Origin of the sequence: Sphingobium sp. BHU LFT2, from assembly GCF_018604485.1 — a bacterium.
GTDB lineage: Bacteria > Pseudomonadota > Alphaproteobacteria > Sphingomonadales > Sphingomonadaceae > Sphingobium > Sphingobium yanoikuyae_A.
The window spans coordinates 672,374-727,156 of record NZ_JAFCGW010000001.1 but is presented as its reverse complement, the minus strand read 5'-3'; the positions used below and the strand labels follow the sequence as shown (position 1 = coordinate 727,156).

57 protein-coding genes (2 of these 57 only partly in view) are annotated in these 54,783 nt (G+C 65.6%); 27 read left to right on the top strand and 30 right to left on the bottom strand.

Going from position 1 to position 54,783, the window contains the following annotated elements; translation table 11 throughout:
• Both JQK15_RS03570 and JQK15_RS03565 read right to left on the bottom strand, forming a co-directional pair.
• Positions 1-94 carry the beginning of a hypothetical protein gene (locus JQK15_RS03570; RefSeq protein WP_214863455.1) on the bottom strand. It extends 617 nt beyond the left edge of the window, so 94 of the gene's 711 nt are visible here — the first part of the coding sequence; the start codon lies at positions 92-94; its stop codon lies off the left edge, out of view.
• Positions 95-134: 40 nt separating this feature from the next.
• Positions 135-1,346: a toxic anion resistance protein gene (locus JQK15_RS03565; protein WP_214863452.1), complete on the bottom strand. Its 1,212-nt coding sequence runs from the start codon at positions 1,344-1,346 to the stop codon at positions 135-137.
• 153 nt (positions 1,347-1,499) lie between these two features.
• Between JQK15_RS03565 and JQK15_RS03560 the strand changes: the two genes are divergently transcribed.
• Genes JQK15_RS03560 through JQK15_RS03550 form a run of 3 tightly spaced genes read left to right on the top strand, consistent with a single transcriptional unit; the run spans position 1,500 to position 4,287 of the window.
• Positions 1,500-1,841, top strand: a complete 342-nt coding sequence (locus JQK15_RS03560) for a DUF485 domain-containing protein (RefSeq protein WP_004210136.1) — start codon at positions 1,500-1,502, stop codon at positions 1,839-1,841.
• Positions 1,838-3,544 (top strand): cation acetate symporter, encoded by a 1,707-nt coding sequence (locus tag JQK15_RS03555; RefSeq protein WP_214863450.1) that lies wholly within the window; start codon positions 1,838-1,840, stop codon positions 3,542-3,544. Before JQK15_RS03560 ends, JQK15_RS03555 begins: the two co-directional genes overlap by 4 nt.
• Before the next feature lie 44 nt (positions 3,545-3,588).
• Positions 3,589-4,287, top strand: a complete 699-nt coding sequence (locus JQK15_RS03550) for a DUF899 family protein (protein WP_214863448.1) — start codon at positions 3,589-3,591, stop codon at positions 4,285-4,287.
• A 110-nt stretch (positions 4,288-4,397) separates the two neighbouring features.
• Here JQK15_RS03550 and JQK15_RS03545 read toward each other — a convergent pair whose 3' ends face one another.
• Complete coding sequence (locus JQK15_RS03545) at positions 4,398-5,957, bottom strand: S10 family peptidase (RefSeq protein ID WP_214863446.1); 1,560 nt, start codon at positions 5,955-5,957, stop codon at positions 4,398-4,400.
• Positions 5,958-6,178: 221 nt separating this feature from the next.
• Here JQK15_RS03545 and typA point away from each other — a divergent pair, with 221 nt between their 5' ends.
• The 3 genes from typA to JQK15_RS03530 all read left to right on the top strand — a co-directional run bounded on the left by typA (position 6,179) and on the right by JQK15_RS03530 (position 9,589).
• Entirely contained in the window at positions 6,179-7,996 is a 1,818-nt protein-coding gene (typA, locus tag JQK15_RS03540) for a translational GTPase TypA (protein ID WP_004210140.1), read from the top strand.
• Between the two features lie 139 nt (positions 7,997-8,135).
• Positions 8,136-8,306 carry a hypothetical protein gene (locus JQK15_RS03535; protein ID WP_004210141.1) on the top strand — a complete coding sequence of 57 codons (171 nt, stop codon included), beginning with the start codon at positions 8,136-8,138 and terminating at the stop codon, positions 8,304-8,306.
• 107 nt (positions 8,307-8,413) lie between these two features.
• Positions 8,414-9,589 (top strand): hypothetical protein, encoded by a 1,176-nt coding sequence (locus JQK15_RS03530; protein WP_353047177.1) that lies wholly within the window; start codon positions 8,414-8,416, stop codon positions 9,587-9,589.
• On the opposite strand, the gene JQK15_RS03525 is transcribed toward JQK15_RS03530, so the two are convergent.
• From JQK15_RS03525 to JQK15_RS03510, 4 genes are all read right to left on the bottom strand, one after another.
• The gene (locus tag JQK15_RS03525) at positions 9,586-10,950 is read right to left on the bottom strand and encodes a sensor histidine kinase (RefSeq protein WP_353047176.1); all 1,365 of its coding nucleotides are present in this window, start codon (positions 10,948-10,950) and stop codon (positions 9,586-9,588) included. The two genes, JQK15_RS03530 and JQK15_RS03525, sit on opposite strands and share 4 nt — an antisense overlap.
• Positions 10,947-11,708, bottom strand: coding sequence for a response regulator (locus tag JQK15_RS03520; RefSeq protein WP_247594401.1), 762 nt, complete (start codon positions 11,706-11,708; stop codon positions 10,947-10,949). Before JQK15_RS03520 ends, JQK15_RS03525 begins: the two co-directional genes overlap by 4 nt.
• Positions 11,709-11,722: 14 nt before the next feature.
• A complete protein-coding gene (locus JQK15_RS03515) occupies positions 11,723-12,625 on the bottom strand; it encodes a dioxygenase family protein (RefSeq protein WP_069336854.1) in 903 nt (300 codons plus the stop codon).
• Between the two features lie 115 nt (positions 12,626-12,740).
• Positions 12,741-14,021 carry an MFS transporter gene (locus tag JQK15_RS03510; RefSeq protein WP_251007529.1) on the bottom strand — a complete coding sequence of 427 codons (1,281 nt, stop codon included), beginning with the start codon at positions 14,019-14,021 and terminating at the stop codon, positions 12,741-12,743.
• A 128-nt stretch (positions 14,022-14,149) separates the two neighbouring features.
• Here JQK15_RS03510 and JQK15_RS03505 point away from each other — a divergent pair, with 128 nt between their 5' ends.
• The 3 genes from JQK15_RS03505 to JQK15_RS03495 all read left to right on the top strand — a co-directional run bounded on the left by JQK15_RS03505 (position 14,150) and on the right by JQK15_RS03495 (position 17,379).
• On the top strand, positions 14,150-15,463 hold the full coding sequence (locus JQK15_RS03505; protein WP_004210148.1) for a NupC/NupG family nucleoside CNT transporter: 1,314 nt from the start codon (positions 14,150-14,152) through the stop codon (positions 15,461-15,463).
• A gap of 66 nt (positions 15,464-15,529) precedes the next feature.
• Positions 15,530-16,585, top strand: a complete 1,056-nt coding sequence (locus JQK15_RS03500) for a DUF1176 domain-containing protein (protein WP_214863442.1) — start codon at positions 15,530-15,532, stop codon at positions 16,583-16,585.
• An 83-nt stretch (positions 16,586-16,668) separates the two neighbouring features.
• Positions 16,669-17,379: an HAD family hydrolase gene (locus JQK15_RS03495; protein ID WP_214863440.1), complete on the top strand. Its 711-nt coding sequence runs from the start codon at positions 16,669-16,671 to the stop codon at positions 17,377-17,379.
• 482 nt (positions 17,380-17,861) lie between these two features.
• On the opposite strand, the gene egtD is transcribed toward JQK15_RS03495, so the two are convergent.
• From egtD to gluQRS, 6 genes are all read right to left on the bottom strand, one after another.
• Positions 17,862-18,818, bottom strand: coding sequence for an L-histidine N(alpha)-methyltransferase (gene egtD / locus JQK15_RS03490; protein ID WP_214863438.1), 957 nt, complete (start codon positions 18,816-18,818; stop codon positions 17,862-17,864).
• A gap of 5 nt (positions 18,819-18,823) precedes the next feature.
• Positions 18,824-20,092: an ergothioneine biosynthesis protein EgtB gene (egtB, locus tag JQK15_RS03485; RefSeq protein WP_214863436.1), complete on the bottom strand. Its 1,269-nt coding sequence runs from the start codon at positions 20,090-20,092 to the stop codon at positions 18,824-18,826.
• Between the two features lie 93 nt (positions 20,093-20,185).
• The gene (locus tag JQK15_RS03480; RefSeq protein WP_214863434.1) at positions 20,186-21,040 is read right to left on the bottom strand and encodes a GGDEF domain-containing protein; all 855 of its coding nucleotides are present in this window, start codon (positions 21,038-21,040) and stop codon (positions 20,186-20,188) included.
• Between the two features lie 126 nt (positions 21,041-21,166).
• A complete protein-coding gene (locus tag JQK15_RS03475) occupies positions 21,167-21,742 on the bottom strand; it encodes a cob(I)yrinic acid a,c-diamide adenosyltransferase (protein ID WP_214863432.1) in 576 nt (191 codons plus the stop codon).
• A 6-nt stretch (positions 21,743-21,748) separates the two neighbouring features.
• Positions 21,749-21,982, bottom strand: a complete 234-nt coding sequence (locus tag JQK15_RS03470) for a twin transmembrane helix small protein (protein ID WP_004210155.1) — start codon at positions 21,980-21,982, stop codon at positions 21,749-21,751.
• A gap of 9 nt (positions 21,983-21,991) precedes the next feature.
• Positions 21,992-22,897 (bottom strand): tRNA glutamyl-Q(34) synthetase GluQRS, encoded by a 906-nt coding sequence (gluQRS, locus tag JQK15_RS03465; RefSeq protein WP_214863430.1) that lies wholly within the window; start codon positions 22,895-22,897, stop codon positions 21,992-21,994.
• 93 nt (positions 22,898-22,990) lie between these two features.
• On the opposite strand from gluQRS, the gene JQK15_RS03460 reads away from it, so the two are divergent.
• Entirely contained in the window at positions 22,991-23,557 is a 567-nt protein-coding gene (locus tag JQK15_RS03460) for an HNH endonuclease (RefSeq protein WP_004210158.1), read from the top strand.
• Positions 23,558-23,568: 11 nt separating this feature from the next.
• Here JQK15_RS03460 and JQK15_RS03455 read toward each other — a convergent pair whose 3' ends face one another.
• Positions 23,569-24,306: a Crp/Fnr family transcriptional regulator gene (locus JQK15_RS03455; RefSeq protein ID WP_214863428.1), complete on the bottom strand. Its 738-nt coding sequence runs from the start codon at positions 24,304-24,306 to the stop codon at positions 23,569-23,571.
• A gap of 208 nt (positions 24,307-24,514) precedes the next feature.
• Between JQK15_RS03455 and murA the strand changes: the two genes are divergently transcribed.
• Complete coding sequence (gene murA, locus JQK15_RS03450; protein ID WP_214863426.1) at positions 24,515-25,798, top strand: UDP-N-acetylglucosamine 1-carboxyvinyltransferase; 1,284 nt, start codon at positions 24,515-24,517, stop codon at positions 25,796-25,798.
• A complete protein-coding gene (locus tag JQK15_RS03445; RefSeq protein WP_214863424.1) occupies positions 25,791-27,308 on the top strand; it encodes a sensor histidine kinase in 1,518 nt (505 codons plus the stop codon). The genes murA and JQK15_RS03445 overlap by 8 nt, the downstream gene beginning before the upstream one ends.
• On the opposite strand, the gene JQK15_RS03440 is transcribed toward JQK15_RS03445, so the two are convergent.
• From JQK15_RS03440 to JQK15_RS03410, 7 genes are all read right to left on the bottom strand, one after another.
• Positions 27,253-27,690, bottom strand: coding sequence for a response regulator (locus tag JQK15_RS03440; RefSeq protein ID WP_037515798.1), 438 nt, complete (start codon positions 27,688-27,690; stop codon positions 27,253-27,255). The two genes, JQK15_RS03445 and JQK15_RS03440, sit on opposite strands and share 56 nt — an antisense overlap.
• Positions 27,691-27,759: 69 nt before the next feature.
• Entirely contained in the window at positions 27,760-27,990 is a 231-nt protein-coding gene (locus JQK15_RS03435; protein ID WP_004210167.1) for a DUF2188 domain-containing protein, read from the bottom strand.
• A 25-nt stretch (positions 27,991-28,015) separates the two neighbouring features.
• Positions 28,016-28,507 carry a crossover junction endodeoxyribonuclease RuvC gene (gene ruvC, locus JQK15_RS03430; protein WP_214863421.1) on the bottom strand — a complete coding sequence of 164 codons (492 nt, stop codon included), beginning with the start codon at positions 28,505-28,507 and terminating at the stop codon, positions 28,016-28,018.
• Between the two features lie 84 nt (positions 28,508-28,591).
• Positions 28,592-29,335, bottom strand: a complete 744-nt coding sequence (locus JQK15_RS03425; protein WP_004210169.1) for a YebC/PmpR family DNA-binding transcriptional regulator — start codon at positions 29,333-29,335, stop codon at positions 28,592-28,594.
• Positions 29,336-29,429: 94 nt separating this feature from the next.
• A complete protein-coding gene (locus tag JQK15_RS03420; RefSeq protein ID WP_214863419.1) occupies positions 29,430-29,756 on the bottom strand; it encodes a YbjQ family protein in 327 nt (108 codons plus the stop codon).
• Between the two features lie 123 nt (positions 29,757-29,879).
• Positions 29,880-30,122, bottom strand: a complete 243-nt coding sequence (locus tag JQK15_RS03415) for a DUF2312 domain-containing protein (protein WP_004210171.1) — start codon at positions 30,120-30,122, stop codon at positions 29,880-29,882.
• Positions 30,123-30,287: 165 nt separating this feature from the next.
• Positions 30,288-30,587 (bottom strand): DUF1244 domain-containing protein, encoded by a 300-nt coding sequence (locus tag JQK15_RS03410; protein WP_214863417.1) that lies wholly within the window; start codon positions 30,585-30,587, stop codon positions 30,288-30,290.
• Between the two features lie 104 nt (positions 30,588-30,691).
• On the opposite strand from JQK15_RS03410, the gene pyk reads away from it, so the two are divergent.
• Positions 30,692-32,164 (top strand): pyruvate kinase, encoded by a 1,473-nt coding sequence (gene pyk / locus JQK15_RS03405; RefSeq protein ID WP_214863415.1) that lies wholly within the window; start codon positions 30,692-30,694, stop codon positions 32,162-32,164.
• Positions 32,165-32,348: 184 nt separating this feature from the next.
• Here pyk and ykgO read toward each other — a convergent pair whose 3' ends face one another.
• The gene (ykgO, locus tag JQK15_RS03400) at positions 32,349-32,474 is read right to left on the bottom strand and encodes a type B 50S ribosomal protein L36 (protein ID WP_004210176.1); all 126 of its coding nucleotides are present in this window, start codon (positions 32,472-32,474) and stop codon (positions 32,349-32,351) included.
• 196 nt (positions 32,475-32,670) lie between these two features.
• Here ykgO and JQK15_RS03395 point away from each other — a divergent pair, with 196 nt between their 5' ends.
• Genes JQK15_RS03395 through JQK15_RS03385 form a run of 3 tightly spaced genes read left to right on the top strand, consistent with a single transcriptional unit; the run spans position 32,671 to position 35,790 of the window.
• Positions 32,671-33,261 (top strand): DUF4136 domain-containing protein, encoded by a 591-nt coding sequence (locus tag JQK15_RS03395; RefSeq protein ID WP_004210178.1) that lies wholly within the window; start codon positions 32,671-32,673, stop codon positions 33,259-33,261.
• Positions 33,258-34,388, top strand: coding sequence for a M14 family metallopeptidase (locus tag JQK15_RS03390; protein WP_048936362.1), 1,131 nt, complete (start codon positions 33,258-33,260; stop codon positions 34,386-34,388). The genes JQK15_RS03395 and JQK15_RS03390 overlap by 4 nt, the downstream gene beginning before the upstream one ends.
• Before the next feature lie 37 nt (positions 34,389-34,425).
• Positions 34,426-35,790 carry an amidase gene (locus tag JQK15_RS03385; RefSeq protein ID WP_353047175.1) on the top strand — a complete coding sequence of 455 codons (1,365 nt, stop codon included), beginning with the start codon at positions 34,426-34,428 and terminating at the stop codon, positions 35,788-35,790.
• On the opposite strand, the gene JQK15_RS03380 is transcribed toward JQK15_RS03385, so the two are convergent.
• Genes JQK15_RS03380 through JQK15_RS03370 form a run of 3 tightly spaced genes read right to left on the bottom strand, consistent with a single transcriptional unit; the run spans position 35,787 to position 38,867 of the window.
• Entirely contained in the window at positions 35,787-36,506 is a 720-nt protein-coding gene (locus tag JQK15_RS03380; RefSeq protein WP_214863411.1) for a dienelactone hydrolase family protein, read from the bottom strand. The genes JQK15_RS03385 and JQK15_RS03380 overlap by 4 nt on opposite strands.
• 30 nt (positions 36,507-36,536) lie before the next feature.
• Positions 36,537-37,535 carry a 50S ribosomal protein L11 methyltransferase gene (locus JQK15_RS03375; RefSeq protein ID WP_004210185.1) on the bottom strand — a complete coding sequence of 333 codons (999 nt, stop codon included), beginning with the start codon at positions 37,533-37,535 and terminating at the stop codon, positions 36,537-36,539.
• A 39-nt stretch (positions 37,536-37,574) separates the two neighbouring features.
• Positions 37,575-38,867, bottom strand: coding sequence for a methyl-accepting chemotaxis protein (locus JQK15_RS03370; protein WP_004210187.1), 1,293 nt, complete (start codon positions 38,865-38,867; stop codon positions 37,575-37,577).
• A 274-nt stretch (positions 38,868-39,141) separates the two neighbouring features.
• Between JQK15_RS03370 and sdhC the strand changes: the two genes are divergently transcribed.
• The 4 genes from sdhC to JQK15_RS03350 all read left to right on the top strand — a co-directional run bounded on the left by sdhC (position 39,142) and on the right by JQK15_RS03350 (position 42,428).
• Positions 39,142-39,474, top strand: a complete 333-nt coding sequence (gene sdhC, locus JQK15_RS03365; protein ID WP_004210189.1) for a succinate dehydrogenase, cytochrome b556 subunit — start codon at positions 39,142-39,144, stop codon at positions 39,472-39,474.
• Positions 39,474-39,863, top strand: a complete 390-nt coding sequence (gene sdhD, locus JQK15_RS03360) for a succinate dehydrogenase, hydrophobic membrane anchor protein (RefSeq protein WP_004210192.1) — start codon at positions 39,474-39,476, stop codon at positions 39,861-39,863. The genes sdhC and sdhD overlap by 1 nt, the downstream gene beginning before the upstream one ends.
• On the top strand, positions 39,863-41,677 hold the full coding sequence (gene sdhA, locus JQK15_RS03355; RefSeq protein WP_004210194.1) for a succinate dehydrogenase flavoprotein subunit: 1,815 nt from the start codon (positions 39,863-39,865) through the stop codon (positions 41,675-41,677). The genes sdhD and sdhA overlap by 1 nt, the downstream gene beginning before the upstream one ends.
• A 124-nt stretch (positions 41,678-41,801) precedes the next feature.
• Complete coding sequence (locus JQK15_RS03350; protein ID WP_214863410.1) at positions 41,802-42,428, top strand: hypothetical protein; 627 nt, start codon at positions 41,802-41,804, stop codon at positions 42,426-42,428.
• A gap of 9 nt (positions 42,429-42,437) precedes the next feature.
• Here the strand turns inward: JQK15_RS03350 and JQK15_RS03345 are convergent, their stop codons facing one another.
• Positions 42,438-42,902 carry a vgr related protein gene (locus JQK15_RS03345; RefSeq protein WP_214863409.1) on the bottom strand — a complete coding sequence of 155 codons (465 nt, stop codon included), beginning with the start codon at positions 42,900-42,902 and terminating at the stop codon, positions 42,438-42,440.
• A complete protein-coding gene (locus JQK15_RS03340) occupies positions 42,899-43,384 on the bottom strand; it encodes a copper chaperone PCu(A)C (protein ID WP_037506266.1) in 486 nt (161 codons plus the stop codon). Before JQK15_RS03340 ends, JQK15_RS03345 begins: the two co-directional genes overlap by 4 nt.
• 177 nt (positions 43,385-43,561) lie before the next feature.
• Here JQK15_RS03340 and dnaK point away from each other — a divergent pair, with 177 nt between their 5' ends.
• A complete protein-coding gene (gene dnaK / locus JQK15_RS03335; RefSeq protein WP_004210200.1) occupies positions 43,562-45,460 on the top strand; it encodes a molecular chaperone DnaK in 1,899 nt (632 codons plus the stop codon).
• Between the two features lie 103 nt (positions 45,461-45,563).
• Entirely contained in the window at positions 45,564-46,703 is a 1,140-nt protein-coding gene (gene dnaJ, locus JQK15_RS03330; RefSeq protein ID WP_069336877.1) for a molecular chaperone DnaJ, read from the top strand.
• Between the two features lie 18 nt (positions 46,704-46,721).
• Here the strand turns inward: dnaJ and JQK15_RS03325 are convergent, their stop codons facing one another.
• On the bottom strand, positions 46,722-48,020 hold the full coding sequence (locus JQK15_RS03325; protein ID WP_214863950.1) for an APC family permease: 1,299 nt from the start codon (positions 48,018-48,020) through the stop codon (positions 46,722-46,724).
• A 122-nt stretch (positions 48,021-48,142) separates the two neighbouring features.
• Here JQK15_RS03325 and JQK15_RS03320 point away from each other — a divergent pair, with 122 nt between their 5' ends.
• Positions 48,143-49,027: a DUF3617 domain-containing protein gene (locus tag JQK15_RS03320; protein ID WP_214863408.1), complete on the top strand. Its 885-nt coding sequence runs from the start codon at positions 48,143-48,145 to the stop codon at positions 49,025-49,027.
• A gap of 6 nt (positions 49,028-49,033) precedes the next feature.
• Here the strand turns inward: JQK15_RS03320 and JQK15_RS03315 are convergent, their stop codons facing one another.
• Together JQK15_RS03315 and JQK15_RS03310 are read right to left on the bottom strand one after the other, a co-directional pair.
• Entirely contained in the window at positions 49,034-50,836 is a 1,803-nt protein-coding gene (locus tag JQK15_RS03315) for an acyl-CoA dehydrogenase C-terminal domain-containing protein (protein WP_048936367.1), read from the bottom strand.
• Between the two features lie 57 nt (positions 50,837-50,893).
• Positions 50,894-51,301 (bottom strand): MerR family transcriptional regulator, encoded by a 408-nt coding sequence (locus JQK15_RS03310; protein WP_125997270.1) that lies wholly within the window; start codon positions 51,299-51,301, stop codon positions 50,894-50,896.
• 118 nt (positions 51,302-51,419) lie between these two features.
• Between JQK15_RS03310 and JQK15_RS03305 the strand changes: the two genes are divergently transcribed.
• The 4 genes from JQK15_RS03305 to JQK15_RS03290 all read left to right on the top strand — a co-directional run.
• Positions 51,420-53,042: an NAD(P)/FAD-dependent oxidoreductase gene (locus JQK15_RS03305; protein WP_214863407.1), complete on the top strand. Its 1,623-nt coding sequence runs from the start codon at positions 51,420-51,422 to the stop codon at positions 53,040-53,042.
• Positions 53,039-53,611, top strand: coding sequence for an NUDIX domain-containing protein (locus JQK15_RS03300; RefSeq protein ID WP_214863406.1), 573 nt, complete (start codon positions 53,039-53,041; stop codon positions 53,609-53,611). The genes JQK15_RS03305 and JQK15_RS03300 overlap by 4 nt, the downstream gene beginning before the upstream one ends.
• A gap of 91 nt (positions 53,612-53,702) precedes the next feature.
• On the top strand, positions 53,703-54,734 hold the full coding sequence (locus tag JQK15_RS03295; protein WP_214863405.1) for a D-alanine--D-alanine ligase family protein: 1,032 nt from the start codon (positions 53,703-53,705) through the stop codon (positions 54,732-54,734).
• Positions 54,734-54,783, top strand: partial view of an NTP transferase domain-containing protein gene (locus tag JQK15_RS03290; RefSeq protein ID WP_097385419.1) — the beginning only. 757 nt of this gene lie beyond the right edge of the window; the window shows 50 of its 807 coding nt (coding positions 1-50); its start codon is at positions 54,734-54,736; the stop codon falls past the right edge of the window. The genes JQK15_RS03295 and JQK15_RS03290 overlap by 1 nt, the downstream gene beginning before the upstream one ends.

Genomic DNA, 54,783 nt, shown 5'->3' with positions numbered 1-54,783 from the left:
GTTCGCGCGCACGGCTGGTCAGGCTCTTGCCGCGCTCGCTATGGCGGCGCAGCACGGCTTCGGCATCGGCCAGCACGCGGTCGGACCGGCTCATGCCATCATCTCCACGAAAAGGGGCAGGGCGGGGCGCATTCTTATCCCTCGATCGCGCTCAGTAGCGGATTGTCGGTCCGCGCTTCCTTGGCGGCCTGGGCCTGACCCTCGGCGCGGGCGATATAGCCCTTGGACTTTTCCACCTCGCTCGACAGCACGGTGACCGTCGTCTTCATGTTTTCGAGCGCCTTGAGCTTGAACGTGTCGATATTGTCCATCGTGTCGTAGATATTCTGGAAGGCGCGCTGCAGCGTCTCGATCGGGATGGTGCTGCTGGCGGCCTGCTCGTGGATCTGCGCGGTCTGGTTCTTGAGCAGTTCGCCGGTCGAATCGATGATATTGGCGGTCGTGGTGTTGAGCGCGGTGATCTGTTCGAGCACCAGCCGCTGGCCGACCAGCGCCTGCGCCACGGTCACGGCGGTGCGCAGCGCGGCGACGGTGGTGGTGCTGGCGCGGTCCACGCCCTTCACCAGCTCGACATTATTCTTCTTCACCAGGTCCAGCGCCAGATAGCCCTGCACCGTGACCGCCATCTGGGTCAGCAGGTCCTGGGTGCGCTGGCGGATGTAGAAGAGTGCGCTCTCGCGGATCGCCTTGGCCTTGGTCGGATCGGTCGAATCCAGCTCCAGCGCTTTGGACTCGAGGCGCGCGTCCATGGTCTTGCTGATGTGGATCATCTGCTCCAGCTTGCCCATGGTGGCCCACATATTCTGGCGTTCCACGTCAATCGCGGCATTATCCTTGATCAGCACGTCCTTGCCGCTGGCAAGGCTGCCCAGGATCGAGTTGATATGCGTCTGGCTCGACTTGTAGCTGTCGAAATAGTCGCGCATCTTGTTGCCGAAAGGGATGATGCCGAACAGCTTCTTGGGCGCGGTCAGGCTGCCACGCTTGCCGGGGTCCAGATCCTCGACCGTGCGGCGCAGTTCGGCCAGATCGGCCCCGACCTTGTTGTCGCTGTCCATCGCGCGCACCGGGCGGTCGAGGAAGCGGTTGCTGTGCCCGGCGGCCTCGGCAATTTCCTTGCGGCCCATATTGGTCAACTGGTCGACGCGCTGGCCGAAGGCAGGCGAATTGGCGTCCTGAGCGACCAGATCGTCGATGAAGGCATCGACCTTCTCGTCCAGCTTGGATCGCTTTTCCTCGTCGATCGGCACCAGTCCTGCCGCCTTTTCGGGGGCGACCACCGGCACCGGATCGGGCGGCGTGAGGTTCAGCGTATCAGCGGTCGCGGTCGGCGCGGTCGAAGCCATGTCATCTCCCAGGGGCCAGATCGGCCTTGCTGTCATATGTGCATAAGACAGTAAGGCCGCAAGTCTCTCTCCGTGCAGATATAGGCGCTCGGGCCATGCCATTGCAATCGGGGGACGTCTGGTTAGCATGGCGCAAAGACCAGAGGAGAGTGAATGACGCAGCAGGAAGGGCATGCCCCGGCCGATCCACAGGCCGCGATGATCGCGGCGGTGGCGGCCGATCCCCGTTATGGTGAACTGGTGGCGCGGCGGGCGCGGCTGGGCTGGTGGCTGTCGGCGATCATCTTCATCGCCTTCGTTGGCTATCTCGCGCTCATCGCCTTCGACAAGGCGCTGCTGGGCATGCCGATCGGCGATGGCGTCACCTCGATCGGCATTCCGATCGGCCTGGGCCTCATCCTGCTCGCGATCGCGCTGACCGGCCTCTATGTCGCCTATGCCAACCGCCATCATGACGCGCAGATGGCCGCGATCCTCAAGGATCATGGCGCATGAGGGCGCGGCTTGTCGGCGCGCTCGCCCCCGTTCTTGCCCTGGTGCCCACTCCCGCCTTCGCCGCCGCGTTGGAGGGGGAGGCGCAGCGTCAGCCGATCAACTGGGTGGCGATCGCGATGTTCGTCGCCTTTGTCGGCCTGACCCTGTGGATAACCAAGGCGGCGGCCGCGCGCACCCGCACCGCATCGGACTTCTACACCGCCGGAGGCGGTATCAGCGGTTTCCAGAACGGCCTCGCCATGGCGGGCGATTATATGTCCGCCGCCTCCTTCCTCGGCATATCGGCGCAGATCTTCACCGACGGCTATGACGGCCTCATCTATTCCACCGGCTTCCTCGTCGGCTGGCCGATCCTGCTGTTCCTGATGGCGGAGCGGCTGCGCAACCTTGGCCGCTTCACCTTTGCCGATGTCGCATCCTATCGGTTCGCCCAGCCGCCGGTGCGCAGCTTCGCGGCGGTCTCCACGCTCCTGGTCGTCAGCTTCTACCTGATCGCCCAGATGGTCGGGGCGGGGCAGCTCATCAAATTGCTGTTCGGCCTGCCCTATGCGGTGGCGGTGGTGATCGTCGGCGCACTGATGATGCTCTATGTGCTGTTCGGGGGCATGCGCGCGACCACCTGGGTCCAGATCATCAAGGCGGTGCTGCTGCTCGGCGGCGCGAGCTTCATGGCGCTGATGGTGCTGGCCCAGTTCGGCTTCTCGCTCGAAGCCCTGTTCGCCCGCGCGGTCGAGGTAAAGAGCGCCGCGGCACAGGCCGCCGGCGCGACCCCGGCCGAAGCCGCGGCGAAGGGCCGGGCGATCATGGCGCCGGGCGGCTTCATCAAGGATCCGGTCTCGGCCATCTCCTTCGGCCTCGCGCTGATGCTCGGCACGGCCGGCCTGCCGCACATATTGATGCGCTTCTTCACGGTCCCCGATGCCAAGGAAGCGCGCAAGTCGGTGCTGTGGGCCACCGGCTGGATCGGCTATTTCTATATCCTTACCTTCATCATCGGCTTCGGCGCGATCATCCTGGTCGGCACCGATGCCGGCTACAAGATGGCCGACGGCACGCTGCGCGGCGGCGGCAATATGGCGGCGATCCATCTCGCTCATGCGGTCGGCGGCAATGCCTTCCTGGGCTTCATCTCGGCCGTGGCCTTCGCGACCATCCTGGCAGTGGTTGCAGGGCTTACTTTGTCGGCCGCCTCGGCGGTCAGCCATGACCTCTATGCCACGGTGCTGAAACAAGGACGGGCTAACTCCGCCGACGAACTGCGCGTCTCGCGGATCACCACGCTGGCGCTCGGCGCGCTGGCGGTGCTGCTGGGGCTGGTGTTCGAAAAGCAGAATGTCGCCTTCATGGTCAGCCTCGCCTTCGCGCTCGCCGCGTCGGGCAATTTCCCGGTGCTGATCCTGTCGCTGCTGTGGAGCGGCTGCACCACGCGCGGCGCGGCCTGGGGCGGCACGATCGGGCTGCTGACGGCCTTCGTCCTGACGCTGCTGTCGCCGGCGGTGTGGACCACCACCTTCGGCCTTGGCCTGGCGCCTTTCCCCTATAGCTCGGCGGCGATCTTCTCGGTCCCGGCCGGCTTCATCGCCATCTGGCTGATCTCCCGGCTCGATCGCTCGCCCCGCGCGGCGGTGGACAAGGCCGGCTATCCGGCCCAGCGGGTGCGGGCGGAAACCGGCATCGGTGCCTTCGCTGCCAGCGACCATTGAACCTTCTCCTCCCGCGCCGCGTTCGGCGCGGGAGGAGAGAGGCCATGGACCAACAACTGACACCGGCCGCCGACATGGCGGCGCATCGCCAACCGGCATTTCCGGGCGAAAGCGCGGACTATGCCAAGGCGCGGCAGGATCTGCTGGCGGCGGAGATCGAATTTCGCCGCCACATGACCCGCCTGACCGCCCAGCGCCAGGCGCTGCCGCCCGGCCCGCTGATCACGAAGGATTATCGCTTCAAGGACGAACAGGGCTTCGAGGTCGGCCTGATCGACCTGTTCGGCGACAAGGATGTGCTGGTCAGTTACTATTGGATGTATGGGCCGGAACGTGAACGGCCCTGCCCGATGTGTACCAACTGGATCGGCGCGGTCGATGGCAATGCCGCCGACATCAAGCAGCGCGTCGCCTACAAGATATTGTCGCGCAGCCCGGTCGAACGGCAATTCGCCTTCGCGCAGGAGCGGGGCTGGCGCAACACCGACTTCATCCAGACGATCGGCGACGATTATGCGCGGGATCTCGACCTGCTCCAGCCGGACGGCGAATATCCTGCGCTGATCGTCTATCGCCGCGACGGCGATCAGGTGCGGCTCTTCTGGATGAGCGAGATGGGTCGGGAGATGGCCGATCCGGGCCAGGATCCCCGCGACGCGCCCGACATCGCCGCGCTCTGGTCGATCCTCGACCTGACGCCGCAGGGCCGGCCGGCCGACTGGTATCCGAAGCTGCGCTATTGACCCTCGCCGTCATCCCCGCGGAAGCGGGGATCCATCTCCCGACGATGCAACTATGCGCCAAGTCAGGAGATGGGTTCCCGCTTCCGCGGGAATGACGACGGGAAATCAGATCAGCGCGCGCCCTCGGCGTAGTAGCGCTCCATGTCGAGGCGCATCTGGTGCAGCGCTTCCGGGTTCAGATAGACCATGTGGCCTGCCGGATAATATTTGAACTGCAAATTCGGCCGCAGCGCTGGCTCCAGCATCATGTGCTTCAAGTCCCGCTCGGTCGAGAAGAAGGGTGTCGCCATGTCATAATAGCCGTTCAAGGACAGCACGCGCAGATGCGGATTGATGCGCATCGCGGTGCTGAGGTCGGCGGTGACGTCGGCGACATTCTGCTTGCGGCCCGACGGCGGCTCATGGCTCCAGTCCCAGTTGAAGGCGCCGCCTTCGCGTGCGCTCAGCCGATAGCTCAACTCGGTCTGATAGCCGAGCTTGTTGGTCAGCTGATCCAGGAAGCTGCCGACATAAAGGCCGCTGATCGCGGTATCGGACGGATCATATTCGGGATCCTCGCCCGCCGCATCCTCGTCGATCCCCTTGTAGCGGCTGTCGAACCGGCCCAGCGTCTCGCGCCCGTCGCGCAGCAATTCCTTGCGGAAGCGGCTGAGGCTGACGCGCAGATTGGCGCGCTTCAGATAATCGACCGACAGGCCGGTGAAGCGGCTCATCTGCTGGGCGACGGCGTCCTCTTCCTGGGCGCTGATGTCCTGGCCCTTCAGCAGCGCGGCGGCATAGGGGCCGTTGGCGAACTGGCGGGCTTCCTCGACAAAGGCTTCCAGGCTGGCCGGGCGGCCGCCGGGGACGCGATTATGATACCAGGCGGTCGCCGCATAGCTGGGCAGATAGCCGATATGGATGGTGTCGAAGCCCGACTGGCGGATGCCGTAATTCATGATCGACGACAGCAGGATGACGCCGTTCAGCGCCATGCCGCGATCTTCCAGCTGATAGGCGAGCGCGCCCGATCGGGTGGTGCCATAGCTTTCGCCGAAAATATATTTGGGGTCGCCCCAGCGGCCATTCTTGGTGGTGTAGCGCAGGATCGCCTTGGCAAAGGCATCGACATCCTGGTCGACGCCATAGAAATCGGCGCCCTTGGCATCGCCCAGCGGCCGCGAATAGCCCGATCCCACCGCATCCAGGAACACCATGTCGGTGCTGCCGATCAGGCTGTCGGGATTGGGGCCGACATCGAACGGCGCGGGCGCGACCGCTTCGGGATTGCCGGTGCGGACATGGTCGGGCGCAAAGCTGCCCATGCGCAGCCACAGTGAGGCCGAGCCGGGACCGCCATTGTAGAAGAAGGTCAGCGGGCGATGCTTACCCGGCGCGGTATAGGCGGTGTAGAAGACGCTGGCGGTCGGCTTGCCCTGGGCGTCGCGGATGGTCAGCGTGCCGGCGGTCGCGGTGTAGGCGATCGACTTGCCGTCGACGCTCGCCGTGCCCTTGCTGGTCTTGGTCACTTCCTCGACCGGGGCGCTGGCCCAGTTCTTGGCGATCTCGTCCGCCGTCTGCTCGGCATGCTGCTTGGCCGCGTCGGGCGCGCCATCCTTCTGGGCGAGGGCAGGGTGGGACAGGGAAAGGGCGAGGAGGGAAGCAAAGCCAAGGGTGGCGGTCAGCCGCATGGGGTGTCCTTTTCTTTTCAGGGTGCGAACCTGACGCGGTGTCATAGGCGGCTGCCACAGCGGGGCAAGGGAAACATCATAACATGACAGGATATTCATCTGCGCTTCGGCCGATCCTTCCGCTGCCCTTGCCGCATCGCGTCATTTCCTGTAGGGGCGCGCCCGAAGCCTCTGCGCGGCCTTGTGTCGGCCAGGGGAGCCCCATATCCCAAAGGCAAGACATGTCCCTGCGTAATATCGCGATCATCGCGCACGTCGACCATGGCAAGACCACGCTCGTCGACCAGCTTTTCCGCCAGTCCGGCACCTTCCGCGACAACCAGCGCGTCGAAGAGCGCGCCATGGACTCGAACGACCTGGAAAAGGAACGCGGCATCACCATTCTGGCGAAGCCCACCTCGGTCGAATGGAACGGCACCCGCATCAACATCGTCGATACGCCCGGCCACGCCGACTTCGGCGGTGAAGTCGAACGCATCCTCTCGATGGTCGACGGCGTGATCCTGCTGGTCGACTCGTCGGAAGGCGCGATGCCGCAGACCAAGTTCGTGACCGGCAAGGCCCTTGCTCTCGGCCTGAAGCCCATCGTCGTCGTCAACAAGGTCGACCGTCCCGACGAGCGCATCCAGGAAGTGCTGGACGAAGTGTTCGACCTGTTCGTGACGCTCGACGCCACCGACGAACAGCTCGACTTCCCCGTCCTCTACGCCTCGGGCCGCAACGGCTATGCCAGCGAGGATTCGCAGCGCCGTGAAGGCACGCTGGAGCCGCTGTTCCAGAAGATCGTCGATCACGTCCCGCCGCCGTCGCTGGATCAGGACGCGCCGTTCAGCTTCCTCGTGACGCTGCTCGACCGCGACAACTTCCTGGGTCGTATCCTGACCGGCCGCGTCCAGTCGGGCACGGTCAAGGTCAACCAGCCGATCCACGCGCTCGACGCCGAAGGAAACGTGATCGAAACCGGCCGTGCGTCGAAGATCATGTCGTTCCAGGGCCTGGACCGCGTGCCGGTCGAGGAAGCCAAGGCAGGCGACATCATCTCGCTCGCCGGCCTGACCGTCGCGACCGTGGCCAACACCATTTCCGACCCGCAGGTCAGCACCCCGATCAAGGCCCAGCCGATCGATCCGCCGACCCTGTCGATGCGCTTTGCCGTGAACGACTCGCCGATGGCCGGCCGTGAAGGCAGCAAGGTGACGAGCCGCATGATCCGCGATCGTCTGGCCCGCGAAGCCGAATCCAACGTCGCCATCAAGGTGACGGAATCGGACGACAAGGACAGCTTCGAAGTCGCCGGTCGTGGCGAGCTTCAGCTGGGCGTTCTGATCGAAACCATGCGCCGCGAAGGCTTTGAACTCGGCATCTCGCGTCCGCGCGTGCTGTTCGGCGAAGACGAGAATGGCGGCAAGACCGAGCCGTACGAAACCGTCGTCATCGACGTGGACGATGAGTTCTCGGGCACGGTCGTCGACAAGATGAACATCCGCAAGGCCGAGATGACCGACATGCGTCCCTCGGGCGGCGGCAAGACCCGCATTACCTTCTCCGCGCCCTCGCGCGGTCTGATCGGCTATCATGGCGAATTCCTGTCCGACACGCGCGGCACCGGCATCATGAACCGCCTGTTCGAGAAGTACGGCCCCCACAAGGGCAAGATCGAAGGTCGCAAGAATGGCGTCCTGATCTCGAACGGCGCCGGCGAAGCCAATGCCTATGCGCTGGGTCCGCTGGAAGATCGCGGCATCCTGTTCGTCGGCGTGGGTGAAGCCCTCTATGAAGGCATGATCATCGGCGAAAACGCCAAGCCGGAAGATCTCGAAGTCAACCCGATGAAGTCGAAGGCGCTGACCAACTTCCGCGCCAGCGGCAAGGACGACGCCGTCCGCCTGACCCCGCCGAAGAAGATGACGCTGGAACAGGCGATCGCCTATATCGACGACGATGAAATGGTCGAAGTCACGCCCAAGACCATCCGTCTGCGCAAGCGCTACCTCGATCCGAACGAGCGCAAGCGCATGAGCCGTTCGAAGGCCGCCTGATTTATCAGGGTGGCCCATATGAAGGCCGCCTGATTTATCAGGGTGGCCCTATTAAGGCCGCCTGATTTCCGGCTAGACAAGATATGAAAGGGCCGGTGTCGCGAGGCGCCGGCCCTTTTCCTTTATCCAGGAGGCTGCAATGGCCGATCTCTATCTCAAGGCGCTGGAATCCGAGCGGCGCAAATTATGGGCCGAATGCCGCCTCAAGGGCCTGCCCAAGGGCACGCCGGAACGCGAGCGGATCGTCGAGATCGACGCGCTGCTCAAGGCGCACAAGGCCAAGAAGGACGGCAAGTCCGCCAACCCGTGACGGCCGCTATTTTCCGGTCGGCTCAGCATAAATCCCGATAGGCGGGAAGGGCATGCTTCCTATCGTCGCGGTTCGGATGAGCCGAGGCGAAGCGGAAGGGCGTGCATGTGACCAACGAAGCGGACGCGGAGGGGCACGACCTGTTCGAATGGGGGCCGCCGCGCGGGCTGCCCGGCCTTGTCCGCCTGTCGGTGCCGGCGCTGCCCACGGTGCGCGCCCGCGCCCTGCTTGCGCTGGCGGTCGGCTGGCTGCCGCTCCTGCTGCTCATCCTCGTCCTGCCGGGCCATGACCGGGTCGGCGACCTGCGCCATTTCCTGCGCGACATCGGGGCGCATGCCCGCTTCGCCTTTGCCGTGCCGCTCCTGCTGGTCGCCCATGTCGAAACCGCGCGGCGGCTGGGCGCGGTGGTGCGCCATTTCGCCATTTCCGGGCTGATCCCGCCCGATGCCGGGGACGGATTGAGGGCTGAACTGGCCAGGACGCGCGCGGCGGTTCGTGCGCCGGTCGCCGAACTGCTGGTGCTGCTCGCCGCCTATGCGATCATCCTGTGGCTGTTCGCGACCGGCATTTCGAACCATGGCCTGCCGGCCTGGACCATCGCCGGGCCGGGGCGGCTATCGGCGGCCGGCTGGTGGCATATGCTGGTCAGCCTGCCGTTGCTGCTGACGCTGCTCATGGGCTGGCTCTGGCGCATCCTCGTGTGGACGCGGCTGCTGCACAAGGTCGCGGCCATGGACCTGCGGCTGGTCGTCGCCCATCCCGACAATGCCGGCGGCCTGGGCTTTCTGGCCCAGTCGGTCCGGGCCTTCGGCACCTTTGCGCTGGGGATCGGCTGCATCACCGCGGGCCGTTTCGCCAACGTCCATCTCCAGGGCGCTGCGACGCCGATGACCGGCGGCTTCCTGATCGGTGGCACGGTGGCGCTGGTGCTGCTGCTGTGCGTTGCGCCGCTGGGCGTGTTCCGCCCGGTCATGGCGCGGGCCTGGCGGCGCAACGCGATGCATTATGGCGCGCTGGCGGTAGCGCTGGGCCGGTCGTTCGAGGATCGCTGGTTCGATGGCAGCGCGAAGGAACAGCCCGATCTTCTCTCCGCGCCGGATTTTTCGGCGGCGGCCGACCTCTATGGCGTGGTCTCCAACGTCTATGCGATGCGCTTCCTTCCGGTCGACCTGCGCAGCCTGCTGATCCTTATCGCGGCGACGCTGGCACCTTTTCTGGTGGCGATGTTCCTGTCGATGCCGACCGCGATGGTGCTGCAGGAACTGAAGGGCATGATGCTTTAGCGGTCGAGCGGCAGGATCACCGTCGCGCGCAATCCGCCCTCGGTCCGGTTGGCAAAGCCGATGCTGCCCTCATGTCCCTCGGCAATGGTGCGGGCGATCGACAGGCCCAGGCCCACGCCGCCGGTCTCGCGATTGCGCGACGCTTCGCCGCGATAGAAGGGCTCGCACAGCCGGTCGAGAATCTCGGGCGGAACGCCGGGGCCGGAATCCTCGACATCGACGATCGCCCGTGCGCCCTGGATGCGCAGGCTGACCCGCGCCGATCCGCCATAGCGCACCGCATTCTCGACCATGTTGCCGATGCAGCGGCGCAGCGCGAGCGCGTCGCCCTCTATCACCGCGCGCTGGCTGGCGGTGACGACGACATCATGGCCCATGTCGGCCAGATCGTCGGCCAGCGTCTCGACGATCGCCGACAGGTCGATGCGCGCGCGCTGGCGCCCTTCGGTCCCTTCGCGCATGAAATCGAGCAGGTCGGTGACCATCGCCCGCATTTCCTGCACATCCGCCTGCGCCTTGGCGCGCGGGCCGTCGGGCAATTGTTCCAGGCGGAAGGACAGGCGCGTCATCGGCGTGCGCAGGTCATGGGCGATCGCCACCAGCATGGCGGTGCGTTCCGACACATAATCGGCGATCCGCGCGCGCATGTGATTATAGGCGATGCCCATGGCGCGCACTTCGGGCGGGCCGCCGATCGGCAGCGGCTCGGCGCGCTCCGGCCGCTCGCGCGCGGCGCCCTCGGCCAGCAGGCGGATAGGCTGGGTGATGCGCCGCGCCACCCAATAGGCCGGCAGCAGCAGCAGGATGAAGATGCCCGCCATCAGCGACAGGGTGATCGCATACCAGCGCCAGTTCGGCCCCTGCCGCCCCAGCAGCACCGACCAGTTCCTGCCATCCTCGCGCACGGCCAGGGCAAAGCTGCCGCGCAGCATCATCCGGCCGGGGTCGAACTCCATCCCCATGTCGGGCCGGGGCTCGATCTCCGGTCCGGGACGCGGCATGCCGATCGGCGGCCGTTCCTGGATCAGCGCCACCGCATTGGCCGGCACGCCCAGCAGGCCGGCAATGCGCTCGGCTCCCGCACGGTTGCTTTCCTGCCCCGCGTCGGCCGTAGGCGCACGATCCGATTGATAGCGGCTGATCTGCCAGCTGCCGGGCGGCTGGGTGCCGCCGCGCAGCAGGCCGGTCGCCTCCACCAGCATCATCGGCCGGGCGTGGGGCGGGGGACCGCGGAAGGCGACCAGCATCATCGCGCCCAGCGCCAGCAACAGGGTGGCGGCGACCAGAAAAACGATCCGCGTCAGGATCGAGGGGTTGTAGCGCCCCCGCTCGCCGGCGCCCGGCAGCATCGCCGGGCTCACGCCGGGCGGACCTCGGCGGTGAACATATAGCCTTCGTTGCGGATCGTGCGGACCAGTTCGTCGCCCATCTCGCCACGTTCCAGCTTGCGGCGCAGACGGCTGACCTGGACATCGATCGCCCGGTCATAGCTTTCCGCGTCGCTGCCGGCCGAATAGTCGAGCAACTGGTCGCGGCTCAGCACCCGGCGCGGATGCTCGATGAAGGCGCGCAGCAGGCGGAACTCGCCATCGGTCAAGGTGACGACGACATTGTCAGGGTCGGTCAGCAGGCGCACGCCCATGTCGACCTGCCAGCCGGCAAAGCGCAGCCGCTGCCCGGCGGGCACCTGCGGTTCCGATGTCTGGCGGCGATTGCGGCGCAGCACGGTGCGGACGCGGGCGAGCAGTTCGCGCGGATTGCACGGCTTGGGCAGATAATCCTCCGCCCCCATTTCCAGCCCGACGATCCGGTCGATATCGCCGCCGATCGCCGACAGCATGATGATCGGCAGGTCGCCGTTCGCGGCCAGTCGGCGCAGGATCGACAGCCCGTCCTCGCCCGGCATCATCACGTCCAGCACGGCGATGTCGAAAGTCTGCGCCGCCAGCGCCTGATCCATCGCCACGCCGTCCGCGACCGCGGTCACGGCAAAGCCATGCTGCTCCAGAAAATCCGACAACAGGATGCGGATGTCCGCATCATCGTCGACCACCAATATGCGCGATCCGTCCATATTGGCGGTCAGCATATCGATTGAAGGCGATCCCTGCAAAGTCATCCGCATAATTCCTGTCAGATGGCGATGCCGACCGTCACCGTGCCGGTGAAGCCATTGGTCGTATCGCCGGTCATGGTGGGCGTCATCGCCGCGACCTGGGCCGACGTGTTGTCGCCGAACACATTGTCGCTGCTGGTGGTGATCTTGGCGAAATTGGTCTTGCTGCTGGAATAGCCGCTGGTCGCATAGACCGTGTTGCAGGCATCCGTCGGCATCGCGAACTGCGACGTCAGCACGCGATTGGCATAGCTGGTCGCCTTGGCGAGGCTGGGATAGACCTCGAAATGGATATGCGGGAAGCGCCCGTCATAGCAGCCGGGGAAGATGCTGGTGAAGGTCACCTGGCCATTGGCATCGGTGACGCCCACGCCGCGCAGGTAATTTTCGCCCGGCACGGTGTAGAGCGAATAGAGGCCGTCGCGGGTGCAATGCCAGATATAGACGGCATAGCCCTCCAGCGGCGCGCAGCTGCCATTGACGTTCACCACCGTGATGGTCAGCTGCATATAGATGCCCTCGGCGGTGCCGCTCGACGATCCGAAGCTCGACCGTATGTCGGTGCGCACGATGCCGGTGTCGTCCAGCACATTGACGACGCTGCCATTGCTGCTGTTGGACCCGTCCGCCGGATAGGGGCCGTTGGTTTCCTCCGGATCGGCGATGCAGCTGCTCGACGTCGGGGTCGGCGTGGGTGTTGGCGTCGGGGTAGGGGTGGGTGTCGGCGTGGCGGTCGATGTGTCAGTGTCGCTGTCACTGCCGCCACCACCACAGGCGGTGATCAGCGCGGCGCTGCCGGCCGAAAAGAGCAGGCGCAACGTGCGGCGCCGGCCCATCGCCTCGCCGGCCAGCTTGCGCATCTGCGCCAGGTCATCGGCCAGGCCATGGCCATGGTCGTCATGCGCGCCATCCTGCATCATCTCGCTCTACCCTTCTGTCGTCTGTGGACTGTCAGAAGGGCAGGACTAGGCGCGCCATATATCCGCGCGATGTCTCGACGTGGCGGCTTTGTAGCGCTTTATGTCAATGGTCCCTTCAATGGCCGCGCGGCCGGGCAAAGGCCGGGCGCGGCAGGCTGGCAAGCGCCAGGCTGCTGCCGACCATCAGGACAAGCGTTATCCACAGGAAGGGCGCATAATTGCCGAAGCGGTCGAAAATCGCCGACGCGCCCAATGGCCCGGTGGCGGTGCCGACCGATAGTGCCATCAGCAGTCCGCCATAAAGGCCGCCAAAGGTCTTGAGGCCGAAATGCTGGGTGGTGAGATAGACGATCACATCGACCTCCGCACCCAGTGTCAGGCCGATCAGCGCTGCCGCCGCGATCAGCAGCGCGACATTATTCCCCGCGCCCAGCAACAACAGGCTGGCAGCCGCCGGCAGCAGGAAAACGCCGGCGCCGACCAGCGATCCGCGGAACCGGTCGAGCAGCAGCCCGGTCGCCAGCCGGCCGATGATCGAGCAAAGGCCCACGACCGAGGCTATGCCGGCCGCCCGCATCGGGTCCGCGCCGCGATCGGTCAGGATCGGCACGAAATGCACGACCAGCGCGATGATGGTGAAGGTGAAGAGCAGGCTGGCGAGCAGCAGGCGATGATAGATGGAGGATCGCACCCCTTCGGCCAGCGTGGCACCGATCGCGGGCGCTGCGGCATTGGCCGTCTCGGCCTCGCCGCGCCGCCGATCTCGCGCGCCGCGGAAGAAGAGGAAGATCAGCGGGAAGCTGCACGCCGCCCAGATCGCCGCCTGGATCGGCGCGGCGCGTTGCCAGCCATATTGGCCGATCAGCCAGCTGCCCATCAGCGGAAAGATGGCGACCGCGATCGATGCGCCGCACAGGGTGATGGCAAAGGCCAGGCCGCGTGACGCCTCGAACCGGGTGGCGACGGCGCTGGTCCAGATCGTCGCCTGCACCGGCAGGGTCGCGAGCGCCAGCAGTGCCCAGAGCAGATACCATTGGCCGGGGCTGCCGGTCGCCGTGCCCAGCAGGGCAAAGGCGCCACAGGTCAGCAGCACGCCGACCAGCCCGAAGATGCGCGGCCCCAGCCGGTCGACCATCAGGCCGATCGGCACGGAAAAGACGGCCTGGACCAGGGTGGACAGGGTCAGGCCCACCGTCACCTGCGTTCGCGTCCAGCCGAACTGGTCGCTGATCGGCTGGATATAGGGGCCAAGCCCATAGATATGGATGACGCTGGTGGCATAGCCGAGCGCGGCCGCGATCGGCAGCATATAATGACGCCGCCATTCCGTAGCGGCACCGGGCTTGTCGGTTTCCATCAGCATCGCCTCTCCCCATCGCATCTTCTGTGTCGTCATGGTTCTGATCGATTTGCCGACAAAAAGCGAGACTATCTCATTTATATCGCGGGGCGGGATTCCCTGCTGGTTTCCGCGCGCTGGCCCTGTATAGTCGCGCGGTTTGCCCATTCCCGCGAAAGCGCTTCATGCATCTTCTCATCGGCCTCGCCGGCATATTGCTGATTCTTGCCATTGCCTTTGCCCTCTCTTCCAACCGCCGCGCGATCCGGCTGCGCGTGGTCGGCGCGGCCTTCCTGCTGCAGGCGGGGATCGCGCTGCTGGTGCTCTATGTGCCGGCCGGACGCGCCATCATCGCGGGCATGTCGCATGGCGTCGCCAATCTGCTGGGCTATGCGCAGGCAGGGACCAATTTCATCTTCGGCCCGCTGGCGAAGCCCGAAATCGGCGGCGCCAGCTTCGCCATCGCCGCGCTGCCGGTGATCATCTTCTTCGCCAGCCTGGTGTCGATCCTCTATTATCTGGGCATCATGCAGTTCATCGTCCGCTGGGTCGGCGGCGCGATCGAGAAGGTGACGGGCGTGTCGAAGGTGGAAAGCCTGTGCGCCGCCGCCAACATCTTCGTCGGCCAGAGCGAAAGCCCGCTGGTGATCCGTCCCTATCTCGCCGGCCTCAACGGGCCGCAGCTGTTCGCGGTGATGACCAGCGGCATGGCGGGCGTCGCCGGCACCATCCTCGCCGCTTATGCCTCGATGGGGATCAAGATCGACTATCTGCTCGCGGCCAGCTTCATGGCGGCGCCCGGCGGCCTGCTGATGGCCAAGATCATGATGCCCGACGAACCGGAATGCGAACCGGAACTGCCGCTGGAGGATGATATCCACCTGCCCGAAACGCGCCGTGCGGCTGCGGTCGCGGCGGTGCTGAACGCGGAAACCACACCGGGCGAACCCATGCCCGTCGCCACCCATGACGAGGAAAAGCCCGCCAACATCATCATGGCGGCGGCGCAGGGTGCCCAGACCGGTGTCAAGCTGGCCGTCGCCGTCGGCGCCATGGTGCTGGCCTTCGTCGCGCTGGTGGCACTCGCCAACGGCATCCTCGGCGGTATCGGCGGCATCTTCGGCTATCCCGAACTCAGCTTCCAGCAGCTGCTCGGCTATGTCTTCTCGCCGGTCATGTATCTGCTCAACATTCCCTGGAACGAGGCGCAGGTGGCCGGCGGCCTGTTCGGCACCAAGGTCGTGCTCAACGAATTCGTCGCTTACATCAATCTCGGCCAGGTGCAGGACGGCCTGTCGCCCTCGACCATCGCCATCATCACCTTTGCCCTATGTGGTTTCGCCAATTTCAGCTCGATCGCGATCCAGATGGCGGTGACCGGCAACCTTGCCCCCAATCAGCGGCCGATGATCGCCAAGCTGGGGCTGAAGGCGCTGGTCGCCGGCAGCCTGGCCAATCTGATGAGCGCCGCGCTGGCCGGGTTGATGTTAAGCCTTTAACCAAATCATTTCGATTACTTAACAGAGGCCCTACCCCCGGCTTAACAAATCGGTTATGGTTAACCGATGGGGGAACTTAGATTTTTCGCGGCCGTCTTAACGGCCATCGGCGCCATTGGCATGGCAACGGCGCAGACCAACGCGCCCGCGCCCAAGCCTGGCACGCTTGAAACCTACAAGGACTGGACCATCGGTTGCGACAATCGCAACCGGTGCGAGGCGGTGTCGCTGCTGCCCGGTGGCGACTGGCCCGACAATCCGGTGATGGTCGGCGTCGCCCGTTCGGCTGGTCCCGATGCCGCGGCCGAAGTCTGGGTCAGCCGCGATGCCAAGGGTTCCTCCGACGTCAGCTTCCTGGTCGACGGCCGCAAGGTCGCGACGGTGACCGCGCGCGATGGCGACGCCACCCTGCGCGGGCCGCAGGCGTCGGCGCTGGCGATCGCGATGGCGCGCGGCAGCACGATGGAAGTGCGCACCGGCAACCGGTCGCTCGGTCGTCCCTCGCTTGCGGGCGCGGGCGCGGCGATCCGCTACATGGATGCGCGCCAGGGCCGGGCCGGCACCACCACCGCGCTGGTCGCGACCGGGCCGCTCGGTCCGCTGGCGGTGCGCGTCGCGCCGCCGACGCCGGCGATCCATCGCGCGATCATCGCGGCGGGCGATGCTCCGGCCGCGCTGTGGCGCGAGGAGCGGACCGCGCTCGGCAAGTTCACCGGCTGCACCGACGAGATGGCCAATGGCCAGTCCGAACTGCATCGCCTGTCGAAGAATGACACGCTGATCCTGGTTCCCTGTGGCTCTGGCGCCTATAATTTCACCACCGTGCCGGTGATCGCGAGCGGCATTCCGGGCCGCCGCAGCTTCCGCTTCGCGCCGTTCGACTATGCCCCCGGCTGGGGCACGGAGGAGATCGGCCATCCCACCCTGGTCAATGCCGGCTGGGCGCCTGAAAAGTCGCTGCTGCAAAGCTTCGCCAAGGGGCGCGGCATCGGCGATTGCGGCACCAGCCAGACCTATGTCTGGGATGGCAGCCGCTTTCGCCTGACCGAAGCGACCAGCATGGGCGAATGCCGTGGCGCCTGGCGCTGGATTCCCGTCTGGACCGCGCAGGTCGTCGAATAGGACGCGGCTGCAATAGGAAAATTGCAGCCCCGATGGCGCGCTTTGCAATGGAAATATTGCAGCGCACACACCATATGAAGGGCATGGCAAGCACCGCATCCCTTTCCGACGCGCCGCCGCAAGCCGCCGCTGCGCTGCCCAACCCGATCCGCGCCGTCATCTTCGACATGGACGGCACGCTGCTGGATACGGAGGCCGCGCATCGCGATGCCTTCGCATGCACCGGCGCCGCGATGGGCTGGCCGATGTCGGACGAGATGCTGCTGTCGATGGTCGGCATCCATCGCGACGAAAATCTGCGGATGCTGGCTGACCGTATGGGCCCTGACTTTCCGGTCGATCAATTCTATGCCGACAGCGACGCACTGTTCGTCGCCGCGCTGGAGGCCGGCATTCCGCTGCGGCCGGGCGCGGAAGTCATATTGGACCATCTGGCCAGGGCCGGCATCCCGATGGCGATCGCGACCTCGACCATGGCACCCTATGCCCAGCAGCGGCTGGAAAAGGCGGGGCTGCTTCCTTATTTCCAGACCGTCGTCACCCGCAATGACGTCGACCGCCCCAAGCCCGACCCGCAGCCCTATCTGCTGGCGGCTGAGCGGCTGGGCGTCGATCCGGCCGATTGCGTCGCTGTGGAGGACAGCCATGCCGGCGTCCGCGCCGGCGTGGCGGCGGGCATGGCGACCGTGATGGTTCCCGACCTCCTACCGCCGACCGAGGAACTGGTCCTGGCGGCCAGCGCGATCCTGCCCAGCCTGCACGACCTGCGCGACCTGCTGCTGGCGACGGAATAGGCGGTAGGCATCATACCGCTGGGACGGCGGAGTTGGGGTGGGAACAAGACATTCCTCCCCGGTACGGGGAGGGGGACCACTCGCGCAGCGAGTGGTGGAGGGGCACAGGCCCAATAGCGCAGCGCTAAGAGGCACCTGCCCCTCCGTCAGCGCTTCGCGCTGCCACCTCCCCGTTCCGGGGAGGAATGTCCGCTTCTGGTCGAAAGAAGACCCTCACCCTCGCTTTCCTACTCGGCCTTTCTCTGATCTATCCTGGGCGATGGAAGCCGTACTTCATTCCAACCCCGGACCATGGCGTTTCAGCCGCCCACTGTCGCCTCGCTGTCGCGTCCGTGTCGCGTCGAAGGCGCGTCGCCCTGACCCGATTGTCGCGCTACTGTCGCTTCATCGGCGCGTGCCAGGCGCATAGCCAGCGCATTGGGCCGGAATCGGCCCCACGACACTGTGAACTTCGACTGTCGCGTGAAATTCCCCGGCAGATTCTACCCCGCCTTCGCCAGCACCAGCGCGAACAGACCGTCCGGGTCCATCCACTCGGCCGTCGGTTCCCATCCGCCCGCGCGCAGCAGCAGCCGTTCATCGCGCGCGCCATATTTATGGCTGCTCTCGGTGTGAATGGTCTCGCCGGCCTTCATGTGAAAACATTGACCCGCGACATGGAAATGCAGCGGCTCGGTCGCTTCCAGATGCATCTCGATCCGCGCCTTCTCGTCATTCCAGATGGCGCGATGGGCAAAGGCCTCGACCGGCAGGTCGCCCTCCAGTTCGCGGTTGATCCGCACCAGCAGATTGCGGTTGAAGGCGGCGGTGACACCGGCTTCATCGTCATAGGCGGCGATCAGTCGGTCGCGATCCTTGATCCGGTCCATGCCGATCAGCAGCATCGCATCGTTGCCCAGCAACCGGCGCATCGCGCGCAGCAGGTCGACGGCGGTGTCCGGTTCGCTGTTGCCGATGGTGGAGCCGGGGAAGAAGCCGAGCCGGGGCAGGCCGTCGATCGCATCGGGCAGGGCCAATGTGCCGGTGAAGTCGCCGACCAGCGGCAGCACCGGCAGTCCGGGAAAGGCGCTCGCCAGTTCGGCGCTGCTGGCGCGCAGGAAATCGCCGCTGATGTCGATTGGCACATAGGCGGCTGGATTGATCGCGCGCAGCAGGTGCGGCGTCTTGCGCGCGCTGCCGGCGCCGAATTCCACCACTGCCCGGCCGGAGCCGATGGCGGCGGCGAAATCACTGCCATGGCCGGCCAGCAGCGCGGTTTCGGTGCGGGTCGGATAATATTCGGGCAGGTCGGTAATATCCTCGAACAATTCCGATCCGCGCCGGTCGTAGAACCAGATGGGCGGGGTCGCCTTGGGCGATCGGGCAAGGCCGGCCAATATGTCGCGGCGGAATGCCGGGTCGATGGTGCGGGCGGCGGGCATGTCATGTGTCAGCAGCATGGGGCTTACAGATCCTTGGCCAGCCGCAGTCCCGTGAACTGCCAGCGTTGATGGGGGTGGAAGAAATTGCGGTAACTGGCGCGGACATGGCCGCGCGGGGTGGCGCAGCTGCCGCCCTTCAGCACGAACTGCCCGGACATGAACTTGCCATTATATTCGCCGACGGCGCCGGGGGCGGTGCGAAAGCCGGGATAGGGGCGATAGGCGCTGCCGGTCCATTCCCACACATCGCCGAACATCTGGGTCAGGCTGGTGCCGTCTTCGGCGGCGCGGGGGCGGGGGCAGGCGGCGCCGTCCAGTTGCTCGCCACTGGTCGGCGCGATGTTGAGCGCCGCGCTTTCCCACTCCGCCTCGGTCGGCAGGCGCGCGCCCGCCCAACTGGCATAGGCGTCGGCCTCATACAGGCTGATATGGCAGGCCGGGGCGGCGGGATTGACCGGCTGGCGTCCGTCCAGGCCGAAACGGGTCCAGCCCTTCTCGCCGCGCTGCCAGTAGAGCGGCGCCTCGATCCCTTCCGCCTGGACCCATGCCCAGCCATCCGACAGCCACAGCGCCGGATCGCGATAGCCGCCATCCTCGATGAAGCTGATCCATTCGCCATTGGTGATCGGCCGGTGGGCCAAAGCATGGGGGCGCAGGAAGACCTTGTGGCGCGGCCCCTCGCAATCGAAGGCGAAACCGGTCTTGCCGTCGTCGCCGATCTCGACCAGCCCCTCGCGTCCCTCGATCCAGTGCAGCGGTCCGGGCACCGGCGCGGGCATCGCCCTGGGCGCATCGAACAGGGCAGGGGCGATGGGATTGAGCGAAAAAAGATGCTGCAGGTCGGTCAGCAGCAATTCCTGATGCTGCTGCTCATGGTGCAGCCCCAGCGTCACCAGCGTGCAGGCGGCCTCCGGCAGATGCGGCATGGCGGCCAGCAGCGCGGCATCGACATGGGCGCGATAGGCGCGCACCTCGTTCAGGCTCGGCCGGGTCAGCATGCCCCGCATCGGCCGGGCATGGCGGGGGCCTTCCGCCTCATAATAGCTGTTGAACAGATAGGCGAAGCGGTCGTCGAACGGGCGATAGCCCTCGACATGATCGCGCAGGACGAAGGTTTCGAAGAACCAGCTGACATGGGCCAGATGCCATTTGGCGGGCGATGCGTCGGGCATCGACTGCACCGTGGCATCCGCGTCCGACAGGGGCGCTGCCAGCGCCTGCGTCAGGGCGCGGACGGCGCGATAGCGTTCCGCCAGCGCGTCCTGTCCGGGCTGGATCCAGATTTTGGCCATGCACGCCCCTTTCGATACGGTTGCACCGCTCTCGCAAGGGGTAAGCGCATGACCGGGCAGGTCGGTTCCTTGCCGGCCCGCCGCGGCGCAGAATCAGGCGGCGGTGCGCTCCGGCCGGGCACGGCGCAGCTGGTTGCGGCCATTGGCCTTGGCTTCGTACAGTGCCTGGTCTGCCATGCGCAGCACCTCGTCCATCTCCTCGCCCTTCCAGCGACAGATGCCGGCGGAAAAGGTGATCGGGCGGCCATCGACATCGCCCAGCGGATGCTCGCGAATCTGCTCGGCCAGGCGCGCCAGCGACCAGCTCGCCTCATCCTCGATGCAATGCTGGAAGAAGACGGCAAATTCCTCGCCGCCCCAGCGCGCGACCATGTCGATGCGCCGGATCTGGGCGGACAGGCGGGTCGCGAAATCGCGCAGCACCCGGTCGCCCTCGTCATGGCCCAGCCGGTCATTGACCTGCTTGAAATGATCGATGTCGATGATCGCGATGCAGCCCTGGCGCTTCTCGACCGGCAGCTCGTCGATCTGGGCCAGCAGGCCGCGCCGGTTGGCGATACCGGTCAGCGGATCTTCATGCGCCGCCACCTGCAATTCGTCCATCTGCGCGCGGGTCGATGTCGCTGCGCGATGAACGCCGGCATAGAGGGTGCGGATCACGTCGCCGACTTCGGGCAGGACCGGTGCCTCGGGACTGTCGGGGCGCAGCGTATCGGCCAGCGCATGGATCGGGCTCAGTAGCGCGCCGATCCCCATCAGCGCCATGATCGTGCCGACCAGCGTGGCGCCGAGCAGCAGCAGGAACTCGGCCAGCGCGATCCGGCCGGTGGCCATGCCCCAGCTGATATAGCCGATCAGCGGCAAATGGGTCGCGACGAAGCAGAGTGCGAACAGGCGCAGGCGCAGGCTGCGCGGAAAGATGAAGGATGTTGCCAGATAGAATTGCATCTTGGCCCTCTCACTAATTGCGAATAACCCGCAAATTTGGAGAATTGGCTAAACGCGCTCTGAATGAATAGGGTTAATGTTGCGCTGCAAGGCAAAGCGTGGCCGATGGTAGCCAGGCCGTTGAAATCAGACCTGTCTTGACGCGCCCGGCACCCATTTAACATCGCGCGCGCCATTGTCGTTCAGCCGGCGGGCGAGCACGAACAGCAGGTCGGACAGGCGGTTGAGATAGGACAGCGCCTGCGGATTGAGTGCGACATCGACGGCGGCGGCCGTCGCGCTGCGCTCGGCGCGGCGGGTGATCGCACGGGCGAGATGGACGGCGGCGGCGGCCGGACTGCCGCCCGGCAGGATGAAACTGTCGAGCGGAGCCAGATCGGCGTTCATGTCGTCGATCTGCTGTTCCAGTCGCGCGACCTGGCCGGCAATGATGCGCAGCGCCCAGGGCTCGTCCGCGCCGTCCGGGATCGGCGTGGCGAGGTCGGCACCCAGATCGAACAGGTCGTTCTGGATGGTGGTCAGCCAGGCCGCTTCGGGCCTGTCGCCGATCGCCAATATGGCCAGGCCGATCGCACTGTTCGCCTCGTCCACGTCGCCCACCGCCTGCATGCGCGGCGCATGTTTGGGCAGGCGCGATCCATCGACCAGGCCGGTGGTGCCCGCGTCCCCGGTGCGGGTGTAGATCTTGTTGAGCTTGACCATCAGCCCTCAGCCATTGCCCTTCATCATCAGCAACAGGGCGATGATGATGACGGCGCCGGCCTGGAACAGGATGCGGTTCATCATCATCCGGTTCTGCTTCAGGCTGGACGGGCGCGGCGCCCCCTCCGGCAGGTTCAGTTCCTCCTTCGTCGCCTGGAGGAAGGCGATGATGCCGCGGACAAGCGCGAACAGGGTCGCGGCCATGGCAAGGATCAGGGCGATGACGAGCACGGTGGTCATAGGGGGATGCTAGGCCGCTCCGGCGGTGATGCCAACCGGAAAGCGCCCGGCGCGCAGATCATCGGCCAGGCGCTGCGGGTCCATGCCGGCGCCGCGCAGTTCGGCGAGCGCGATCGCGCCGTCCCGCTTCGCCAGCCGCTTGCCATCGGCGCCCAGCAGCAGCGGGTGGTGGATATAGGCGGGGCTTGGCAGGTCGAGCAGCGCCTGCAGCAGGCGATGGATGTCGGTCGCGGCGCGCAGGTCATTGCCGCGCAGCACATGGGTGACGCCCATAGCCGCATCGTCCAGCGTGCAGGACAGATGATAGCTGGCCGGCGCATCCTTGCGCGCCAGCACGACATCGCCGGCCGCCGCCGGATCGGCAGGGCTGTCGATGGCGTGCGCATCAAGGTCGATGGGATAGGGCAGGGCGGCCCAGCGGAGTGGCCCCGCCCGTGCGACCGCCGCCTGCATGTCGATCCGCCAGGCATGGGGCATGCCCGCCGCGATGCGCTCCGCGCGCACGGCGATCGGTAGGGCGCGACAGGTGCCGGGATAGACCGGGCCTTCCGGGCCATGCGGCGCGGTCAGGCTCGCCTGGATATCGGCGCGCGTGCAGAAGCAGGGATAGAGAAGGTCCATCGCGCGCAGTCGGTCGAGCGCCGCGTCATAGTCGGCCAGGTGCTGCGACTGGAAGATGATCTCCCCATCCCATGCCACGCCCAGCCAGCGCAGATCCTCGACAATCCCGTCGACATGTTCGGGCCGGCTGCGGGTGCCGTCGATATCCTCGATCCGCAGGCGAAAGGCGCCACCCGCGGCCCGTGCCAGGTCCATCGCCATCAGCGCCGACCAGCCATGGCCGACATGCAATCGACCGGTGGGGCTTGGCGCGAAACGACTCACAAGATGCTGTGGTGCGGTGGATTGAGTCATACAGGCTCTTGACGGCGGATATTCGTTAATGCTGTCATGCTCTTGTCACGTTGTTGGTCGATCAGCGGCGTCGGCAAGGGGGTAGAGGCGACTATGTACCATCCCGACCTGATACGGCATCCGGAAAACTGCCCGGCGCTGGTTTTGAATGCGGACTATACACCGCTCAGCTATTATCCCCTGAGCCTGTGGCCCTGGCAGACCGCCATCAAGGCGATTTTTCTGGAGCGGGTGGATATCGTCTCTTCCTATGAGCGGGAAGTCCACAGCCCCAGCCTGCAGATGCGCATCCCCTCGGTCATCGCGCTCAAGCAATATGTGCGGCCCTCGGAGCATCCGGCCTTCACCCGGTTCAACCTGTTCCTGCGCGATCGTTTCAGCTGCCAATATTGCGGCACGACGCAGGATCTGACCTTCGACCATGTCGTGCCGCGCCGCGCGGGTGGCCGCACCACCTGGGAGAATGTCGCGACCGCCTGTTCGCCCTGCAATCTCAAGAAGGGCGGGCGCACCCCGCGCGAAGCGGGCATGCAGTTGCATGTCCAGCCGATCCGGCCGACCAGTTGGCAGTTGCAGGAGCATGGCCGCGCCTTCCCGCCCGGCTATCTCCACGAAAGCTGGCACGACTGGCTCTATTGGGATGTCGAACTGCTGGCCTGACGCGCGGCGCGTCAGCTCATCGCGGGCAGCCAGTCCAGGTCCATATGCTTGTGCCGATTGGTATAATGGCCGATCTCTTCCAGCCGGGCCATGTCGACCAGCGTGATCCGGCCATTGGCGCGGCTGATCAGCTTTTCCTGCTCCATCTGCCGGATCATCCGGTTCACATGGACGGATGTCAGGCCGATCGCGTCGCCAATCTCCTCCTGCGTCAGCTTCAGGTCGAAACTGTCGGTGATGCTGTCGTCGGTCACGCGCAGCCGATCGAACATGTCGAGCAGGAAGGAGGCGACCCGCGCCCTGGCCGATGTGCGGCCGAGCGAGGCAAGCCGGTCGGTCATCGCCACCCGCTCCGCATTGGACAGCAGGAACAGCAGGGCAGCGACGCGCGGATATTCCTCCAGCAACCGGCGCAGCGCATGCTTGTCGAACGGGCAGACGATGGCGTCCGACAGGGCGACCAGTGATTCCGGGGCCTTGCTGTAAACGGTGCTGGCCGAACCGATGAAATCGCCGGGGAAGTAGACGCGCAATATCTGGCGGCTGCCATCGGGCAGGATGACATAGCTCATGACCCGACCTTCGCGCAGCACGAACAACTCAGTGATCGTCTCGTTGACGCGCTGGATCATGGCCCCGCGTTTGATCTTGCGGGGATTTTCTTCCAGCCGAGCCAATGCTGCTTTTTCTGCGTCGGACAGGGGAACCGTCTTGGCCAGTCTTTCCGCGAAACAGCTCGTCGCCACCAATACACCTTCTTCTTGAAATTGTTGTTACGATGGCAGAACGCCCCAACCTCCTTTTGGCTGCATTTCGGCAAGGCGCACTAAACTCGATCAAGGTTGCGGCGATCCGCGAAAATAGTCTTCCGCCGCGCCCGTCCCTGCCCGTTTTTCACGCCGAACGACCGCGCGCGCGCCTTGCACGGCGCGCAATAGACGCTATGAAACCTAGCCAATGGACCGCATTCACATTCGCGGCGGCAAGCAACTCAATGGCCGCCTTCCCATCTCCGGCGCTAAGAACGCTGCCCTGACGCTGCTGCCGTGCGCGTTGCTGACCGACGAGCCCGTCGCGCTGCGCAATCTGCCGCGCCTGGCCGACGTCGACAGCTTCGGCCATCTGCTCAACCAGCTTGGCGTGTCGACCATGATCGAGGGCGCCCGTCCGGAGGATTTCGGCCGCGTCATGACGATGCGCGCCGGTCGCGTGACCTCGACCGAGGCTCCCTATGACATCGTGCGCAAGATGCGCGCGTCGATCCTGGTGCTCGGCCCGCTGCTCGCCCGCGCCGGCGAGGCACGGGTGTCGCTGCCCGGCGGCTGCGCGATCGGCAACCGTCCGATCGACCTGCACCTCAAGGCACTGGAAGCATTCGGCGCGATCATCGAGATCGCGGCCGGCTATGTCCGCGCCAGCCTGCCCGATGGCGGCCTGCCCGGCGGCATCTATACCTTCCCGGTGGTGTCGGTCGGTGCGACCGAAAATGCGCTGATGGCGGCCTCGCTCGCCAAGGGCACCTGCATCCTGGAAAATGCCGCGCGCGAGCCGGAGATCGTCGATCTCTGCAAGCTGCTGATCGCGATGGGCGCCGATATCGAGGGCGTGGGCACCGACAAGCTGGTGATCCATGGCCGCGATCGTCTCCACGGCGCGACCTACAGCGTCATGCCCGACCGTATCGAGGCGGGCAGCTATGCCTGCGCTGCGGCGATCACCGGCGGTTCGCTCGACCTGATCGGCGCCAATGCCGACGATATGCACGCCATCCTGGCTGCGCTGCGCGACGCTGGCGTGCAGATCGACGAGCATCGCGACGGCATCCGCGTTTCGTCCGACGGCAAGCTCAAGCCGCTGACCCTGTCGACCGCGCCTTTCCCAGCCTTCCCGACCGACATGCAGGCGCAGTTCATGGCGATGCTGACCAAGGCGGAGGGCGCGTCGGTCCTGACCGAGACGATCTTCGAGAATCGCTACATGCATGTGCCCGAACTGGCGCGCATGGGTGCCGACATCAGCGTCAACGGCCGCACCGCCGTGGTGCGTGGTGTCGACAAGCTGGTCGGTGCGCCGGTGATGGCGACCGATCTGCGCGCATCGATGAGCCTGATCCTGGCCGGCCTTGCTGCCGAAGGCGAGACCATCGTCAGCCGCGTCTATCATCTGGATCGCGGTTATGAACGGCTGGAGGAAAAGCTCTCGGCCGTCGGCGCCGACATTGAGCGGGTCAGCGATGGCTGACGGACGCGGCCTGGCAACGGATCGGGCGGCGCTGCTGGCGCTTTATGATCTCGACGCCGGCGGTTTCCGTACCCTTGACGACATTACCAGCTTCGCCGCGCAACTATGCGGGGCGCCGATCGCGCTCGTCAGCATTGTCGAGGATGTAAGGCAGCGCTTTTTGGCGCGGGTCGGGCTGGATGCGGAGGAGACGCCGCGTGACGTCTCCTTCTGCGCCCTTGCCATGCTGGGCGACAATATCTTTGTCGTGCCCGACGCGACGCAGGATGCGCGTTTCATCGACAATGCGCTGGTCACCGGTGCGCCGCATATCCGTTTCTATGCCGGGGCGCCGCTGGTCGGCGGCGATGGCGAGCCGCTGGGTGCGCTCTGCGTCATCGATACGGTGCCGCGCGATGACCTGACCCCGCTGCAGCGCCAGGGGCTGTCGCTGTTGGCGCGGCAGGTGATGGTGGAACTGGAAGGGCGCCGCCGCGATCGCGACGTGATCGCCCAGCAGCGGCTCGACGCGGCAGCGGTGGCGGATAGCGATCGCATGTTCCGCACCCTGGCCGACACCATGCCGCAAATGGTCTGGTCGACCCTGCCCGACGGCTATCATGATTATTATAATGCGCGCTGGTATGAATATACCGGCGTGCCGGCCGGATCGACCGATGGCGATGCCTGGAACGGCATGTTCCATGTCGATGACCAGCCCAAGGCCTGGGAGAAATGGCGCCATTCGCTGGCGAGCGGCGATCCCTATGAAATCGAATATCGGCTGCGGCACCGCGACGGCCTCTATCGCTGGACGCTGGGGCGCGCCCTGCCGATCCGCGACGCGCAGGGGCAGATCATCCGCTGGATCGGCACCTGCACCGAGATTCACGAGCAGAAGCTGATGCTCGAAGAGCGCGAGATGATCGCGCATGAGTTGTCGCACCGGATCAAAAATATCTTTTCCGTCATCGCCGGCCTCATCGGCCTGTCAGCGCGCGAGCGTCCGGGCATGCAGGAAGGGGCGGACGACCTGCGCGACCGTATCCTGGCGCTGGGGCGGGCGCATGACTTCGTCCGCACACATGGCGGTGGCGTCAGCATGGCGGAGGAGCAGGCATCGCTTCATGGCGTGCTGGAGGAGATTTTTGCGCCCTATGGCGGCCGGGAACGACTGCAACTGTCAGGCGACAATCCGCCGATCGATGATCGCTCGGCGACGCCGCTGGCGCTGCTGTTTCATGAACTGGCGACCAATGCCGCCAAATATGGCGCGCTATCGACGCCCGATGGCTTTATCGCGCTGCATGTGGTGATGCAGGATGAGGATATCCGGCTCGACTGGCGCGAAGAGGGCGGACCGAGTGTGGCGCCGATCGCTAGCGAAGGCTTTGGCAGTCGCCTGATCGCGCTTAGCGTCGAGCGTCAGTTGGGTGGTCAGCTCGAACGGCAATGGTGTCCCGAAGGACTTCGGCTCAGCCTGCGGATACCGCGACGCTCGATGCACCGCGCTGCGGCGGGAAGGGTGTAAAGCCGGCAATCTCCGCTGTGGCGAGGTCGGCTGCTTCGGTGGCGGCCAGGCGCACGGTCTGGGCAATGCTCTGTGCGCGGAAGGGTTTGGTGACGACGCCCAGCGCCGCAACGGAAGCCGTGCCGATCTGCGCCGGATTTGCGGTCACATAGATGACCTTGATGCCGAAGCGGCTGGCCAGTTCCATGCCGATGGCGGGGCCGGTGGGGCCATCACGCAGGTTGAGGTCGACCAGGGCGATGTCGCAGGATTCGGCGGCGGCCATCGCCGCCTCGCGGTCGGCCGCGATGCCGCCGACATCGAAGCCGGCATCCTGCACAATCTGTTCGATTTCCAACGCGACGAAAATCTCGTCCTCGACGATCAGAATCTTCTTGCTCATCCCTGCGCCCGCTTATGCTGGTGTCGATAAATGCGGAAAGGGACGAAGAGTTCCCGAAATATGTAAAAATCAGGTGTCGTCGTTTTCGATGCTGGTCCAGGCCGTGTCGAACGCGGTGCCGTTCATCAGCAGGACCGATGCGGGATAGCCGCCTGCCGCTGCCTTCTTTGCCGTTTCGGTGGCGCTGTCGATCGCCGCCTGCTGCGTCGCGAAGGGGCCGTAATAGCTGTTGTTGAGGTTGATCTTCCACGCGCCGTCATGCGGGACGATGATGTAGCGGGCGTGGGGCAGGTCGGTCATGGTCGCGATGGTCTCCGATGGCAGGTCAGCGCGCGGGCATCCGCCGGGCGCTCGCCAGATGATGGGCATGGGTGATCGCCACCGCAAGGGCATCGGCCGCGTCGGACCCGACGATCTTGGCGCCGGGCAGCAGCCGCTGGACCATGGCATGGACCTGCTCCTTCGACGCGTTGCCGACGCCGACGACCGATTTCTTGACGAGGCGGGCGGCATATTCGCCCACTTCCATGCCGGACCGCGCGGCATTCAGCAGGATGACGCCGCGCGCCTGGCCCAGCTTCAGCGTCGATTGCGGATTGACGTTGACGAACACTTCCTCGACCGCGGCGCCATCGGGCCGATGTTCCAAGATCAGGTCGGTCAGCGCCAGATCGAGCGCCATCAGCCGCGTCGCCAGCGACATCGCGCTGTCGGTCTTGATCTGGCCGTTGCCGACATGGGTCAGGCGATTGCCGTCGGCGGCAATCAGGCCCCAGCCGGTGGTGCCGAGGCCGGGGTCGAGGCCAAGTATGATCATGGGTGCAGGATCGTCCGCGTCGGGCAAGACCGGCGCGCATCGGCGCTGCGCGATCTCGCCCGAAGCGAACGGGAGCCGGGCATCTTAGCCCAGCTTCTCCATCACGGCGTCGGAGACTTCATAATTGCCCCAGACGGTCTGGACGTCGTCATCATCTTCCAGCGTGTCGACCAGCTTCAGCAGCGTTGCGGCATTGGCTTCGTCGACTTCCAGCGTGGTCTGCGGCTTCCAGGCGAGCTTGGCGCCCTCTGCCGGACCCAGCTTGGCTTCCAGCGCCTTGGCGACTTCGTGCAGCGCGTCCATCGCGGTCCAGATCTCATGCTCGTCTTCGTTCGACGAGACATCGTCCGCACCCGCTTCCAGCGCGGCTTCGAAGACGGCGTCGGCATCGCCGGCGCTGGCGGGATAGGTGATCAGGCCCAGGCGGTCGAAGCCATGGCTCACCGCGCCCGATGCGCCCAGGTTGCCGCCATTCTTGGCAAAGGCGGTGCGGACATTGGTCGCGGTGCGGTTGCGATTGTCGGTCAGTGCCTCGACGATGATGGCGACGCCGCCGGGGCCATAGCCCTCATAGCGGATTTCCTCGTAATTCTCCATGTCGCCGCCGATCGCCTTGTCGATCGCGCGCTGGATATTGTCCTTGGGCATCGACTGGGCCTTGGCGGCGTTGACCGCCAGGCGCAGGCGCGGGTTCATGTCCGGATCGGGCATGCCCATCTTGGCCGCGACGGTGATTTCGCGCGACAGCTTGGAGAACATCGACGAGCGCTTCTTGTCCTGCGCACCCTTGCGATGCATGATGTTCTTGAATTTGGAATGGCCGGCCACGGCCTTCTCCTGACATTTTCTGTGAAACCGAAGCGCGCTCTCTAGCGAGCGCGTCGCCATCCTGCAACGCTAGAGGATGGCGGAGGCGCGGCGATCAGTAGCGGATCGCGGTGCCCGAGGCGGAGACCATCAGCATGGAGCCATTGGCGCCGATCACCTCATAGTCGAGGTCGACGCCGATGACGGCATTGGCGCCCAGCTTGCGGGCATTGCCCTGCATCTCCTCGATCGCTTCGCTGCGCGCGCGTTGCAGCACATCCTCATAGGCGCCCGATCGGCCGCCGACGATGTCGCGCACGCTGGCGAACAGGTCGCGGAAGAGGTTGGCGCCGACAATCACTTCGCCGGTGACGATGCCCAGATAATCCTGGGCGGGACGGCCTTCCAGGCGGCTGGTGGTGCTGACGATGATGTCGGTCATAAGGGGCGTCCTCTCATTTTGGTGGCGCCCCTGGCGCGAGGGGGCTGGACCAGATGTAGGTCGACAGCACCCCTCGGCAAGGTCCGGTGGCTTGCACCGGTCGGGAATAAGGCGTGGACCGCCTTATTCCATGCCCAGCGCGGACAGATAGGTCTGCAGGATCGCTTCCATTTCCTGGCGGTCATGCGGTTGCATCTTACGCAGGCGGATGATCTGGCGCATGATCTTGGGGTCGTAACCGGTCGCCTTGGCTTCCAGATAGACGTCCTTGATGTCGTCGCCGATGCCCTTCTTTTCTTCTTCCAGGCGCTCGATGCGCTCGATCAGAAGGCGCAGCTGGTCGGCTGCGATATTGCCCTCGCTCATGGGAATCTCCGTGTCAGTGTGAATCGGTTGGTGGACGCTCCTAGAGCCTGATCGGGCGAGGTGGAAGCGCTTTGCGCGTCCGCCGATACCGTGAATCAGGCTCCATTCGCGAAATTCGGACTGCGTTTCGCGCGCGGCGCCGGTCCGGCAGGATCTGCCGAACGCTTAATGGTTGTCCGCGTTCTTCGCCACGCTCTCCTGCATCTTCGCGATCTGCTGCGGCGTCGCCTCGCCCTGATGGCGGGCCTTCCATTCGGCAAAGGGCATGCCGTGGACGATTGCGCGGGCGTCGTCGCGGGTCAGATTGCCGTCCGCCTCGGCAATCCAGTCGGCCAGACAGTTGCGGCAGAAGCCGGCGGTGCCCATCAGGTCGATATTCTGCACGTCGGTCCGATGCTGCAAATGCGCGATCAGCCGACGGAAGGCGGTTGCAGCGACGGCGTCACTGAGTATGGTAGCGGACACAGGCGGAACCTTTCGCTTAATCTACATCATCCTGTCGTGCAGCACGGATAATCGATAACGACGCCCTGGCAAGCCAGAGGCGATCAATACGGCCAGGAGAAGACATGACACGACTATCGCCCCGCTCGCGCAAGGTTCGCATTCTCGCGACCCTCGGTCCCGCCAGCGAGAGCGCAGAGATGATCCGCGCATTGTTTGTCGCGGGTGCCGACGCCTTTCGAGTCAATATGAGCCATGGCGCGCATGAGGATCATGCCGCCCGCATCGCCACGATCCGCGAGCTGGAAAAGGAATTTTCCCGGCCAACCACGATTCTGGCCGACCTTCAGGGCCCCAAGCTGCGCGTCGGCACGTTCGAGAAGGGGCTGGTGGTGCTGGAAACCGGAGCGGCCTTCGTCCTCGATCGGGACGACACGCCGGGCACCGTCGAGCGCGTGAACCTGCCACACCCCGAAATCTACGCCGCGCTGGTCCCCGAGACCCGGCTGCTGCTGGATGACGGCAAGCTGGTGCTGCGGGTGAAGGCAGTCACGGACACGCGAATCGACACCATCGTCGAAATCGGCGGCACCCTGTCGAACCGTAAGGGCGTGAATGTGCCCGACGTGGTCGTGCCGGTGCCGGCGCTGACCGACAAGGATCGCCGAGACCTCAGCTTCGCGGTCGATCAGGGCTGCGACTGGATCGCCTTGAGCTTCGTCCAGCGGCCCGAGGATCTGGCCGAGGCGCGCAAGCTGATGGGTGGCCATGGCGCGCTGATGGCCAAGATCGAGAAGCCCTCGGCCGTGCAGCGGCTGGAGGAGATTATCGAGATGGCCGACGGCGTGATGGTCGCGCGTGGCGATCTGGGCGTGGAATTGCCGCCGCAGGCGGTGCCGCCGCTGCAGAAGCAGATCGTTGCCACCGCGCGCCGCATGGGCCGTCCGGTGGTGGTTGCGACCCAGATGCTGGAATCGATGATCAAGGCGCCGACCCCGACCCGCGCCGAAGTGTCGGACGTGGCGACCGCGGTCTATGACGGCGCCGATGCGATCATGTTGTCGGCCGAAACGGCGGCGGGCGACTGGCCGGTCGAGGCAGTGTCGATGATGGACAGCATCGCCCATAGCGTGGAGCGCGATCCGGGCTATTTCGCCCGTCTGCACTTCACCGAAACCCGGCCCGACCCGACCACCGCCGACGCGTTGGCGGAAGCCACCGCCGGCATCGTCCCGGTCGTCGGCGCCAGCGTCATCACCTGCTTCACCTCGTCGGGCAGCACCGTGCGCCGCGTCGCGCGCGAGCGGCCGTCTGCACCAATCCTGGCGCTGACGCCGCGATCCGATACCGCGCGCAAGCTGGGCCTGACCTGGGGCGTCCATGCGATCCGCACCAAGGATATCGGCAATTTCGAGGAAATGATCGGCAAGGCGCGCCGCATGGCGTTGCGCCACGACATGAGCGCCAAGGGCGGCAAGATCGTGGTGCTGGCCGGCGTGCCCTTTGGGACGCCCGGTTCGACCAACGTGCTGCATGTCGCGACCGTGCGTGGCGACGAGCTGAAGGGGCGCGACGAGACGCCCAGCCTGCCCGCCTGACTGCTTTGGCATGATCGATTCGGCGCGGCCGCCCCATTCGGGCGGTCGCGCTTTTTCTTTTGGCCGCGAATCGATTCGCGCGAAAACACCACGCCAACACGTTGAGCGCCCGATCCATGGGATCGGGCGCTCAATAAGACCTTTGGAAGGTCCGGAGGATCGGCGAGCCGATCCGTCCGCGCTTTTAGCCCTGGCGGGCCTTGAAGCGACGGTTGGTCTTGTTGATGACGTAGGTCCGGCCACGACGACGGATCACGCGGTTGTCCCGGTGGCGGCCCTTGAGCGACTTGAGCGAGTTGCGGATCTTCATTGTCAGCCTTCTGGAATCATGTCTGATTGGAAAAATCGAAGCGCAGCCCCTATGGGGGAGGCGGCCGAAAGTCAAGCGCAGGCCGCCGCCTTTTGCCACCGTTCATCCTGCATGCAGCCAAGTCATGGCTTCACCCGTTGGAAGGGAATGCTATGTCGGCGGCGTGTTGGACATAGTCCCGTTGGAGTGCAATCGCATGTTGAAACAGATTATCCTCTCCTCCTGTCTTGCCCTGTCGCTAGCCGCCTGCGCGACGGTGCCGTCGGTGGAGGTGACGCGATTCCACAATGGCAGCCCGGCACAGACCGGATCGATCGCGGTGCAGGAAATCCCCGGCAATCCGGACGTTGGCCTGGAATTTCGCACCTATGCCGGCGCGGTGAGCCAGGAACTGCAGCGCGTCGGCTTCACCAATGCGGGCGATGCGGGCAGCGACTATGTCGCGCTGGTCGGCTTCCGCCGCAGCTTCCGCCCGACCGGCACCGCGCGCAATGACAAGCCGGTCAGCGTGGGCGTTGGCGGGGCGCTGGGCAGTGGCGGCTATTCCGGCCTGGGGCTGGGCGTCGGCATCAACCTGTCGGGCAAGCCCAAGGATATCGTCTCCACCGAATTGCAGATCCAGATTCGCCGTCGCAGCGATCAGGCCGCCATCTGGGAAGGCCGCGCCTCGACCGAATCGCGTGAAGGCACGCCCGAGTCGCAGCCGCGCGCCGTCGCGCAAAAGCTCGCCGCTGCCCTCCTCGGGGGCTATCCGGGCGAATCCGGGCGCACTATAACGGTCAAATGACCATCTCCATTTCGAGCGCCTTCGACAGCGGCAACATCCGCGTCCTTTCCATCACCGACAGTCCAGAAGGCGTCCGCGCCGAGCTGGAAATCGTCAAGGACAAGGACAGCGACTTCTATCAATGGTTCCATTTCCGTCTGGCGGGCGCCGCCGGACGTGAAGTGGAACTGGCGATCGTGAACTGCGCGGGTTCGGCCTATCCCGACGGCTGGCCGGGCTACAAGGCGCGGATGAGCGAGGATCGCGAGAATTGGCTTCAGGCCGATACCGATTATGCCGACGGCACGCTGACGATCCGCCTCTCGCCCGACAGCAATGCCGTCTGGCTTGCCTATTTCGCGCCCTATTCGATGGAGCGCCATCATGATCTGGTCGCCTGGGCCGCCTGCCAGCCGGGCGTCGAGCATCGCGAACTGGGCCTGACGCTGGACGGCCAGCCGCTCGACATGCTGAGCGTCGGCGAAGGCCCCAAGAATGTCTGGCTCTATGCCCGCCAGCATCCCGGCGAGAGCATGGCCGAATGGTGGATGGAAGGCGCGCTGGAGCGCCTGACCGACGACGAGGATGCGGTGGCGCGCTATCTGCGCCAGAAGGCGACCTTCCACATCGTCCCCAACATGAATCCCGACGGCAGCCGGCGCGGTCATCTGCGCACCAATGCGGCGGGCATCAATCTCAACCGCGAATGGCATGAGCCGTCGATGGAGAAGAGCCCGGAAGTCTATCTGGTCCGTGCCGCGATGGATGAAACCGGCGTCGATTTCGCCATGGACGTGCATGGCGACGAGGCGATCCCGGCGGTGTTCCTGGCCGGCTTCGAGGGCATTCCCTCGATCACCGACCGGCAACTCTCGCTCTATCATCGCTATCGCGACACGCTGGCGGCCCGGACGCCCGATTTCCAGACGCGCCTCGGCTATCCGGTGGCGGGCGGCGGCAAGGCCAATCTCGCCATGTCGACCAACCAGCTGGCCGAACGCTTCGGCGCGGTCGCGATGACGCTGGAAATGCCGTTCAAGGATAATGACGATCTGCCCGACGCCGATTTCGGCTGGTCGCCGGCCCGTTCGGCGCAGCTCGGCAAGGATTGCCTGGCGGTGCTGGCGGAGATGATCGAGGATATCTGACCGGGCTGATCGGGGGCAATAGATGGAGCATGGCGGCGTGACGCGACGGACGATCCTGCACGGCGCCGGTGGCGCCATGGTGCTCGGCACCGTCGGCGCGCCGGCCATCGCCAAATCCCGCCCGTCGCGCGAGCGTCTGGAAGCCGCGCTCGCGCGCATCGCCGACCCGGCGGGAGAGGGCAGACGCACCTACCTCACCCTCTATGTGGACAGCGCGCGGGCGGCGGCGGACGCGGCCGATGCCCGCGCCGCTTCGCCGCTCTCGCCGATCGACGGCGCGATCGTCAGCATCAAGGATCTGTTCGATGTCGCGGGTGAACCGACCCGCGCCGGTTCGCTGATCCTGGCCGATGCCCCGCCCGCTACCATCGATGCGCCGGTCGTTGCCCGGCTGAAGCAGGCCGGCGCGGTGATCGTCGGCAAGACCAACATGGTCGAATTCGCCTTTTCCGGCGTCGGCGTGAATCCCCATTATGGCACGCCGGGCAATCCGGCCGACCGGGCCCGCGTGCCGGGTGGATCAACCAGTGGCGGCGGCGTCGCGGTGGCCGATCAGATGTGCGAGATCGCGATCGGCACCGATACCGGCGGTTCCTGCCGCATTCCCGCCGCGCTGTGCGGTGTCGTCGGCTACAAGCCGACCAAGGCGCGGGTGCCGACCGATGGCGCCTTCCCGCTGTCGCCCACGCTCGATTCGATCGGACCGATCGCGACCGGCGTCGACGCCTGTTTCCGCGCCGATGCGATACTGGCGGGCGAGGCACCCCGCCGGCTCGACCTCGCGCCGCTCAAGGGGCTGCGCGCCGGCATTCCCCAGGGCCTGCCGCTGGCCGATCTGGACGCGACCGTCGCGGCCCGTTTCGCCGATGCGCTGGCGCGGCTGGGCCAGGCGGGCATGACGCTCAGCGACGAGGTTTTCCCGCAATTCGATGCGATGCAGGCGCTTCAGTCGCCGGTGCCGATCGCCTCGGTCGAGGCCTATGCCATCCATCGCGATCGAATCGCGACCCGTGCGCAGGATTTCGATCCGATCGTGCTGGCACGGATGCAGGCAGGCCGTGACGTGACGCCCGAACGCCACCGACAGATGCTGGTGGAGCGCGCCGCGCTGGTGCGATCGATGGATGCGCGCCTGACCGGACTGGACATATTGGTGCTGCCGACCACGCCGATCGTCGCGCCGACTCAGGCCGAGGTGGCGAATGCTGACGCCTTTGTCGCCCGCAACCGGCTGCTGCTGCGCAATACCGGCCTCGGCAACAGCTTCGACCTGTGCGCCATTTCCCTGCCGCTGCCGCGCGAGGGCGGCCTGCCGGTCGGTCTGATGCTGATGGCGCGGGCCGGGCAGGACCAGCGCCTGTTCGCGATCGCGGCAGCGGTGGAAAAGCTGCTGGCGGTTTAGCCGAACAGTTCGTCGAGGAAATTCACCATCGCGCGGAAGCTGCGGCGGTCGGCATCGGCGCTATAGGCCAGCCCCTTTTCGGGCATATGGACGCTCTCGTCGGTGAAGGCGTGGCCGGTGTGGCCATAGGCATGAATCTGCCAGTCGCAGCCCGCCTCGGTCAGTTCCTTCGCCAGGCCGACGGTCGCCTCGGGCGGCGCGATCGGGTCTTCCCAGCCATGGCAGACCAGCAGCTTGGCGGTAATCGTGGCGTTGGGGAAGGGCGGTGCCTCATAGACACCGTGGAAGCTGACGCCGCCGGCAATGTCGGCGCCCGCGCGGGCCAGGTCGAGCACGCATTTGCCGCCGAAGCAGAAGCCGATCGCGGCCGTGCGGGCGGCATCGACCGCCGGCATATCCTTGAGCAGCGCGTGGGCGCCCAGCATCCGGTCGCGCAGCAGCGCGCGGTCGGCGTTGAGTTCGTTCATGTAGCGCCCGGCATCGGGATCCTCGCGGGTGGTGCGCTTGCCCTGCCCAAAGACGTCGGCGACCAGCACGGCATAGCCCAGCGCCGCGACCTTCTCCGCATAGAGGAAGTCGGCTTCCTTGGTGCCCAGGACATTGGGAACGAGCAGGATGCCCGGCACCAGGCCGGCGGCGGCATCGTCGACCACGGCGACGCTTTCAAACGCGCCGCCCGGACCGTCATGGATGATCGTCTGGCGGGTGAGGACCATGAAAGCGTCTCCTGTGGATAAGTCGAAAAGTCAGATGCTGCCGAAGCCGGGGGCTTCGCCACGCGCGGCGGCATTGATGCGGCGGGGGCGTTTCCAGCCGATCTGCGGGCGCTTGCGCAGGCGCAAAGTCGGCCAATGGCCGCGATCGCTGCGTTCGGCGAGGCGCATGCCCTGCGCGCGATAGGCGGCGATTACCGCATCGGCCTGTTCATTGAGCAGGCCGGCGAGCACGATCGTGCCGCCATCCTCCACCAGTGCGCAGAGCGAGGGCGCCAGTTCGATCAGCGGCCCGGCCAGGATATTGGCGATCAGCAGGTCATAGGGGGCGCGCCCGACCAGCGCGGGATGATCCACGCCGGCGGCGGTGCAGAGCGCCAACTGGCCGGCGCCCCCGCCCAGGGCAATGCCGTTCGCCACGGCGTTCTCGCGGCTGATGTCGACCGCCACCGGATCGATGTCGGAAGCAATCGCATGGGCGCGCGGCCACAATGTCATCGCGGCAAAGGCGAGCAGGCCGGTGCCGGTGCCGATATCGGCGACATTGCGGAAGCGCATGCCGACGCTGCGCATCCGGTCGATCATCGCCAGGCAGCCGGCGGTGGTCTCATGCTGGCCGGTGCCAAAGGCGCGACTCGCCTCGATCAGGAAATTGACATGGCCGGGCTGTTCGGGATCGCTGGCGACATTGCGCACATGGAATCGGCCGGCGGTGACGGGTTCCAGCCCCTGCTGGCTCATCGTCACCCAATCCTCGTCGGGCAGCGCCTCGACCTGCGGCTTGATGCCTGATGCGCTGGGCACCAGGGTCTTGAGCAGCTTGATCGCCGCCGGGCTCGGCTTGCCTTCGAAATAGGCGTCGAGCTGCCACTTATTCTCGTCGTCCGGCTCCGCCTCGCTGGTCATCAGCACCGGCGGATGCTCCATCAGGGCGAAGGCGGCGATGTCCCCGTCCAGCGCCTCCGCTTCGGCGCGGGTGCAGGGCAGGGTGACTTTCCAGCTCTGGGCGGCTGGCGCAGCGACATCATTCATGCCGCCGCCTTTAGACCAGCGGCAGCGGCAGGAAAAGGGTCAGGCGACCTGGCGGCCGAAGTCGCTGGAGGCATGCCGCAGGCTGGACAGCTTGCCCTCGACGCTCATGAAGCCACGTTCCAGCTGGTCGATTTCCGATGCGACCACTTCGGTGTCCTGGCGGATCGCCGAAATGGTGGTCGACATCGAGTCGGCCGCCAGCGCGGTTTCATCGACGGCGGCGGTGATCATCGTCACGGTCTGGGCCTGGGCGTCCATGGCGTGGCGGATGCGCTGGGCACTGGCCTGCACTTCGCCGACGGTGTCGCGGATGCGCTCGTTGGTCTCCACCGACTGGCGGGTCGATGCCTGGATGGCGGCGATCTTGCCGGCAATCTCGTCGGTGGCACGGGCAGTCTGGTTGGCCAGGCTCTTCACTTCCTGCGCCACCACGGCAAAGCCGCGACCGGCGTCACCGGCACGGGCGGCTTCGATCGTCGCGTTGAGCGCCAGCAGGTTGGTCTGGCCGGCAATGTCGCGGATCAGGCCCAGGATCGATTCGATCGACTTGGCATGGTCCGACAGGGTGGCCGACATGGAAACGGCGTCGCCCGATTGCGACGCGGCGCGCTGTGCCACTTCGGCGGCGCTTTCCACTTCGGTGCGCGCGTCCTCGATCGCGCGGATCAGGCCGGCCGAGGTGCGGGCGGCCTCGCGCATCGCAAGGGCGGATTGTTCGGCGGCGGCGGCGACTTCCGACGCCTTGCCCAGCATGCCGCGGGTCGCGGCGGAGGCATCCTTGGCCTGTTCGCGCAGCGATTCGCCCAACTGCGACGCGCCGTCGATCTCGCCCATGATGCGCTGTTCGAACAGGACGCCGAACTGCTGGCGCGCATTGCGCTGGCTTTCGGCATCATCGATCGCGATCACATTGGCCATCAGCCCGGCATCGACCATGCCGACCTGCGCCATGATGTCGACCAGCCGGCGCCGGGTGGCGTCGTCGGCTGCGCGTTCCCAGATGATATCGGTCAGTTTCTCGTTGGCCGCGGCGACGGGCAGCAGCACGCCGCGCACCGAAATGCCGTGCTTGCGGGCGTGGCGGACGCAGGCGGTGGAGGACAGCGCCCAGTCGCCGGCGCTGTAGTGGCGCAGCTTCTGGCGGACATATTCATGCGCGGCGGTCTCGATCTTCGCCAGCGTCGTGGGCTGCAACCGGTTTCGCAGGCCCGAACTGTCCATATAGGTAGAGAAGAAGGTGCGCGCGGCGACGACCGCATCGTCGGCAACCAGCTGCTCGATTTCGGCCATGCCACGGGCCAGATCACCGCGGGGGTCCACTTCGGCCAGCATCTGGGCGATGGCGTTCCTGGGCGTGGTGGCGGAAGTCATGGATTGCAGAACCCCAAATAGGTGTCAGGACGAACCAGGCGGTGATAGCGCCATTTGGTTAATCACTTCTTATTTGGGCGCGCGCATCGACATGGTCCGCGCGGCTTGCCCTTCGGCGTCTTCGCTCCTAAGGGGAGCGGACTCAAAGGACATAGCAGGGACCTGGGTAGACATGGCGCGAACCACAAGCCGGCCGCTCTCGCCGCATTTGACGATCTGGAAATGGGGGCCGGCAATGGCCGTCTCCATCATTCACCGCGTGACGGGCAATGGCCTGGCCACCGCCGGTGCTCTTGGCCTCATCTGGTGGCTGATGGCTGCCGCGACCGGCCCGGAAGCCTATGCCACCTTCGTCACCTGCGCGACCTCGCCGATCGGCTATCTGGTCATGGCGGGCCTGTCCTGGTTCTTCTTCCAGCACCTCTTCTCGGGTCTGCGTCACTTCGTGCTCGACATGGGTGCGGGTTATGACCTGAAGACCAGCAAGACCTGGTCGATCCTGACCTTCGTGCTGTCGACGATCGCTACCGCCGCCTTCTGGGCCGCGATCTGCCTGGGGAAATTCTGATGGGTACCGGAACCGGAATCGGCCGCGTCCGCGGTCTTGGCTCGGCCAAGCATGGCGCGCACCACTGGCTGGCACAGCGCTACACCGCCATCGGCAATCTGCTGCTGGTTCTGTGGCTGCTCTTCAGCCTGATCGCGCTGCCCGGCCTCGATTATGAGAGCGTGGTCAACTGGATCCACAATCCGCTGGTCGCCGTGCCGCTGATGCTGATGGTCGTCAGCATCTTCATGCATCTGCGTCTGGGCATGCAGGTCATGCTGGAGGACTATGTCCACGACAAGGGCCTGGCCTTCTTCTCGATGCTGCTGCTGAACTTCTATGCCTATGCCGGCGCTGCCGCGGGCGTCTTCGCGATCGCCAAGATCGCCTTCATCGGGGTCGTCAAGTAATGAGCGAAGCCTACAAGATCATCGACCATACCTACGACACCGTCGTCGTGGGTGCCGGCGGCTCGGGCCTGCGCGCCACCATGGGCAGCGCCGAGGCGGGTCTCAAGACCGCCTGCATCACCAAGCTGTTCCCGACCCGCAGCCACACCGTGGCGGCGCAGGGCGGCATCGCCGCCTCGCTCGGCAACAACAGCCCCGACCACTGGACCTGGCACATGTATGACACCGTCAAGGGGTCGGACTGGCTGGGCGACCAGGACGCGATCGAATATATGGTGCGCGAAGCGCCGGCGGCCGTGATCGAGCTGGAACATGCCGGCGTGCCGTTCAGCCGCAACCAGGACGGCACCATCTATCAGCGTCCCTTCGGCGGCCACATGCAGAATATGGGCGCCGGCCCGCCGGTGCAGCGCACCTGCGCCGCGGCCGACCGCACCGGCCACGCCATGCTGCACGCTCTCTACCAGCAGAGCCTGAAGTATGACGCCGACTTCTACATCGAATATTTCGCCATCGACCTGATCATGGAAGATGGCCCGAACGGCAAGGAATGCCGCGGCGTCATCGCCATCTGCATGGAAGATGGCAGCATCCACCGCTTCCGCAGCCATGCCGTCGTGCTGGCGACCGGTGGCTATGGCCGCGCCTATTTCTCGGCCACTTCGGCCCATAGCTGCACCGGCGACGGCGGCGGCATGGTGCTGCGCGCCGGCCTGCCGCTGCAGGATCTGGAATTCGTCCAGTTCCACCCGACCGGCATCTATGGCGCGGGCGTGCTGATCACCGAAGGCGCGCGCGGCGAAGGCGGCTACCTCACCAATTCCGAAGGCGAGCGTTTCATGGAACGCTATGCCCCGTCGGCGAAGGATCTGGCGTCGCGTGACGTCGTGTCGCGCTCGATGGCGATGGAAATGCGCGAGGGCCGTGGTGTCGGCGAGCACAAGGATCATATCTTCCTGCACCTCGACCATATCGATCCCAAGGTTCTGGCCGAGCGCCTGCCGGGCATCACCGAAAGCGGCAAGATTTTTGCCGGTGTCGATCTGACCCGCCAGCCGCTGCCGGTGACCCCGACGGTCCATTACAATATGGGCGGCATCCCCTGTAACTATCATGGCCAGGTGGTGACCAAGGTCGGCGACGATCCGGAAGTCGTGGTGCCGGGCCTGTTCGCGGTCGGCGAAGCGGCCTGCGTGTCGGTCCATGGCGCGAACCGCCTTGGCTCCAACTCGCTGATCGACCTTGTCGTGTTCGGCCGCGCAACCGGCCTGTTCCTCAAGGACAATCTCAAGCCCAACACCCCGCACAAGCCGCTGCCGGCCAATGCGGCCGATCTGGCGCTGTCGCGCCTCGATCACTACCGCAACGCCAATGGCACCACCTCGACGGCGGACATCCGCATGGACATGCAGCGCACCATGCAGAAGCATGCCGCCGTGTTCCGCGACAGCGAATTGCTGGCCGATGGCGTCGTCAAGATGCAGGCGGTCAACAAGCGCCTTCAGGACGTCAAGATCGCCGACCGTTCGCTGATCTGGAACACCGACCTGATCGAGACGCTGGAACTGGACAATCTCATGAGCCAGGCCATCTGCACGATGGAAGGCGCCGAGGCCCGCAAGGAATCGCGCGGCGCCCATGCGCATGAGGATTTCCCGAACCGCGACGACGAAAACTGGATGAAGCACACCATCAGCTGGTTCGAAGGCTGGGGTGGGTCGAGCGGCAAGGTGACGCTCGATTATCGTCCGGTCCACGATTACACGATGACCGACGAGGCCGAGTATATTAAGCCGAAGGCGCGCGTATACTAAGCCTCTGGCATCATGCCGGAAATCTGAAGAGGGCGGGCCATCTGGTCCGCCCTTTTTCTTTGCCCATTGCCAGCGCGCGATCAGGCTCTAGCTTGGGTGCTGATCGATCAAGGAGGTGCCGGCGATGCGGAAACCTGTTGGACGTCAGGGGATGATCCTGCTGCCCTTGCTGCTGACGGCGGCGGCTCCCCCTAAAGATGTGGACGCGGTGCTCGCGCTGACGCGGACAACGAAAGCGACATATGCGGTCTGCACCTGGAATGTGGTGACGCCCAGCGAGGAAGTGCAGCTCAAGGAATGGGCGGCCGAATATCATCAGGGCGACCGTCACCGGGTCGAAACTCCGCGCGACCGGATCGTCGCCAATTGCGCGACCGGGGAGGCGCAGCATCTCGACGTGCGCACTGGTGAAGTGTCAACTTCGCCGTCACTCGCGGCCGCCGCCTGTGGCGTCGATGCCAACCGCAAGTTGGTCGCCAAGGAGTTTCTGGGGCGGGAGACCGGCGGTCGCTATGGCCCGGTTTCGCGCATCGCGGTGGCCGATGACGGCAATCTGCGCACCTATGATGTGCTCGACGACGGCGCGATCATCGCGGCGACGATCCATGACGCCAATGATGACGCGACGGAGCGGCTGACCAGCGCGGTCCTCACCTACAGCCACAGCCTGCCCGAAGCCGATATCTTCTCCACCGCCTCGCTTAGCCGCAGCGTCGTCCCCGATGGCTGCCGCAGCGGCCATGGGGGGTAAGGGGAGCGATCAGGTCACGGCAAACGGCAACAGCGCCCGATAAACCGCGATCCCCGGCTTGCCTTCCACCCGGCCGCCCTGGCGCAGGATGAAGGCATGGCGGACGATCTCGGCCTGCTGCTCGATGCCGTAGCGGGCAAAGGGCTTGCCCGGTTCGATCACATAATCATAGCGGCAGAAGGGATGGCGCATCAGCGGCAGCCAATATTTGCCTGACCGCTGCGCCTGCCAGACATGGGTCATCTCATGGATGAACAGGCCCTGCAGGCTGAGCGGGCTGGCGCAGAAATCGTCGCAGAATAGGCCACCTTCGGGGTGAAACCACAGATCGCCGTCAGGCGCCATGGTCACGGCGCGCGGCTGGAACGGCCACCATTTGCGGTTGTGGACGCGCACCCGGTCATAGGCGATCGCGTCGCCGAACATCGTCCGGGCGAGCGCGGCCTCCTCAAGTGTCAGCGGACGGCTGGTCAATGCGCCTTATGCTCTTCCGTCGCATTGCCCGCAGCAGGCGCCGCCGGTGCGCTGCCGTCGGGCTTGCGGATCACCGCGTCGACCAGCAACCGGTCGCCGTTCGACATCAGGAAGGTCAGCTGCATCTTGCCCCGGCTGATCGCGGTATCGTTGACGCCCCAGATCATCAGATGCTTGCCGCCCGGCGCGAAGGCCACCGTGCCCTTGGCCGGCACATCGACGCTCTCGATCGGCTGCATCGACATCATGCCGTCCTTGCCGACGCTCTCATGCATCTCGACCTTGAGCGCATAGTCGGTCATCACCCCGCGCAACTGCACCCCGGCATCGCCGCCATGCGCCACGAAATAGCCGGCCGAGGGCGTATCCTTGTTGGGTGACAGCCGGACCCAGGCCTGGTCGACATAGCTGGGCGCAGGGTCGCCGCAGCCGGCAAGGGCCAGCGGCGCGGCGAGGGCAATAAGGGCAAGGGGCGCACGCATGGATCAGGGCTCCGTGACTGTCTCGTTTCCGGTCAATGCCTGACTAATCGCGCCTGATCCTTGTGCCAAGCGAAAGCGCGCCTATATCCCTTGCGCAAACCGGCCTTGCCTTGGCGCTTACGTGAGGTATTGGGCCGTCAACCGCTGAATTTATTTTGGGGTTCAAAGAGGACACAAATGGCAAAAGTTATCGGTATCGACCTTGGCACGACCAACAGCTGTATCGCTGTGATGGACGGCGGCAAGCCCAAGGTGATCGAGAATGCGGAAGGTGCGCGCACCACGCCGTCGATCGTCGCCTTCGCCAAGGATGGCGAGCGCCTGATCGGCCAGCCGGCCAAGCGCCAGGCTGTCACCAATCCGGACAACACGATTTTCGCGGTGAAGCGCCTGATCGGCCGCCGCTTCGACGATCCCATGACCAAGAAGGACATGGAACTCGTCCCCTACGACATCGCGAAGGGCCCGAACGGCGACGCCTGGGTCAAGGCCGGTGGCGAGGAATATAGCCCGTCGCAGATCAGCGCCTTCATTCTGCAGAAGATGAAGGAAACCGCCGAGAGCTATCTGGGCGAAACCGTGACGCAGGCGGTCATCACCGTTCCCGCCTACTTCAACGATGCCCAGCGTCAGGCGACCAAGGACGCCGGCCAGATCGCGGGCCTCGAAGTGCTGCGCATCATCAACGAGCCGACAGCGGCCGCGCTCGCTTATGGCCTCGACAAGCAGGACGGCAAGACCATCGCCGTCTATGACCTTGGCGGTGGCACCTTCGACATCTCGATCCTGGAGATCGGCGATGGCGTGTTCGAAGTGAAGTCGACCAACGGCGACACCTTCCTGGGCGGCGAGGATTTCGACGCCAAGCTGGTGGAATATCTGGCTGCCGACTTCAAGAAGGCAGAAAGCATCGACCTGACCAAGGACAAGCTGGCCCTCCAGCGTCTGAAGGAAGCCGCTGAAAAGGCGAAGATCGAGCTGTCCTCGGCCCAGTCGACCGAAGTCAACCTGCCCTTCATCACCGCGGACCAGAATGGTCCCAAGCATCTGGTGAAGACGATCACCCGCGCCGATCTGGAGCGTCTGGTCGCCGACCTCATCAAGCGCACGATGGAGCCCTGCAAGAAGGCTCTGGCCGACGCCGGCGTGACCGCCAGCGAAATCAGCGAAGTCGTTCTGGTCGGCGGCATGACCCGCATGCCCAAGGTGCGCGAAGCCGTGAAGGAATTCTTCGGCAAGGAACCGCACACCGGCGTGAACCCGGACGAAGTCGTCGCCATGGGCGCCGCCATTCAGGCCGGTGTGCTGCAGGGCGATGTCAAGGACGTGCTGCTGCTCGACGTGACCCCGCTGAGCCTCGGCATCGAGACGCTGGGTGGCGTGTTCACCCGCATGATCGACCGCAACACCACCATCCCCGCCAAGAAGTCGCAAGTCTATTCGACCGCCGACGACAATCAGCAGGCGGTGACCATCCGCGTGTTCCAGGGCGAGCGTGAAATGGCGGCGGACAACAAGCTGCTCGGCCAGTTCGACCTGGTCGGCATCCCGCCGGCGCCGCGCGGCGTGCCGCAGATCGAAGTCACCTTCGACATCGACGCCAACGGCCTGGTCAATGTGTCCGCCAAGGACAAGGGCACCGGCAAGGAACAGCAGATCCGCATCCAGGCCTCGGGCGGCCTCAGCGACTCCGACATCGACCAGATGGTCAAGGATGCCGAGCGCTTCGCCGAAGAGGACAAGAAGCGTCGTGAAGCGGCCGAAGCCAAGAACAACGCCGAAAGCCTGGTCCACACGACCGAGGCGCAGCTGGCCGAACATGGCGACAAGGTCGACGCTTCGCTGAAGGGCGAGATCGAAGCCGCGATTGCCGAAACCAAGTCGGCGATCGAAGGCGGCGACGCCGAAGCCATGAAGGCCAAGGCGCAGGAACTCGCGACCGTCGCGATGAAGCTGGGCCAGGCGATCTACGAGAAGGAGCAGGCTGCTGCAGCCTCGCCGGAGGCCGAAGCGCCGAAGGCCGATGACGGCGTCGTCGACGCCGAATTCTCCGAAGTGGACGACAACAAGGCGTAAGCCCCATGAAACGCTCCTCGACTTCGCTTCGGGCGGACAGGCTGGTTTCTGACCAGTGCATCCGTTCGGAGCGAGGCCGGGGACCGTGCGCGCCGAGGGCGAGATGACGACCGAAATCGACTATTACGAACTGCTCGAAGTAGAACGCACAGCCGACGGGGCCGCGATCAAGAGCGCCTATCGCAAGCTGGCGATGAAATATCACCCGGACAAGACCGGGGGCTGCACTGACAGCGAGGCCAAGTTCAAGGCCGTTTCCGAAGCCTATGACTGCCTGAAGGACCCGCAGAAGCGGGCGGCCTATGACCGGTTCGGTCATGCCGCGTTCAAGCAGCAGCAACAGGGCGGCGGCGGTGGCGGATTCCACGGCGGTGCCGGTGGTTTTTCCGACCTTGGCGATATTTTCGAGACGATCTTTGGCCAGGCCGGTTTTGGCGGCGGTGGTGGCGGACGCCAGCAGCAGCGCCGCGGCGCAGACCTGCGCTATGATCTCGAAATCACGCTGGACGAAGCCTATCATGGCAAGAAGACCGAGATCCAGATCGAGGTTTCGGCCGCCTGCGACAGTTGCGAAGGTTCGGGCGCCCAGCCGGGCACCGGGGTCAAGACTTGCGGCACCTGCCATGGCCATGGCCAGGTGCGGGCACAGCAGGGCTTCTTCGTGGTCGAGCGGACCTGCCCCAGCTGCCATGGCGCGGGCCAGGTGATCGAAAGCCCCTGCAAATCCTGTCGCGGCGAAGGCCGGGTCGATCGGCCCAAGACTCTGTCGGTCAATATCCCGGCGGGCGTTGACGAAGGCACCCGCATTCGCCTGTCGGGCGAGGGCGAGGCCGGTGCGCGTGGCGCGCCGGCAGGCGACCTCTACATCTTCCTGCATGTGAAGCGGCACAGCATCTTCGAACGGGATGGCACCACGCTATTCTGTCGCGTGCCGGTCAGCATCACGACGGCGGCGCTGGGCGGAATGATCGAAGTGCCGGGCCTCGATGGCCAGCGGCACGAGATCAAGATCCCGAGCGGCATCCAGTCGGGCAAGCAGATCAAGCAGCGCGGCGCCGGCATGCCGGTGCTGAACGGTCGCGGTCAGGGCGACCTGGTCGTCCAGGTCGATGTCGAGACGCCGACCAAGCTGACGGCCAAGCAGCGCGAACTGCTCGAAGCCTTCCGCGAGACCGAGACCGGCGAGGAATGCCCGCAATCGAGCGGCTTCTTCGGCAAGCTCAAGGAATTGTGGGGGGACTGATCCTCCCCACATCGCTGATCAGGGCGTGGCGCTGGTGCGCCGCGCCCACCAGTAAAAGGGCAGGCCGCCCGCCATCAGCAGGAAGCTGGCGCCGCTGGGAATGAGGCCCGCGCCCCATAAAGTCCAGCAGGCATAGGCGAGGCCGACCGCTGCTGCGGGTACGGCAATCCGCAAGCGCAGCGCGGCCAGCGCACAGCCCACATAGAGCCACAGCGTCGCCGATGTCGCGAGCAGCGCCATGGCGGTGAACAATGCCACCAGTCCCTGCAGGCTGTTGGCAATCAGCAGCAGGCTGGCAAGGATGCTGGACAATATCAGTCCGCGCACCGGCGTGCCGCGCGTATCCGTGCCCGCCAGCCAGGCCGGTAGTTCGCCCGCGCGCGCCATCGCCAGCGGCACTTCGCCTTGCAGCAAGGTCCAGCCATTGAGCGCGCCAAGGCAACTGATGACGACGAAGGTCGCGATCAGGCTGGCGGGGCCGGCCGACCAATAATGGGTGACATAGGCGCCGAAGGGCGACCCGGTCTGGCTTTCCGCGCCGGGCAGGGTGAGGGCGATGCCGGAACAGACGAACAGATAGAGCAGCCCCGTGACCGCCGTGCCGATCATCGTCGCGCGCGGCACGGTGCGGGCGGGATCCTTGACCTTGTCGGCCGCGACCGAGGCGGATTCGAAACCGAGCAGGGCCCACAGCGTCAGCGCGGCGGCGGCGGTGATGCCGCTACCAGTGAGGCCCTGGGCCGGGAAGGGCACGATTTCCGCCGTGCCGCGCCCGATCGTCAGCGCCAGCAGCACCAGCACGACCAGGATGGGCACGACCTTGATGATCGTCGTCACCAGTTGCGCCGTGCCGGCGGCATGGGCGCCGCGCAGGTTGATCGCGGTGGTCAGCCAGATGAAGCCGATCGAACAGAGCGCGCCCATGCCCGGCCGGTTCAGCGCCGGCAGCAGGCTGGACAGGTTGGCGGTGGCCGCGACCGCGATCGTGACATTGGTGATGATGATCGACAGCCAGTAGATCCAGCCGATCGCGAAGCCGGCCAGGGGACCATAGGCGCGCGCGCTCATTTGCGCGGCATTGGCGTCGGGCATGGCGACGGTCAGCCGGGCGATCACGAAGGCCAGGATCAAGGAGCCGGCGATGGTGAAGACCCAGGCGGCGACCGCATCCCAGCCGAAGGGCGCGAGTGCGGCCGGCAGGAGGAACACACCCGATCCGATCATATTGCCCATGACGAGCGCGATGCAGGCGGCCAGCCCCAGCGTCCGCACCGGGCGGTGGGGGATCACATCCTGTGCCGGCGGCGGGCTGTCCATCATCCCTGTCTATCGGTGAAAGCGGGGCAGGGCCAGAGCGGATCGTTGCGCCTTCGTTCGGACTTGCATGGCGGCGCGCTTCGGGTGATCCTTGGTCGAGGATAGGGCAGGAGAGGCGGGACATGCGACCGATCGCAACAGGCGCGTTGATGCTTCTGTCCTTGTCGCTCATCGCAGCCGATGCGGAAGATCCGATCGTCGTCACCGCCGCCAAGCTGCGCAAGGTCGGTATCGACTATGATGTGCGCGGCCGCGACCTCGTCCGCTGCACGATCACGCGCAGCAGCGGCGAGGATCGGGTCGATCAGGCGATGTGCGAGTTCGTGCGCCAGTGTGTCGCCGATGGCCATGGCCGACGGCGTGATGCCCAGGCCTGCGTCAGCGACCGGATCGCGGCGCTGGTCGATGCGGATATGGAAGCGGAGGATGTGGTCCTTGTTCGTCCCGCTGCGCTGGAACAGGCGCGGCAACCGGTCGCTTCGGTCGCGCTGCCCGGTCCGCAGATCAGCCTGCCGCCAGTTGAGCGGGATGCGGACATCCTCGTGACCGGATCGCGCTACCGGATCAGGCCGGGTCTGTGGGAGATCGAGAAGGGGCGGATGTTCGGCCAGATGGTGGGGTTCAAGTTACCGGGTGCTCGTCGGGCCAATGGAACACCGCCCGCGCCACCGGGCTATCGATATCAACTATGCCTCAGCCGTAGTGATGCGGAGACGCTGCAGCAATTTGTCGATGATCATTTCGAGCGCGAGGGGCTCAAGGGCTGCATGCTGGCACGCATGGAAGTGGAGGAAGGGCGTCTCAGCGTCACCCGATCCTGTCCGTCGCGTTACGGCACCATGGACATGCGGCTGAGCGCGCGCTTGTCGGCCGACGCGATCGAAGGGGTGATGCTCGCTGCGATCGACATGGATAACGCTCGTGGCGAGGCGCGATACCTACTCAACGGCCGCCGCATCGGCGAATGCCCGCCCTCCCGGCCCGAAGGCGCGGCAGGGCGGGATTAAGGCTGATTAGGCCGCCAGGAACATGTCCGGGTCGAGCGCCATCAGCGTGTCGGCGCCGCCCTCGATCTTGCGGCGGAGCGAACCGGCGTCGGGCATGATGCGCTCGGCAAAGAAGCGCGCGGTGACCAGCTTGGCTTCCAGGAAGCCGGCATCGCCCTCGCCCGCGTCGAGCAGGCCGGTGGCGGCCTTCGCCATGCGCAGCCACATCAGGCCGGTGGCGACGATGCCCAGGATGTGCATGTAATGATGCGCGCCGGCCCCGGCATTGTCGGGGTTCTTCATCGCGTTCTGCATCAGCCACATGGTCGCCGCTTCAAGCTGGCCCTTGGCCTTTTCGAGCGCGTCGGCGAAGCTCGCCAGCTTCTCGTTGGTCTTGGCCTCGGCGATTTCGGTGGCCAGGATCTTGAGGAAGGCCTGGAGCGCGCGGCCGCCATTCATCGGCAGCTTGCGGCCGACCAGATCCATCGCCTGCACGCCATTGGTGCCTTCGTAGATCTGGGCGATGCGGGCGTCGCGAACATACTGTTCCACGCCATTTTCCCAGATATAGCCATGGCCGCCGAACACCTGCTGGCTCGACACCGCAACGTCGAAGCCCTTGTCGGTGCCATAGCCCTTGATCACCGGGGTCAGCAGCTGCAGCAGATCGTCGGCCGCCTGGCGCTCTTCCTCGGTCGCGGCGCTGTGCGACAGGTCATGCTGCAATGCGCCCCACAGGATCAGCGCGCGCAGGCCTTCGGTCAGCGCCTTGCCTTCCATCAGCATGCGGCGGACATCGGGGTGGACGAACAGCGTGTCGGCCTTTTCTTCCGGCTCCTTGGGGCCGGTGAGTGCGCGGCCCTGGCGACGGTCCTTGGCGTAATGGACGGCGTTCTGGAACGCGATCTCGCCCTGGCCCAGGCCCTGCAGGCCGACGCCCAGGCGCGCGGCGTTCATCATGATGAACATGGCGGCCAGGCCCTTATTCTCCTCGCCGACCAGCCAGCCCTTGGCGCCGTCATAGTTCATGACGCAGGTGGCGTTGCCGTGGATGCCCATCTTATGTTCGAGCGAGCCGCAGGACACGGCATTGCGGTCGCCCAGCGAGCCGTCTTCATTGACGATGAACTTGGGCACGACGAACAGCGAGATGCCCTTGCTGCTGTCGGGGGCGCCCGGCGTCTTGGCGAGGACGAGGTGGATGATATTCTCCGCCAGGTCATGTTCGCCGGCCGAGATGAAGATCTTGGTGCCGCTGATCGCGAAGCTGCCATCGCCGTTCGGCACGGCCTTGGTCTTGATGAGGCCGAGGTCCGTGCCGGAATGCGGCTCGGTCAGGTTCATCGTGCCGGTCCAGACGCCCGACACCATGTTGGGCAGATAGGTGGCCTTCTGTTCGTCGCTGCCCTTGGCGATCAGCGCGGCGATCGCGCCGGCGGTCAGGCCATGATACATTTCGAACGCCTGGTTGGCCGACAGCACATATTCGGTGACGGCGGTGGCGACGACATTGGGCAAACCCTGGCCGCCAAATTCGGTCGGCGCGTGCAGCGTGGTCCAGCCGCCCTCGACAAACTGGTCATAGGCCGCCTTGAAGCCGGTCGGCGTGGTGACGCTGCCGTCGGCATGACGGGTGCAGCCTTCCTTGTCGCCCACGGCGTTGATCGGGAACAGCACTTCCGAAGCGATCTTGCCGCCTTCGGTCAGGATCGCTTCGACCAGGTCGGGGGTCGCATTCTCGAAACCGGGTAGATTGGCGTAGCGCTCCAGCCCGACGACATGGTCGAGCACGAAGCGGGTGTCGCGGACAGGGGCGTTGTAGCTGGGCATGAATCTTCTCCAGGCGTTTTTGTTCTGCTGCGGGGGAGCCGACGATGCGGCTCCGGCTTATTTCTCGATCGTTCCGATGAAGCTCGCCAGTTCGGCGATGGCGGCGTCGATATCGTCCTTCTGGCGGGTCAGCAGGTCGATGCGCGCGCGGCACTTGTCGATCGTCACGCGGCGCTGTTCCTCATGCCCCTCGTCGGCGTCATAGAGGTCGATCATCTCGCGAATATCGTTGAGGCTGAAGCCCACGCGCTTGCCGCGCAGGATCCAGGCAAGGCGGGCGCGGTCGCGGCGCGAATAGACGCGGGACAGGCCCTGGCGCTCCGGTGCGATCAGCCCTTCATCCTCATAGAAGCGCAGGGCACGGGCGGTGACGCCGAACTCCTCGCTGAGGTCGGTGATGCTATAGCTCTGCTGGTCACGGTCATCGGGAAGCTCGATGCCGGCAATGCTGGTGCGCGTGTTCATGAGCAAAGACTATGACGGCTTTACGTTTACGTCAAGGTTAGAAGATGCGCAGGACGATCGGCCGTGCCAAGGCCTCGGGGAATAGCATTTCGGGCGATTTGCGACTATGGGCGGCGCCATGATCCGTCTTTCCGGTTTGAAATTGCCCCTCGACCATCCGGCCGAGGCGATGCCCGTCGCCATCTGCGAACGCCTGGGGCTGGAGCCGCAGCAATTGCTTGGCCACAGCGTCGTGCGGCGCGGTAATGATGCACGTCGTCGCAGCGCGATCCAGCTGGTCTATACGCTCGATATTGAGGTGGCGGACGAGGCCGCGGTGCTGGAGCGCTTTGCCAAGGATCATGATGTCCGGCCGACGCCCGACACCAGCTACAAGTTCGTCGCCCATGTGCCCGACGGCTGGCAGGGCAAGCGCCCGGTGGTGATCGGGGCCGGGCCGTGCGGCCTGTTCGCCGGCCTGATCCTGGCGCAGATGGGCTTCAAGCCGATCATCCTGGATCGCGGCAAGGTGGTGCGCGAGCGGACCAAGGACACCTGGGGCCTGTGGCGCCGGGCCGAACTCAATCCCGATTCCAATGTCCAGTTTGGCGAGGGCGGCGCCGGCACCTTCTCCGACGGCAAGCTCTATTGCCGGGTGAAGGATCCCCGCTTCCTGGGCCGCAAGGTGCTGGAGGAATTTGTCGCCGCCGGCGCGCCCGACGATATCTTGTGGGAGGCGCACCCCCATATTGGCACTTTCCGCCTGGTTTCGATGGTCGAAGCGATGCGCAAGCAGATCGAGTCGCTGGGCGGCGAATATCGCTGGCAGCACCGCGTCGACGATCTGGTGCTGGAACGGCAGGGCGACGGCACGCAGAAGTTGCGCGGGCTGGTGCTGCACGACGGCAGCGTGATCGAGGCCGACCATGTCGTGATGGCGGTGGGCCACAGCGCCCGCCCGACCTTCGAGATGCTGCACGGCAAGGGCGTGCATATCGAACCCAAGCCCTTCTCGATCGGCGTGCGGATCGAGCATCCGCAAAGCTGGGTCGACAAGGCGCGCTATGGCAATTGCGCCGGTCATCCCGATTTGGGTGCGGCGGCCTATAGCCTCGCCCATCACTGCGCCAATGGCCGGACCGTCTACAGCTTCTGCATGTGTCCAGGTGGCCGGGTAGTCGCCGCCACTTCGGAGGAAGGGCGCGTCGTCACCAATGGCATGAGCCAATATAGCCGCGCCGAGTTCAACGCCAATTCGGGGCTGGTCGTCGGCATCGATCCGGCGCGCGACTTTCCCGATGGACCGCTGGCGGGGATCGAACTGCAGCGCCATTGGGAGAGCCTGGCTTATGTCGCAGGCGGTTCCTCCTACTGGGCGCCGGGGCAGACGGTCGGCGACTTCCTCGCGCGTCGGCCTTCGACCCAGCTGGGGTCGGTCGTGCCCTCCTACAAGCCGGGCGTGACGCCGACCGACCTGTCGCTCTGCCTGCCCGACTATGTGATCGAGGCGTTTCATGAGGCGCTGCCGGCCTTTGGTCGCCAGATCGCCCGCTATGACGATCCCGACGCGGTGATGACCGGCGTGGAAACCCGCACCTCCTCGCCGATCCGCATCACGCGCGGCAAGGATTTTCAGAGCCTCAACGTTGCCGGCCTCTACCCGGCGGGTGAGGGCGCGGGCTATGCCGGGGGTATCCTCTCGGCGGCGATCGACGGCATCAAGGTGGCCGAGGCGGTGGCGGTTCAGATGGTGGCGGCGTGACCGAAATCCTGTCGAGCCGCGCCCTGTATGAAGGCTGGCTCAACCTGCGGCTGGTGCGGCTGCGGATGGACGACGGCGTGGAATGCGACCGCCATGTGGTGGAGATGCGCCGTGCCGTTGCGGTGCTGCCTTATGATCCGGAACGGCGAGTTGCGCTGGTCGTCTCGATGCCGCGTACGCCGGTGATGCTCGCGGGCCTGCCCGACATGCTGGAGGCGATCGCCGGCATATTGGAGGATGAACCGGCCGATTGCGCCCAGCGCGAAGCGCTGGAGGAAGCGGGCGTGGCGCTCGACATATTGGAGCCGGTCGGCCAGATCTGGAGCATTCCCAGCGTCGTCACCGAGAAGATCGATTATTTCCTGGCACCCTATTACGCGGCGGACCGTGTCGCGGATGGCGGTGGCCTGGTCGAGGAGCAGGAGAATATCCTGGTCCATGAACTGCCGCTCGCCGACCTGTGGCGCCGGTTCGAGGCGCAGCAATTGCAGGATGGCAAGCTGGTGATCCTGCTGCTGACGCTGCGCGCGCGCCACCCGGCCCTGTTCGAGCCATTGTCCGAAAACTGAAGCCATTTCGTAACGACCCTGTCGCCGGATCGACCAACCGGCGTCATCGCACCGTCAATCCAGCGTAACGGGCGCGCGTTATTGCGGCGCCATGCTGAACCCGATCGACCGTTGCATGCGCATCTCCCCGGCCGACAAGGCCCGGCTGCGCCTCCTGTTCCTGGCCAAGCATGCCTGCAAGGGCGGCGGCGCCGACAGCGTGGATGGCAATCATGCCGTCTATCATCATGAGATGCGATCGACGCTGGAGGCGATCGGCCTACATGTCGCGGTCGCCGACAGCTATGATGCGCTGTTCGACAAGCCCGATGTCGACTTCGTTGTCACCCTGCTCAATCGCGGCGGATTCCAGAATAGCGAGATGCTGGCGCCGCTCCTGCTGTCCTGGCGCGGCGTGCCGTTCCTGGGCGCAAGCCCGATCGTCCGTGGCGTATCCGATGACAAATATCTCTCCAAGCTGATTGCCCGCGCCCATGGCGTGCCGACCATGCCGGCGCGCATCCTGCGTCGGGGCGCCATGCCGGCCGGCCCGGAATTCCAGGCGGAACGGCTGGTGGTGAAGCCCAACGCCTCCTCGGCCTCCTGGGGCCTCGCGATGGTCGACAGCTGGGCGGACGCCCATGCCCATGCCGATCATCTCCATGGCCTGGGCCATGACGTGCTGGTCGAGGCCTGGGCGCCCTTGCTCGACGTGGCCGTGCCGGTCGTCGGCGGCAGCGGTGGCCAGCCCTGGATTCTCCCGCCGATGATGTATGTGCCAGCCGATCCGCATCGCGAACGCAGCTATGAGGAAAAGCGCGGCCTGATCGATGCGGGCGATGATCCGCTGATCCTGGTCGAGGACCATGACCTGCGGACGCGGCTGGAGGATATGACCCGCCGCCTGCTGCCCGAACTCTGGCCGTTCGACTATGGCCGGTTCGAGTATCGCTATGATCCGGCGTCGGGCGAGCTGCTGTTCATGGAAGTGAACCTGTCCTGCAATCTCTGGTCGAAGAAGACGATCTCGCGCTCGGCCGCGTCGATCGGTGTCGATCATCAGAGCCTGGTCGAAACCATCGTCGCGCACAGCCTAGCCCGGCATGGCCTGCTGACCGAAATGCCGGTGCTGGAGGCCGCCTGATGCCCGGCACGGCAACGGCGCTGGTGCTTGCCGGCAAGCGCGACGGCGC

Coding starts and splice junctions, on each gene's coding strand:
- JQK15_RS03565 (WP_214863452.1), bottom strand. CDS start 1,346: ATGGCTTCGACCGCGCCGACCGCGACCGCTGATACGCTGAACCTCACG.
- JQK15_RS03560 (WP_004210136.1), top strand. CDS start 1,500: ATGACGCAGCAGGAAGGGCATGCCCCGGCCGATCCACAGGCCGCGATG.
- JQK15_RS03555 (WP_214863450.1), top strand. CDS start 1,838: ATGAGGGCGCGGCTTGTCGGCGCGCTCGCCCCCGTTCTTGCCCTGGTG.
- JQK15_RS03550 (WP_214863448.1), top strand. CDS start 3,589: ATGGACCAACAACTGACACCGGCCGCCGACATGGCGGCGCATCGCCAA.
- JQK15_RS03545 (WP_214863446.1), bottom strand. CDS start 5,957: ATGCGGCTGACCGCCACCCTTGGCTTTGCTTCCCTCCTCGCCCTTTCC.
- typA (WP_004210140.1), top strand. CDS start 6,179: ATGTCCCTGCGTAATATCGCGATCATCGCGCACGTCGACCATGGCAAG.
- JQK15_RS03535 (WP_004210141.1), top strand. CDS start 8,136: ATGGCCGATCTCTATCTCAAGGCGCTGGAATCCGAGCGGCGCAAATTA.
- JQK15_RS03520 (WP_247594401.1), bottom strand. CDS start 11,708: ATGACTTTGCAGGGATCGCCTTCAATCGATATGCTGACCGCCAATATG.
- JQK15_RS03515 (WP_069336854.1), bottom strand. CDS start 12,625: ATGATGCAGGATGGCGCGCATGACGACCATGGCCATGGCCTGGCCGAT.
- JQK15_RS03510 (WP_251007529.1), bottom strand. CDS start 14,021: ATGACGACACAGAAGATGCGATGGGGAGAGGCGATGCTGATGGAAACC.
- JQK15_RS03505 (WP_004210148.1), top strand. CDS start 14,150: ATGCATCTTCTCATCGGCCTCGCCGGCATATTGCTGATTCTTGCCATT.
- JQK15_RS03500 (WP_214863442.1), top strand. CDS start 15,530: ATGGGGGAACTTAGATTTTTCGCGGCCGTCTTAACGGCCATCGGCGCC.
- JQK15_RS03495 (WP_214863440.1), top strand. CDS start 16,669: ATGGCAAGCACCGCATCCCTTTCCGACGCGCCGCCGCAAGCCGCCGCT.
- egtD (WP_214863438.1), bottom strand. CDS start 18,818: ATGCTGCTGACACATGACATGCCCGCCGCCCGCACCATCGACCCGGCA.
- egtB (WP_214863436.1), bottom strand. CDS start 20,092: ATGGCCAAAATCTGGATCCAGCCCGGACAGGACGCGCTGGCGGAACGC.
- JQK15_RS03480 (WP_214863434.1), bottom strand. CDS start 21,040: ATGCAATTCTATCTGGCAACATCCTTCATCTTTCCGCGCAGCCTGCGC.
- JQK15_RS03475 (WP_214863432.1), bottom strand. CDS start 21,742: ATGGTCAAGCTCAACAAGATCTACACCCGCACCGGGGACGCGGGCACC.
- JQK15_RS03470 (WP_004210155.1), bottom strand. CDS start 21,982: ATGACCACCGTGCTCGTCATCGCCCTGATCCTTGCCATGGCCGCGACC.
- gluQRS (WP_214863430.1), bottom strand. CDS start 22,897: ATGACTCAATCCACCGCACCACAGCATCTTGTGAGTCGTTTCGCGCCA.
- JQK15_RS03460 (WP_004210158.1), top strand. CDS start 22,991: ATGTACCATCCCGACCTGATACGGCATCCGGAAAACTGCCCGGCGCTG.
- murA (WP_214863426.1), top strand. CDS start 24,515: ATGGACCGCATTCACATTCGCGGCGGCAAGCAACTCAATGGCCGCCTT.
- JQK15_RS03445 (WP_214863424.1), top strand. CDS start 25,791: ATGGCTGACGGACGCGGCCTGGCAACGGATCGGGCGGCGCTGCTGGCG.
- JQK15_RS03440 (WP_037515798.1), bottom strand. CDS start 27,690: ATGAGCAAGAAGATTCTGATCGTCGAGGACGAGATTTTCGTCGCGTTG.
- JQK15_RS03435 (WP_004210167.1), bottom strand. CDS start 27,990: ATGACCGACCTGCCCCACGCCCGCTACATCATCGTCCCGCATGACGGC.
- ruvC (WP_214863421.1), bottom strand. CDS start 28,507: ATGATCATACTTGGCCTCGACCCCGGCCTCGGCACCACCGGCTGGGGC.
- JQK15_RS03420 (WP_214863419.1), bottom strand. CDS start 29,756: ATGACCGACATCATCGTCAGCACCACCAGCCGCCTGGAAGGCCGTCCC.
- JQK15_RS03415 (WP_004210171.1), bottom strand. CDS start 30,122: ATGAGCGAGGGCAATATCGCAGCCGACCAGCTGCGCCTTCTGATCGAG.
- pyk (WP_214863415.1), top strand. CDS start 30,692: ATGACACGACTATCGCCCCGCTCGCGCAAGGTTCGCATTCTCGCGACC.
- ykgO (WP_004210176.1), bottom strand. CDS start 32,474: ATGAAGATCCGCAACTCGCTCAAGTCGCTCAAGGGCCGCCACCGGGAC.
- JQK15_RS03395 (WP_004210178.1), top strand. CDS start 32,671: ATGTTGAAACAGATTATCCTCTCCTCCTGTCTTGCCCTGTCGCTAGCC.
- JQK15_RS03390 (WP_048936362.1), top strand. CDS start 33,258: ATGACCATCTCCATTTCGAGCGCCTTCGACAGCGGCAACATCCGCGTC.
- JQK15_RS03380 (WP_214863411.1), bottom strand. CDS start 36,506: ATGGTCCTCACCCGCCAGACGATCATCCATGACGGTCCGGGCGGCGCG.
- JQK15_RS03375 (WP_004210185.1), bottom strand. CDS start 37,535: ATGAATGATGTCGCTGCGCCAGCCGCCCAGAGCTGGAAAGTCACCCTG.
- JQK15_RS03370 (WP_004210187.1), bottom strand. CDS start 38,867: ATGCTGGCCGAAGTGGACCCCCGCGGTGATCTGGCCCGTGGCATGGCC.
- sdhC (WP_004210189.1), top strand. CDS start 39,142: ATGGCCGTCTCCATCATTCACCGCGTGACGGGCAATGGCCTGGCCACC.
- sdhD (WP_004210192.1), top strand. CDS start 39,474: ATGGGTACCGGAACCGGAATCGGCCGCGTCCGCGGTCTTGGCTCGGCC.
- sdhA (WP_004210194.1), top strand. CDS start 39,863: ATGAGCGAAGCCTACAAGATCATCGACCATACCTACGACACCGTCGTC.
- JQK15_RS03350 (WP_214863410.1), top strand. CDS start 41,802: ATGCGGAAACCTGTTGGACGTCAGGGGATGATCCTGCTGCCCTTGCTG.
- JQK15_RS03340 (WP_037506266.1), bottom strand. CDS start 43,384: ATGCGTGCGCCCCTTGCCCTTATTGCCCTCGCCGCGCCGCTGGCCCTT.
- dnaK (WP_004210200.1), top strand. CDS start 43,562: ATGGCAAAAGTTATCGGTATCGACCTTGGCACGACCAACAGCTGTATC.
- dnaJ (WP_069336877.1), top strand. CDS start 45,564: ATGACGACCGAAATCGACTATTACGAACTGCTCGAAGTAGAACGCACA.
- JQK15_RS03325 (WP_214863950.1), bottom strand. CDS start 48,020: ATGGACAGCCCGCCGCCGGCACAGGATGTGATCCCCCACCGCCCGGTG.
- JQK15_RS03320 (WP_214863408.1), top strand. CDS start 48,143: ATGCGACCGATCGCAACAGGCGCGTTGATGCTTCTGTCCTTGTCGCTC.
- JQK15_RS03315 (WP_048936367.1), bottom strand. CDS start 50,836: ATGCCCAGCTACAACGCCCCTGTCCGCGACACCCGCTTCGTGCTCGAC.
- JQK15_RS03310 (WP_125997270.1), bottom strand. CDS start 51,301: ATGAACACGCGCACCAGCATTGCCGGCATCGAGCTTCCCGATGACCGT.
- JQK15_RS03305 (WP_214863407.1), top strand. CDS start 51,420: ATGATCCGTCTTTCCGGTTTGAAATTGCCCCTCGACCATCCGGCCGAG.
- JQK15_RS03295 (WP_214863405.1), top strand. CDS start 53,703: ATGCTGAACCCGATCGACCGTTGCATGCGCATCTCCCCGGCCGACAAG.